Annotated in this window: 52 protein-coding genes (1 of these 52 running past the window's edge); 27 read left to right on the forward strand and 25 right to left on the reverse strand. The window is 69.3% G+C overall.

What is annotated here, in order from left to right; all coding sequences use genetic code 11:
- Positions 1–168: 168 nt before the first annotated feature.
- Positions 169–1,167, reverse strand: a complete 999-nt coding sequence (locus IPV10_RS10345; protein WP_207483465.1) for a hypothetical protein — start codon at positions 1,165–1,167, stop codon at positions 169–171.
- Between the two features lie 633 nt (positions 1,168–1,800).
- On the opposite strand from IPV10_RS10345, the gene rplM reads away from it, so the two are divergent.
- The 3 genes from rplM to glmM are packed head-to-tail and all read left to right on the forward strand — an operon-like array spanning position 1,801 to position 4,155.
- A complete protein-coding gene (gene rplM / locus IPV10_RS10350) occupies positions 1,801–2,247 on the forward strand; it encodes a 50S ribosomal protein L13 (protein ID WP_207483467.1) in 447 nt (148 codons plus the stop codon).
- Positions 2,248–2,275: 28 nt separating this feature from the next.
- Positions 2,276–2,761, forward strand: a complete 486-nt coding sequence (gene rpsI, locus IPV10_RS10355) for a 30S ribosomal protein S9 (protein ID WP_207483469.1) — start codon at positions 2,276–2,278, stop codon at positions 2,759–2,761.
- Positions 2,762–2,775: 14 nt separating this feature from the next.
- Positions 2,776–4,155, forward strand: a complete 1,380-nt coding sequence (gene glmM, locus IPV10_RS10360) for a phosphoglucosamine mutase (protein ID WP_207483471.1) — start codon at positions 2,776–2,778, stop codon at positions 4,153–4,155.
- Between the two features lie 80 nt (positions 4,156–4,235).
- On the opposite strand, the gene IPV10_RS10365 is transcribed toward glmM, so the two are convergent.
- Both IPV10_RS10365 and IPV10_RS10370 read right to left on the reverse strand, forming a co-directional pair.
- On the reverse strand, positions 4,236–5,687 hold the full coding sequence (locus IPV10_RS10365; RefSeq protein WP_207483473.1) for a hypothetical protein: 1,452 nt from the start codon (positions 5,685–5,687) through the stop codon (positions 4,236–4,238).
- Positions 5,684–6,469, reverse strand: coding sequence for a glycosyltransferase family 2 protein (locus IPV10_RS10370; RefSeq protein WP_207483475.1), 786 nt, complete (start codon positions 6,467–6,469; stop codon positions 5,684–5,686). The genes IPV10_RS10365 and IPV10_RS10370 overlap by 4 nt, the downstream gene beginning before the upstream one ends.
- A gap of 59 nt (positions 6,470–6,528) precedes the next feature.
- Between IPV10_RS10370 and IPV10_RS10375 the strand changes: the two genes are divergently transcribed.
- Positions 6,529–7,008, forward strand: a complete 480-nt coding sequence (locus tag IPV10_RS10375) for a GtrA family protein (RefSeq protein WP_207483477.1) — start codon at positions 6,529–6,531, stop codon at positions 7,006–7,008.
- A 13-nt stretch (positions 7,009–7,021) separates the two neighbouring features.
- On the opposite strand, the gene IPV10_RS10380 is transcribed toward IPV10_RS10375, so the two are convergent.
- Entirely contained in the window at positions 7,022–7,237 is a 216-nt protein-coding gene (locus IPV10_RS10380) for a hypothetical protein (RefSeq protein WP_207483480.1), read from the reverse strand.
- 151 nt (positions 7,238–7,388) lie between these two features.
- Complete coding sequence (locus IPV10_RS10385; RefSeq protein ID WP_207483482.1) at positions 7,389–8,330, reverse strand: Ppx/GppA phosphatase family protein; 942 nt, start codon at positions 8,328–8,330, stop codon at positions 7,389–7,391.
- Between the two features lie 39 nt (positions 8,331–8,369).
- Here IPV10_RS10385 and galE point away from each other — a divergent pair, with 39 nt between their 5' ends.
- The 6 genes from galE to IPV10_RS10415 all read left to right on the forward strand — a co-directional run bounded on the left by galE (position 8,370) and on the right by IPV10_RS10415 (position 16,028).
- Entirely contained in the window at positions 8,370–9,374 is a 1,005-nt protein-coding gene (gene galE / locus IPV10_RS10390) for a UDP-glucose 4-epimerase GalE (protein WP_207483484.1), read from the forward strand.
- A gap of 182 nt (positions 9,375–9,556) precedes the next feature.
- A complete protein-coding gene (locus IPV10_RS10395) occupies positions 9,557–10,705 on the forward strand; it encodes a hypothetical protein (protein ID WP_207483486.1) in 1,149 nt (382 codons plus the stop codon).
- 140 nt (positions 10,706–10,845) lie between these two features.
- Complete coding sequence (locus tag IPV10_RS17325) at positions 10,846–12,258, forward strand: O-antigen ligase (RefSeq protein WP_207483488.1); 1,413 nt, start codon at positions 10,846–10,848, stop codon at positions 12,256–12,258.
- Between the two features lies 1 nt (position 12,259).
- Positions 12,260–13,999, forward strand: a complete 1,740-nt coding sequence (locus tag IPV10_RS10405; RefSeq protein ID WP_207483490.1) for a polysaccharide biosynthesis tyrosine autokinase — start codon at positions 12,260–12,262, stop codon at positions 13,997–13,999.
- A 2-nt stretch (positions 14,000–14,001) separates the two neighbouring features.
- Positions 14,002–15,168 (forward strand): glycosyltransferase family 4 protein, encoded by a 1,167-nt coding sequence (locus IPV10_RS10410; RefSeq protein WP_207483492.1) that lies wholly within the window; start codon positions 14,002–14,004, stop codon positions 15,166–15,168.
- 47 nt (positions 15,169–15,215) lie between these two features.
- Entirely contained in the window at positions 15,216–16,028 is an 813-nt protein-coding gene (locus IPV10_RS10415; protein WP_207483494.1) for a polysaccharide pyruvyl transferase family protein, read from the forward strand.
- Between the two features lie 57 nt (positions 16,029–16,085).
- Here IPV10_RS10415 and IPV10_RS10420 read toward each other — a convergent pair whose 3' ends face one another.
- Together IPV10_RS10420 and IPV10_RS10425 are read right to left on the reverse strand one after the other, a co-directional pair.
- Positions 16,086–17,147, reverse strand: coding sequence for a glycosyltransferase family 1 protein (locus IPV10_RS10420; RefSeq protein ID WP_307861102.1), 1,062 nt, complete (start codon positions 17,145–17,147; stop codon positions 16,086–16,088).
- On the reverse strand, positions 17,144–17,368 hold the full coding sequence (locus IPV10_RS10425) for a hypothetical protein (protein WP_207483496.1): 225 nt from the start codon (positions 17,366–17,368) through the stop codon (positions 17,144–17,146). Before IPV10_RS10425 ends, IPV10_RS10420 begins: the two co-directional genes overlap by 4 nt.
- Positions 17,369–17,666: 298 nt before the next feature.
- On the opposite strand from IPV10_RS10425, the gene IPV10_RS10430 reads away from it, so the two are divergent.
- The 5 genes from IPV10_RS10430 to IPV10_RS10450 all read left to right on the forward strand — a co-directional run bounded on the left by IPV10_RS10430 (position 17,667) and on the right by IPV10_RS10450 (position 22,254).
- Positions 17,667–18,308, forward strand: coding sequence for a hypothetical protein (locus IPV10_RS10430; protein ID WP_207483498.1), 642 nt, complete (start codon positions 17,667–17,669; stop codon positions 18,306–18,308).
- Positions 18,309–18,459: 151 nt separating this feature from the next.
- Positions 18,460–19,212 (forward strand): polysaccharide pyruvyl transferase family protein, encoded by a 753-nt coding sequence (locus IPV10_RS10435; RefSeq protein WP_207483500.1) that lies wholly within the window; start codon positions 18,460–18,462, stop codon positions 19,210–19,212.
- Between the two features lie 72 nt (positions 19,213–19,284).
- A complete protein-coding gene (locus IPV10_RS10440; RefSeq protein WP_207483502.1) occupies positions 19,285–20,262 on the forward strand; it encodes a glycosyltransferase family 2 protein in 978 nt (325 codons plus the stop codon).
- Between the two features lie 19 nt (positions 20,263–20,281).
- Complete coding sequence (locus IPV10_RS10445) at positions 20,282–21,265, forward strand: hypothetical protein (RefSeq protein ID WP_207483504.1); 984 nt, start codon at positions 20,282–20,284, stop codon at positions 21,263–21,265.
- On the forward strand, positions 21,265–22,254 hold the full coding sequence (locus tag IPV10_RS10450) for a glycosyltransferase family 2 protein (RefSeq protein WP_207483506.1): 990 nt from the start codon (positions 21,265–21,267) through the stop codon (positions 22,252–22,254). The genes IPV10_RS10445 and IPV10_RS10450 overlap by 1 nt, the downstream gene beginning before the upstream one ends.
- Before the next feature lie 17 nt (positions 22,255–22,271).
- On the opposite strand, the gene IPV10_RS10455 is transcribed toward IPV10_RS10450, so the two are convergent.
- Positions 22,272–24,083: an ABC transporter ATP-binding protein gene (locus IPV10_RS10455; protein WP_207483508.1), complete on the reverse strand. Its 1,812-nt coding sequence runs from the start codon at positions 24,081–24,083 to the stop codon at positions 22,272–22,274.
- Positions 24,084–24,232: 149 nt separating this feature from the next.
- Here IPV10_RS10455 and IPV10_RS10460 point away from each other — a divergent pair, with 149 nt between their 5' ends.
- Entirely contained in the window at positions 24,233–24,700 is a 468-nt protein-coding gene (locus IPV10_RS10460; RefSeq protein ID WP_207483510.1) for a hypothetical protein, read from the forward strand.
- A 78-nt stretch (positions 24,701–24,778) separates the two neighbouring features.
- Here the strand turns inward: IPV10_RS10460 and IPV10_RS10465 are convergent, their stop codons facing one another.
- From IPV10_RS10465 to IPV10_RS10480, 4 genes are read right to left on the reverse strand one after another with little or no spacing between them, the layout of a single operon-like run.
- On the reverse strand, positions 24,779–25,882 hold the full coding sequence (locus tag IPV10_RS10465) for a glycosyltransferase (protein ID WP_207483512.1): 1,104 nt from the start codon (positions 25,880–25,882) through the stop codon (positions 24,779–24,781).
- Complete coding sequence (locus IPV10_RS10470; protein WP_207483514.1) at positions 25,879–26,895, reverse strand: glycosyltransferase family 4 protein; 1,017 nt, start codon at positions 26,893–26,895, stop codon at positions 25,879–25,881. Before IPV10_RS10470 ends, IPV10_RS10465 begins: the two co-directional genes overlap by 4 nt.
- A gap of 26 nt (positions 26,896–26,921) precedes the next feature.
- Positions 26,922–28,073 (reverse strand): glycosyltransferase family 4 protein, encoded by a 1,152-nt coding sequence (locus IPV10_RS10475; protein WP_207483516.1) that lies wholly within the window; start codon positions 28,071–28,073, stop codon positions 26,922–26,924.
- Positions 28,073–29,941 (reverse strand): glycosyltransferase, encoded by a 1,869-nt coding sequence (locus IPV10_RS10480; RefSeq protein ID WP_307861103.1) that lies wholly within the window; start codon positions 29,939–29,941, stop codon positions 28,073–28,075. The genes IPV10_RS10475 and IPV10_RS10480 overlap by 1 nt, the downstream gene beginning before the upstream one ends.
- A 276-nt stretch (positions 29,942–30,217) precedes the next feature.
- On the opposite strand from IPV10_RS10480, the gene IPV10_RS10485 reads away from it, so the two are divergent.
- Genes IPV10_RS10485 through IPV10_RS10500 form a run of 4 tightly spaced genes read left to right on the forward strand, consistent with a single transcriptional unit; the run spans position 30,218 to position 33,576 of the window.
- Complete coding sequence (locus IPV10_RS10485) at positions 30,218–31,357, forward strand: glycosyltransferase family 4 protein (protein WP_207483520.1); 1,140 nt, start codon at positions 30,218–30,220, stop codon at positions 31,355–31,357.
- A gap of 52 nt (positions 31,358–31,409) precedes the next feature.
- Positions 31,410–32,276: a nucleotidyltransferase family protein gene (locus IPV10_RS10490; RefSeq protein ID WP_207483522.1), complete on the forward strand. Its 867-nt coding sequence runs from the start codon at positions 31,410–31,412 to the stop codon at positions 32,274–32,276.
- Positions 32,273–32,536 carry a PqqD family protein gene (locus tag IPV10_RS10495; protein ID WP_207483523.1) on the forward strand — a complete coding sequence of 88 codons (264 nt, stop codon included), beginning with the start codon at positions 32,273–32,275 and terminating at the stop codon, positions 32,534–32,536. The genes IPV10_RS10490 and IPV10_RS10495 overlap by 4 nt, the downstream gene beginning before the upstream one ends.
- Positions 32,537–32,574: 38 nt before the next feature.
- The gene (locus tag IPV10_RS10500; RefSeq protein WP_207483524.1) at positions 32,575–33,576 is read left to right on the forward strand and encodes a DoxX family protein; all 1,002 of its coding nucleotides are present in this window, start codon (positions 32,575–32,577) and stop codon (positions 33,574–33,576) included.
- A 427-nt stretch (positions 33,577–34,003) separates the two neighbouring features.
- Here IPV10_RS10500 and IPV10_RS10505 read toward each other — a convergent pair whose 3' ends face one another.
- The 8 genes from IPV10_RS10505 to IPV10_RS10540 all read right to left on the reverse strand — a co-directional run bounded on the left by IPV10_RS10505 (position 34,004) and on the right by IPV10_RS10540 (position 43,737).
- Entirely contained in the window at positions 34,004–34,381 is a 378-nt protein-coding gene (locus IPV10_RS10505) for a GIY-YIG nuclease family protein (protein WP_242684857.1), read from the reverse strand.
- Positions 34,382–34,516: 135 nt separating this feature from the next.
- Complete coding sequence (locus IPV10_RS10510) at positions 34,517–35,614, reverse strand: glycosyltransferase (RefSeq protein WP_207483526.1); 1,098 nt, start codon at positions 35,612–35,614, stop codon at positions 34,517–34,519.
- A gap of 5 nt (positions 35,615–35,619) precedes the next feature.
- The gene (locus IPV10_RS17025) at positions 35,620–37,503 is read right to left on the reverse strand and encodes a DUF4012 domain-containing protein (RefSeq protein WP_207483527.1); all 1,884 of its coding nucleotides are present in this window, start codon (positions 37,501–37,503) and stop codon (positions 35,620–35,622) included.
- A 39-nt stretch (positions 37,504–37,542) separates the two neighbouring features.
- Positions 37,543–38,859 (reverse strand): UDP-glucose/GDP-mannose dehydrogenase family protein, encoded by a 1,317-nt coding sequence (locus IPV10_RS10520; RefSeq protein WP_207483529.1) that lies wholly within the window; start codon positions 38,857–38,859, stop codon positions 37,543–37,545.
- A 97-nt stretch (positions 38,860–38,956) separates the two neighbouring features.
- Positions 38,957–40,537, reverse strand: a complete 1,581-nt coding sequence (locus IPV10_RS10525; RefSeq protein WP_242684858.1) for a sugar transferase — start codon at positions 40,535–40,537, stop codon at positions 38,957–38,959.
- Positions 40,538–40,737: 200 nt separating this feature from the next.
- Positions 40,738–41,436, reverse strand: coding sequence for a signal peptidase I (gene lepB / locus IPV10_RS10530; protein ID WP_207483530.1), 699 nt, complete (start codon positions 41,434–41,436; stop codon positions 40,738–40,740).
- Between the two features lie 43 nt (positions 41,437–41,479).
- Complete coding sequence (locus IPV10_RS10535) at positions 41,480–42,208, reverse strand: low molecular weight phosphatase family protein (protein WP_242684859.1); 729 nt, start codon at positions 42,206–42,208, stop codon at positions 41,480–41,482.
- Positions 42,209–42,261: 53 nt separating this feature from the next.
- The gene (locus tag IPV10_RS10540) at positions 42,262–43,737 is read right to left on the reverse strand and encodes a polysaccharide biosynthesis tyrosine autokinase (RefSeq protein ID WP_242684860.1); all 1,476 of its coding nucleotides are present in this window, start codon (positions 43,735–43,737) and stop codon (positions 42,262–42,264) included.
- A gap of 84 nt (positions 43,738–43,821) precedes the next feature.
- On the opposite strand from IPV10_RS10540, the gene IPV10_RS10545 reads away from it, so the two are divergent.
- Genes IPV10_RS10545 through IPV10_RS10560 form a run of 4 tightly spaced genes read left to right on the forward strand, consistent with a single transcriptional unit; the run spans position 43,822 to position 47,873 of the window.
- Positions 43,822–44,598 (forward strand): glycosyltransferase, encoded by a 777-nt coding sequence (locus tag IPV10_RS10545; protein ID WP_207483532.1) that lies wholly within the window; start codon positions 43,822–43,824, stop codon positions 44,596–44,598.
- Positions 44,598–45,659 carry a glycosyltransferase gene (locus IPV10_RS10550; RefSeq protein WP_207483533.1) on the forward strand — a complete coding sequence of 354 codons (1,062 nt, stop codon included), beginning with the start codon at positions 44,598–44,600 and terminating at the stop codon, positions 45,657–45,659. Before IPV10_RS10545 ends, IPV10_RS10550 begins: the two co-directional genes overlap by 1 nt.
- 31 nt (positions 45,660–45,690) lie before the next feature.
- Positions 45,691–46,878, forward strand: a complete 1,188-nt coding sequence (locus tag IPV10_RS10555) for a hypothetical protein (protein WP_207483535.1) — start codon at positions 45,691–45,693, stop codon at positions 46,876–46,878.
- On the forward strand, positions 46,866–47,873 hold the full coding sequence (locus IPV10_RS10560) for a polysaccharide pyruvyl transferase family protein (protein WP_207483536.1): 1,008 nt from the start codon (positions 46,866–46,868) through the stop codon (positions 47,871–47,873). The genes IPV10_RS10555 and IPV10_RS10560 overlap by 13 nt, the downstream gene beginning before the upstream one ends.
- On the opposite strand, the gene IPV10_RS10565 is transcribed toward IPV10_RS10560, so the two are convergent.
- The 3 genes from IPV10_RS10565 to IPV10_RS10575 are packed head-to-tail and all read right to left on the reverse strand — an operon-like array spanning position 47,765 to position 51,890.
- Entirely contained in the window at positions 47,765–49,294 is a 1,530-nt protein-coding gene (locus IPV10_RS10565) for a hypothetical protein (protein ID WP_207483538.1), read from the reverse strand. The genes IPV10_RS10560 and IPV10_RS10565 overlap by 109 nt on opposite strands.
- Positions 49,291–50,376, reverse strand: coding sequence for an acyltransferase (locus IPV10_RS10570; RefSeq protein WP_207483540.1), 1,086 nt, complete (start codon positions 50,374–50,376; stop codon positions 49,291–49,293). The genes IPV10_RS10565 and IPV10_RS10570 overlap by 4 nt, the downstream gene beginning before the upstream one ends.
- Entirely contained in the window at positions 50,376–51,890 is a 1,515-nt protein-coding gene (locus IPV10_RS10575; protein ID WP_207483542.1) for a sugar transferase, read from the reverse strand. Before IPV10_RS10575 ends, IPV10_RS10570 begins: the two co-directional genes overlap by 1 nt.
- A gap of 245 nt (positions 51,891–52,135) precedes the next feature.
- On the opposite strand from IPV10_RS10575, the gene IPV10_RS10580 reads away from it, so the two are divergent.
- Complete coding sequence (locus IPV10_RS10580) at positions 52,136–53,209, forward strand: glycosyltransferase (RefSeq protein ID WP_307861104.1); 1,074 nt, start codon at positions 52,136–52,138, stop codon at positions 53,207–53,209.
- Between the two features lie 6 nt (positions 53,210–53,215).
- Here the strand turns inward: IPV10_RS10580 and IPV10_RS10585 are convergent, their stop codons facing one another.
- Positions 53,216–54,625 (reverse strand): nucleotidyltransferase family protein, encoded by a 1,410-nt coding sequence (locus IPV10_RS10585; protein WP_207483544.1) that lies wholly within the window; start codon positions 54,623–54,625, stop codon positions 53,216–53,218.
- A gap of 36 nt (positions 54,626–54,661) precedes the next feature.
- Between IPV10_RS10585 and IPV10_RS10590 the strand changes: the two genes are divergently transcribed.
- Positions 54,662–55,840: a hypothetical protein gene (locus IPV10_RS10590; RefSeq protein ID WP_207483546.1), complete on the forward strand. Its 1,179-nt coding sequence runs from the start codon at positions 54,662–54,664 to the stop codon at positions 55,838–55,840.
- A gap of 201 nt (positions 55,841–56,041) precedes the next feature.
- Here the strand turns inward: IPV10_RS10590 and IPV10_RS10595 are convergent, their stop codons facing one another.
- Positions 56,042–57,241: a hypothetical protein gene (locus IPV10_RS10595; protein ID WP_207483548.1), complete on the reverse strand. Its 1,200-nt coding sequence runs from the start codon at positions 57,239–57,241 to the stop codon at positions 56,042–56,044.
- A 143-nt stretch (positions 57,242–57,384) separates the two neighbouring features.
- Here IPV10_RS10595 and IPV10_RS17330 point away from each other — a divergent pair, with 143 nt between their 5' ends.
- Positions 57,385–57,671, forward strand: the 5' end (the start) of a protein-coding gene (locus tag IPV10_RS17330) for a polysaccharide biosynthesis tyrosine autokinase (RefSeq protein ID WP_207483550.1). 1,237 nt of this gene lie beyond the right edge of the window; the window shows 287 of its 1,524 coding nt (coding positions 1–287); its start codon is at positions 57,385–57,387; its stop codon lies beyond the right edge, outside the window.

Genomic DNA, 57,671 nt, shown 5'->3' on the forward strand with positions numbered 1-57,671 from the left:
ATGGTCGTCTGTGAGGACGCAACGCGGCGACTTCGGATCCGCGGGGTCTTGGCGTGGTGCCGTGCTGGGGCTCCATGGTCGGTGGTTCCTCAAAGAGTCGCCGGTGGGGTCCTAAGGTGGTCGTCTTCGCGGGTGCGGCGCGGCTGTTCGGGGTCCGTGCGGCGAGCATCACCGCCATCCACGCTGGCGCAGTACGGACCCGACAATGGAGACGCCGACGAGAGAATCATGGACCTGTGCGTACGGAAGCCGCACGGCGCGCCAGCCGGCATCTTCGTAGTCTCGGTACTTCGAGATGTCTCGATGCCACTGCGTCTTCGACACTCGATGGTGATCGCCCTCAATTTCCACGACGGTGCGGAACTCCGGAAACGCCAGCTCGGAGATTCCGATTCTTCGGCCAGCGGAGTTGTGAACCTCGTAGTCGAGCATCGGCGTCGGCAATCCGGCAGCCGCGGCGTCCAGGCGAAACTCGGTCTCGGGCGGAGAAGCGCTTCCGACTCGAACTTGCACGACAGCGATGCGCAGCAGACGCGTGCTGGGCGGGCGGGGGCCTGCGTCCACCTCCGCCCTCAGCTGCGCGATCGTGGTCAGCTGCTCCGCGGGACGCAGCCGACCGTAGCTGTCTCGCGGGATCCGAACCAGCGCATCGCCCACGATGACGAGCTCGCGTTCGAGGAGGTCGCGACCGAGCATCGCCCAGGTCGACGAGGGGCTCGAGACCGGAAGCCCTTCGACCTCGACGATGGTCGCGAGGTGCGGTGCGACCTTTCGTGGGCGGATGCCGCGGCCTCGCGGACCATGGCCGGGGAGGAAGGCCGCCACCTCAAGCTCGGTTCCGGGATCTATCGGAGCGCCGTGCAGGCAGGCCGCGGTTCGCCCGACGAAGAAGCTGCCCGCCGGCATCACCGTCGAGTACGCCGTTGCCAGTTCAAGCGTGGATGCCCGCCGCTCGCGGTCTATCGCGAGTGGACTCGTATCCTCCTTCGCACTCTTCCGCTCGTCCTCGTCGTCTTCGCCTTCGGATGCCGGACCACATCGTGCTCCGTGGAACGGACGTGGCAGGTCTTTCGCGCGAAGACGCCGCCTCGTGACGCCCGCGGCCAGCGCCTGAGCCGTCGAGAAGTGCTTGCCGAGTCCGGTGGGAAGTGGCCGCGGATGTGTCATCGTCGAAGTCTGCTCGCTCGCTGCCGACGGAATCTGCAGAGATCACGCATACTCCGGCCCCCGTGCGGAACCCGGCCCGCCTCCGCGACGGTGCAGTCGAAGTGGAGAGTCGTATGCCTGAGGCGCAGGGAAGGTGGCGAAGGCCGGTCAGGACCTCGAATGGCCGCGTTTGAGCGCGCGAGGCGGCGATTGGGGGTACCCGGCGGGGGCTCACGAGAAGCTGTGGCTTCGTTGTGCGGCATCCGGGACCTCGAATGGTCGCGTTTGAGCGCGCGAGGCGGCGATACGAGGTCTGCGCCGTGCCGACCGGTGCTGCGAGGCGGCGATGTGAGGTCCGCGGCGCGTGCACCGGGGCGCGGGGACGGGAACTCTCGCTCTCGGGGACCTCGGATGGTCGGCTGCGAGCGGGCGAGGCAGCAACGTGAGGTCCCCGGCGGCCGAGCGCAGCAGGCCCCGCCCCCGCCGCCCCGGTTTGGCCTAAGCCCGTCCCATGACGTAAGCTGTCTCTTTGGTACTCGACTGCCGAGTGCCGCGAACGTGAGCCCTCCACTGGCGTGTTCATCCCTGTAGGGAAGAACCACCCCGGAGTGGGATTCACGAACTTCTCCGTTCGAACAAGAAAGCAGCACTATCGTGACGCGCACTTACACCCCGAAGGCCGGCGAGGTCCAGCGTGACTGGGTCGTCATCGACGCCACTGACGTCGTTCTCGGCCGCCTGGCCTCGCACGCCGCTACGCTCCTGCGTGGCAAGCACAAGCCCACCTTCGCCAACCACATCGACTCGGGTGACTTCGTCATCATCGTGAACGCCGACAAGGTCGCGCTCACGGGTCAGAAGCTCCAGAAGAAGCTGGCCTACCGCCACTCCGGTTACCCGGGCGGCCTGAAGTCGGTCACCTACGCCGAGCTCCTCGAGAAGAACCCGGTCCGCGCTGTGGAGAAGGCCATCCGTGGCATGCTCCCCAAGAACAGCATCGGCCGCCAGCAGCTGACCAAGCTCAAGGTGTACGTCGGTGCCGAGCACCCGCACGCCGCTCAGCAGCCGAAGACGTACACCCTCGACCAGGTCGCCCAGTAAGCGCCGTAAAGACTTAAAGGACATACTCGTGGCTGACATCCAGGACACCACCGAAAACCTCCAGAACTTCTCGACGTCGACTCCCGAGACCGAAGCAGTCGAGGCGGCTCCCCGCCCCGTGCTCAGCGTCCCGGGTGCCGCTGTCGGCCGTCGCAAGCAGGCCATCGCCCGCGTGCGCCTGATCCCCGGCTCCGGCACGATCACGGTCAACGGCCGCACGCTCGAGGACTACTTCCCGAACAAGCTGCACCAGCAGCTGATCAACGACCCGTTCACGGTCCTCAACCTCGCCGGAGGATACGACGTCATCGCGCGCATCTCCGGTGGTGGCCCCTCGGGCCAGGCCGGCGCGCTGCGTCTCGGCATCGCCCGTTCTCTCAACGGCATCGACGTCGAGAACAACCGTGCGACCCTGAAGAAGGCCGGCTTCCTGTCTCGTGACGCTCGCGTCAAGGAGCGGAAGAAGGCCGGTCTCAAGAAGGCCCGCAAGGCGCCTCAGTACTCGAAGCGTTAAGGTCCACTGCTCCGATGCCGATCTTTGGCACGGACGGCGTGCGAGGACTTGCCAACGGCATCCTCACCGCCGACCTGGCGCTCACCCTGGCCCAGGCGACTGCTGTCGTCCTGGGCCAGGGCCGTACTGCGGAGGCTCGCAAGGCCGAGGGCAAGCGCCTGACCGCAGTCGTGGCCCGCGACCCTCGGGTCTCCGGGCACTTCCTCACCGCAGCCGTCTCCGCAGGGCTCGCGTCCTCGGGAGTCGACGTGCTCGACGCCGGAGTCATCCCGACTCCTGCGCTCGCGTTCCTCGTCGCCGACCGTGACGCCGACTTCGGCGTGATGATCTCGGCGTCGCACAACGCGGCGCCTGACAACGGCATCAAGATCTTCGCCCGCGGCGGAGTGAAGCTGCCCGACGTCGTCGAGCAGCGAATCGAGTCCGCCATGGCGGGGGAGATGCTGCGCCCCACCGGCGCGGGCGTCGGACGCATCAGCCGGTTCTCGGATGCCGAGGATCGCTACGTCGTGCACCTGCTCGGCTCGCTGCCCAACCGCCTCAACGGCCTTCACGTCGTGCTCGACTGCGCCCACGGCGCGGCCGCAGGCGTGTCGCCCGAGACGTTCCGTGACGCGGGGGCTGAGGTGACCGTGATCGGCGCCGACCCCGACGGCTGGAACATCAACGACGGTGTCGGATCGACGCACCTCGGCCAGCTCGCAGATGCTGTCGTGCGCCTGGGCGCCGACATCGGCATCGCCCACGACGGCGACGCCGACCGCTGTCTGGCAGTCGATGCCGAGGGCAGGGTCATCGACGGCGACCAGATCATGGCGATCCTCGCGGTCTCGATGAAGGAGCGCGGTCACCTCACGGACGACACTCTCGTCGCCACCGTGATGAGCAACCTCGGTCTGCATGTCGCGATGCGCGAACACGGCATCGCCGTGCGCCAGACGGCCGTCGGCGACCGCTATGTCCTCGAGGACATGAACGCGGGCGGCTACGCCCTCGGTGGCGAGCAGTCCGGTCACGTGATCATGAGCGAGTACGCCACCACCGGTGACGGCATCCTCACGGGCCTGCACCTGGTCGCCGAGATGGCACGCCAGAACAAGTCCGCGGCAGAGCTCGCAGGAGTCATGAAGGTCTACCCGCAGGTCCTGATCAACGTGCGAGGTGTCGACAAGGACGCCGTGGACGACGACGAGGGCGTGCAGGAGGCCGTGCGCGTGGTCGAGGCGGAGCTCGGCGAGACCGGGCGCGTGCTGCTGCGCAAGTCCGGCACCGAGCCGCTCGTGCGCGTGATGGTCGAGGCGGCCGACGCCGAGTCGGTGCAGCGCCACGCCGAGCACCTCGCTGAGGTCGTGCGGCAGCGCCTCGCGCTCCGCGCCGAAGCCGAAACGGTCTGACGCGAACAGCAGAGAACCGGCCGGATGCTGAGAGATCAGCGTCCGGCCGGTTCTGTGTCTGACGGTGGAGCGGCGCCCGGCTACGGCGCGGCGCAGATCTGGAACATGCCGCCGTCGACGAGCGTCTCGGTCTGGCAGTCCAGCCCGGTGAGCCGGGGCACGTCCTTCATGGCGGGAGCATCGAACAGGCCGACGTGCGCGCCGCTCAGGACGATCGGCGCGACCGCGGCACCCCACGGCTCGGCGGCGAGCCACTCGATGTCGTTCTCGGCGACCCAGTCGGCGAGCGGCGCGATCTCGGCGCGCTGACGATCGAGCGTGAGGGGCCGCGGCGCGAACTGTGCCGCGACGTGCAGCACAGAGCCCGCGGCCACGATCGCGGCGAGGGCGCCTGCGGCGACGACAGCGGCGATGCGCACAACCGGGTGGCGCGGCATCCGGATGGCCGCCCACACCGCGACGGCGGCGATGATCGGGAAGAACGCGAACACGCCGGGCGCCGGATGCCGGACCCACAGGGGCAGGCGCGATGCGGTCGCCCACCATCCGACGAATGCGAGGGCTCCGACGAAGGCTGCCAGCGCGTACGCGATGACGAGGCGGTCTGCAGGCGTCGCGTCGCGCCATCGGAGCACGATGCCGGCCACCGCGAGACCGACGGCGATGATCGCACCGACCACGGCGGCGGCGGCGGGCAGCGACCACGAGTCGGCGAGCGTACCGGCCTTCTGCAGAGCCGAGGTCGCGGCGTTCCCTTGGCCGCCGCTGAGTACGAATCCCCCGAGGGACCGAAGGTGCCGCACGAATCCGGCGGGTCCGAGGGAGATCAGCGCGCCGAGCTCGACCAGGAGCGTCGGCACCCCGACGAGCAGGATCGGCAGCCACGAGCGGCGCAGCAGGTCGCGGAACCGCGCCCACCCGGTGCCGTCGGAGAGCACCCACAGGGCCACGGCGAACGCGGGCAGCGCGAGCAGCGCGATCAGCTTCGCCTGGATCGCCAGTCCGAGGAGGAGCCCTGCGAGCCACGCGCGTCGAGGCAGCACGATCAGCGCCCAGACGATCAGCGCGGCTGCGGGGATCTCGCCGAGCAGGTCGGCGGGGCCCTGGATCGGCGAGAAGCCGGCGCTCGTCGTGAATGCCAGCGGCACGGCGATGGCGAGGACGGCGGCCCAGCGTCCGCCGATCCTGCTGCCGAGCACGCCGAGCCCCGCCAGCAGCAGCAGCCAGTATGCGAGCGGGACGAGCCGCGCGCCGATGACCGGATCGATCCCCGTGGCGAGGACCGCAGCGACCGGAAGGAGCACCACGGGCCCGGTCGAGATCCGCGGGTCGAACGGGGTGATCATCGATCCGGAGAGCGCGCCGTCGCTGGCGTAGCCGAGTCCGTCGAGCAGGTTGCGCGGCACGGTGAGATTGAGCGCCTCGTCCTCCCAGAACCGCCAGGACACCAGACTGTGCCAGGCGAGGATCGCGTGGCCGATCACGAGCGCGACCGCAACCGCCCAGAAGAGGACTGTGCGGGCCCGGGTCATGACGTCGCTGGCTCCGGTCGACGGATGCTGCGCAGGGGCGCGGAGGGGCGCAGGGAGAGCGTCCACACCTCGCGCAGGGCGGATGCCGCGAACTGGCGCAGCCGCTTGGGAGGGAGCCGCACGCCCGCGGCGCGCCCCCACATCGTGCCCTGCGTCGACTCGCCGCGGCGCGGGATGCTCGCGACCCGCACGTACCGCACGGTGTAGCCGGAACGCGCCTCGGCGAGGGAGAAGTGCACGTGCGGCACCGACGCGTCGGCCGGAACCGCGTCGAGGAGTGCCTGCAACGCCTCCGGGCGGTAGGCGCGCAGCGGCGTGTTCACATCGGGCACCCGGCGGCCGGCGGCGAAGGCGATCATGACGCCGACCGCGGCGGTGAGCGCCTTGCGGTACCAGGGGTCGGTGCGGCCGTCGCGGATGCCGTGCACCACGTCCGCGTGCTCACGGACGAGCGCGTTGATGAGACGGGGGAAGTCTGAGCCGTGGAACTGCCCGTCGCCGTCGACGTGCACGATCACGTCGGGCTCGGACGCGAGTCCCAGCCGGTACGCCGAGAGCGCGGTCGGGCCATGCCCCCGGTTCTCCGCCTGCACCTCCACGGAAACGTCGGGGACGTCGTCGAACACCGTGGGAGTGGCATCCGTCGACCGGTCGTCCGCGATGTGGAAAGTCACCTCGTCCGCAAGCGGTGCGACGGCTTCGCGAACCTCGTCGATGAAGCCGCGAATGCCCTCTGCCTCGTTGTATGCAGGCATGACGATGGCGATTCGGTGGAGGGTCACATGGTTCCTAGACGGCTGTGGCGGGCACGGGAGTTCTCAGCAAGTAGCCTAGTTGAATCATGAATTTCCGTTCTCGACTGCGCCGGCTGGCCGGCGTCGGAAGCCGCTTCCTGGTCGTCGGCGCGATCAGCACCCTGATCGAGGTCGGCGTCTTCAATCTGCTGGTCTACGCCTGGGGCTTCGACGTGATCTCGGCGAAGGTGATCGCGTCGCTCGTCGCGCTCGTGAACGCCTACATCGGCAACCGCGAGTGGACGTTCCGGCACCGCGACCGTCGCGGGCGGGTCAACGAGCTCGTCCTGTTCCTGCTGACGAACGCGGCCTGCACGGGCCTCGGCGCGCTGCTGGTGTGGCTGGGAGTCGAGGCCGCGGAGGCGGCACTTGGTCGCATGCCGGGCCCGGTGATCGTGAACGTCGTGAACCTCATCAGCATCGTGATCGTCGTGCTGGTGCGGTTCGTGCTGTACCACAAGCTGGTCTTCCGGGTCCCTCAGGCGACGGACGAGGCATCGAAGGACGAGACGACCGAGTCTGCCTAGCCCGTCTGCGGTGTCAGCGACTCAATGAGAGATGCCGCGGCGGACCCTCGAGCCGGGCGATCGCGATCTTGACCTCGGTCATCTCATCGCTGAGCCGGTCGATCCGTTGCCCGAGCCGGGAATCCACGGCGTCGACACGTCGCACGACCCAGCCGAATCCGGCCAGCATGCTGACGACGATCGTGACACCCAGGGTCAGGATCGCAATGAGCTCGGCCGACATGTACATGCCCCCATTCTGCCCGCACGCGCGGGTCTTCACCAGCGACGTTATGCCGGCACGGCGGAGTGAGGCGATGGACGATACCTCGATTGACGGGGGTTGTGCATAGCTCGCCCGCCATTCGATTCGTGCAGGGCGAGTGAGAAGGGAGACTGCCTCAGCCGCGCTCGCTCCAGCCGAGCTGCTCGATGTACCGCAGCAGCACGCCCTCGCGCAGCGCCCACGGCGACACTTCGAGCTCGTCGACCTGGAGCGACGTCATCGCGGTGTGCAGGGAGACCGCGGCGGCCACGATCTGGAAGGTGCGGTCGGGCGTGATGCCGGGCAGCTCCTGGCGTGCGGACGCGGGCAACCGCGCCAGCCGCGGGATCCAGGAGCCGAGCGCTGCTCGTGGCAGCAGCATCCGCTCGCTGCCCGACCAACCGGGCACCGGGTAGCCGACCAGCCTCGCGAGCGAGCGGATCGCCTTTGACGACCCGACCACGTGGTCGGGGCGGGGGAGCGCCATGAACCTGGCCAGCACCGGCTCCAGTGTGGCCGCGGCATGCGCGCGCAGGCTCTCGACGTCCGCCTCGCCCGGCGGGTCGTGCGGCAGGAACTGCACCGTCATCCGGCCGGCTCCCAGGGGAACGGATGCCGCCGCCTCCGGCGCCTCCTCCCCACCGGCCGCGATCTCGAGCGAGCCGCCGCCGATGTCGAGCAGAAGGATCTGTCCCGCCGACCAGCCGAACCAGCGGCGGACGGCGAGGTAGGTCAACTCCGCTTCGGTCTCGCCGTCGAGCACCTGCAGCGGCTGGCCGAGCGCCGCCTCGATCCGGGCGATCACCTCGGCGCCGTTGCGTGCTTCGCGCACCGCGCTGGTGGCGGTGGCGAGCAGGGCGTCGACGCGCTCGGTCTCGGCGACCTCCCTGGCGCGGGCGACCGCGGTCTCGAGCGCCACCACGCCCTCCTCGGTGATCGCGCCGTCGTCGGTGAGGTACCGCATCAGCCGGAGGACCGAGCGGTCGCTGGTCGTCGCCAGGGGTCGTCCTCCGGGGCGGACATCGGCGGCGAGCATGTGGACGGTGTTGGAACCGATGTCGATAACTCCCAAGCGCACCGTATGAGACTATTCGTACCTGGGAAGAAGGGGGCGCATATGCGTGTGCTGTTGACGGGTGGGTCCGGATTCATCGGTTCGCACGTCGCTGTCGCGCTGGCGGCTGCCGGTCACGAGCCTCTGATCGTCGACGATCTGTCGAACTCCCGAGGCGGCGTCGTGGAACGCATCCGCGAGCTGGCCCGGATGCCGATCCCCGCCCTGGTCGCCGACGTGCGGGATGAGGCCTCCGTCTCCGAGTTCCTCGCCGCACACGGGCGGGTGGACGCCGTCGTTCATCTCGCCGGCCTCAAGGCGGTCGGCGAGTCGGTGGCGGATCCGGTTCGCTACTACGACGTGAACCTCTCGAGCACGCTCGCCGTGCTCCGGCTTATGAGCGCGCACGGCATCGATGCAATGGTGTTCTCCAGTTCCGCCACCGTGTACGGCTCGGCCGGCACGATGCCGCTCGCTGAAGACGGTGCGGTGGGGGCGGGCATCGCCAATCCGTACGGCCGGACCAAGTACATGATCGAGGAGATCCTCCGCGACGTCTGCGCGGCGGAGCCGTCGTTCCGGTGCACAGCGCTGCGGTACTTCAATCCGGTCGGCGCACACCCTTCCGGGCTCCTCGGCGAGGATCCGCTCGGGGTGCCGAACAACCTGATGCCGGTCGTCGCGAAGGTCGCCGGCGGCATCCTTGACTCTGTGTCGATCTTCGGCACCGACTACCCGACGCGGGACGGCACGGGCGAGCGCGACTACGTCCATGTGCAGGATCTGGCGCGAGGGCATGTGCGCGCTCTCGAGGAGCTCGCTCCCGGATTCGACGCGGTGAACCTCGGCACCGGCGAGCCGGCCAGCGTTCTCGACGTCATCCGCGCCTACGGGGATGCCTCGGGCAGGGAGATCCCGTATCGGCTGAATGCGCGCCGGCCCGGTGACCTGGCCGTCGCGTTCGCGGACGTCGAGAAGGCCGCGCGTGAACTGGGGTGGACCGCGGAGCTGACGCTCGCCGATGCCTGCCGGGACGACTGGAGATGGCGTCAGGCGACGGCGGACTGACACCCGATCGGCAGAGTTCCCGGACGTCCCAGTATCCCGGTATTTGCGATTCGGGTCAGCGATGCGCAGTATTCTCGACAGGAGCACCGGTCATCCGGTGTGTAAGCGGTCGCCCGCTGGGGCGGTGGCCGCATCGCCGCCGATTCGAGTGCTTTGGCACCGCGTCGCATCGCTGGGGTCCGATGAACGAGCCGAAGAGGAGCCTCGCCGATCTGTTCGCCGGGCAGACGGCCGGCAGACGCGCCGAAGACGGGGAGACACCCGACTTCGCGTCCGGTGCTGCCGCCCTCTTCGAACGGATCGCGGCTGAGTCCGCTTCCGCGCGCGCTGAGAGCGAGCGTGCGGTCGAAGAGGTGGCGTTCCCCGACCTCACCCGCAGGGCGCGGCCGGGTGGATCAGCGGTCCTGCGGGCGGATGCAGTTCCGGTGCAGCACGCGCCTGAGACGACCGCCGATCGCGCCGTCCGCACCGGCTGGTTCCGCAGGCCCGTGATCTGGCTGGCTGTGGCGGCCGTCGTGCTGTCGCTGGCATTCGTCGTCGCGGTCGCGGTGCTGCAGACGATGGAGCGGGCCGAGCAGGACGAGAACGAGGCGGCCCTCACGGCGCTGGAAGCGAGTGATGATGCGCTGGCGGATGCTCGTGCAGATCTCGATGCGGCACTGATCCGGATCACAGAGGCGAAGGATCGGACGCTCGGGCTCATCGGGCGCGCCGATGCCGTGGTCGCAGCGGTCACGGGCGCCTCGGACGAGACCGCCAGAGCGGGCGCTGCGGCGGCCGCCGCTTCGTACCGCACCGGAGTGGAGGGCGTGGCGCTTCCTGCGCCTCCGGATCTGCATGAGCGCGGCGATCTGGATGCAGGGTCAGCATCCGCCATCGCCGCCGAGCTCAGCGAGGTGGAGTCCGAACGGGAGGCCGTCGAGGCGCTCGCCATCCGAGCCGAGCAGGCGGAGGGCGAGCTGACGCGGTTGTCTGCGGAGTTCGCGACCGCCTGGAATTCCTTCCTCGCCTCGTTCCCGGCGCACGCCGCGTCCGTGGTCGGTGAGAACGGGAATGCTGAAGAATCGTTCCGCGTCGCGGTGACCGCCGGCGGCGCAGCCGTTGCAGCGCCGATCACCGCTGATCTGCCCGGGGAGGCGGAGACTCAGGCGTACGTCGCCGCGGTGGCGGCATTGCTCGCAGACGAAGCCCGCGCGATCGAGCAGGCGGCCGATGACCGGGGGGAGGAAGCCCGCGAGGTGGTACCACCGCCGGCCGACCCGCTTCCGGTCACCCCGCCGCCTCCGGTCGAGCCCACGCCGGAGCCGACGCCGGATCCTCCGACCCCGTGAGGATCCGGGGTGCGGGGCCGGGCGATCCGGCGGCGGAATCCACTGCGTGACGGCTCTGCCGGTGGGATACTGGAGCATTCAGAGGGGGCTGGGCGATGGGCGGTTGGTTCGGCAGGGCATCCTCGCGCCTGCGAGACGTCGTGCCTGAGTGGTGGGCAGGCATCTGGCGCTGGGCGCTGATCGCGCTCGGCGTCGCGGCGGCGGCGTATCTGCTCCTCGACCGCGGGATCGCGAACGGCGCCGTCACCGCGGCTGCGCTCGCAGCGCTCATCATCGGCGTCGTGTTCACCTGGTCGCAGCCGATGGCACTTGCGCTGATGGCCACACCGGCACTCCTCGTCACCGAGCGGCTCGGCGTCGGCGCGTCGGGTCTCACCGTGTCGGACGCCGCACTGGCCGCCGGATTCGGGTCGGTCATCCTCCTCAGCAGGGGCGGGTTCAGTCCGCCGATGAAGGCGATGCTCTGGCTGAACATGATCTATCAGTTCACGAGCCTCTTCACCGTGATCGTGAACCCGTACCCGCAGAACACGGTGGAGTGGTTCCACGCCTGGCTTCTCATCTCGGGTGCGATGGTGATGGGCTGGGGGCTGGGCAGGGCCGGGTTCGCTCGCGCCGCATTCGCGCTGGTTCTCGGCATGGCCGCGGTGATCGCGCTGGGGACGTTCGGCACTGCGGTCGTGCAGTTCGCCGGCGGCGGGTTCGGGAGCGTGTATCCGGCGTGGCCGTGGCCGATGCACAAGAACTTCGCGGGCGGCGCTCTCGCCTTCGCGGCGTTCCTCGCCTATGTCAATCCCGAGTGGGCGCGGCTGCCACGGCGGTGGATGGTGCCGCTGTTCTGGGCATTTCTCTGCGCATTGCTTCTCACGCAGTCCCGTCAGGCGGCCATCGGGCTCATCATCGTGCTGCTGATCCACAACCTGCGGCAGGGTGTCTCTCGACACGGCGTGCTCATCGTGCTGCTCGCGATCCCCGCGGCCGTGCTCGTCGTGCAGAGCGTCATCGAGCAGATCGAATCGCAGAACCGCTTCAACTCCGTCTACCAGCGACTGGACTGGATACGGGAGGTGTACGCGCTGTGGAAGCACGAGCCGATCTTCGGACACGGCCTGCGGTACTGGTACGTGCATCCGTCGGCGGACTTCCAGCCGCCGCAGGCCGAGCTGGAGGTCGTGGCATCGACGGGCATCGTCGGCCTCCTCGGGTTCGGCGCGATGTGGCTCGGGTTCATCGTCGTCCTCTGGCGGGTCTCACCTGCGTTCGGGATGCTCGCCTTCGGGTCCGTCCTGGCGCGGATCGTCCAGGCGCAGTTCGACCTGTTCTGGGTCTCGGCGCAGGTGTCCATTCCGTTCTTCATCGCAGGAGTCTGTCTCGGAGCGCAGGCTCTTCACGTCGAGGGTTCGGGAGGTGAGACGTCGTACTGGCGGGAGCGCGTGACGGCCGCAGACCGCAAGCGCGCGCGAACCGTCGCGAAGGAGGCGCGCCTGGCTTCGCGGCTTCCGCGCCGGGCCAATGCGTATGATCGACTTGTTCAGGGGAACACGAGGGGCTGACATGGAAATCCGGGACTATCTCCGCGGGCTGCGGCGGCATTGGATCGCGATCATCTTGATGACGGCGGTCGGCCTCGGCGTTGCCTACGGGTGGTCATCGATCCAGACGCCCGTCTACCAGGCCAGCGCGAGCGGCTATCTGAAGACACGTGCGGTCATGGGCGAGGACGGGCAGGTGCTGGTGTCGTCGCCCCAGTCCGACGACAACTACGCCCAGTCGAAGGTGGAGCAGTACAAGGAGTTCGCGACCTGGCGCAGCGTCGCCCAGCATGCGGGCGAGGAACTGGGCTTGACGGTGAGCCCCGAGGAGCTGGTCCGGCGGATCACGGTCGACAACCCCGAGGGAACGTCCACACTCACGATCACCGCGAGTGGTCCCACACCGACAGAGGCACGCGATCTGGCCGAGGCGTGGATGCGCGGACTCGTCGCCGAGATCGACAACCTCGACGGCACCGGGGCAGCGGAGAGCTCGCCGGTCATGATCGTGCTCGGTCAGTCGGCGTCGCTGCCGCAGGAGCCGACCTTCCCGGATCTGCGATCCGCGCTTCTCGTGGGCGGCGTCCTCGGCGTCGGCGGAGGTATCGCCTTCGCGATGATCCGAGCGGTGTCGGATCGTCGGGTCCGCCCGAGCGACGACGTCGAGCAGCGCCTCGGAGTCCCGCTGGTCGGCACGCTGCCCAAGGTCGACGAGCTCACGGGGGACAACCGCCTGGTCGCCGCCGATGACACCGGCGCAGGCGGGCGAGGCGGGTTCGCCGTGCGCGAGGCGCTGCGAGTGCTCCGCACGAACCTGCAGTTCATGGACGTGGATCAGCCGCCACGCATCATCGTCGTCACCAGTGCCCTCCCGGGTGAGGGAAAGTCGACGGTCGCAGCCAACCTCGCGCTGACACTCGCGGCGGCGGGTGCGCCGGTGGTGCTGGTCGACGGCGACCTGCGCAGGCCGACGGTGGCGAAGACCATGGGCCTGCCCGGTGGTGCCGGCGTGACCGACGTGCTGGCCGGCCGCGCGGACATCCAAGACGTCGCCCAGCGGGGACCGAGCAACCTCGTCGTGCTCACAGCGGGCACCATCCCGCCCAACCCCAGCGAGATCCTCGGCTCGGAGCGGATGCGGCAGCTCCTCGCAGATCTGGCGGTTCACGCGACGGTCATCGTGGATGCGCCGCCCCTTCTCGCAGTGACGGATGGCGCTGTGCTGACGCACCAGGCGGACGGCGCGCTCCTCGTGGTCTCGGCAGGGAAGACGACGTACGACCTCGTCGAGCGTTCGCTCGCGTCGCTCGAGAAGGTTCGCGGACGCGTGCTGGGAGTCGTGCTGAACAGGGTCCCGGCGTCAGGGGTGGACTCGTCCGCCTACTCGTATGAGTACAAGTCCTCCGGGGAGCAGCGAAGGGGACCGTTCGGGCGGCGCAAGGCGTCGCCGACGACGGACCCGGCATCCGAGTCTCCGGAATCCGAACCCGCTCACGCACGACCGGCAGCCGAACCGGCGTATGCCGAGACCGCGGTTCACGCTCCTCCTGCCGAGTCGCCGACCCGTGAAGTCGACGTCCCGGGGCCGAAGCGCAAGGCGGCGCCCGTCCGTCGCTCCACCGTGACGAACGCGGAGCAGCGCCGATCGACGACCGTCATGGATGTCGCTCCGGACACGGGAGCGCTCGCACTCGAGGACCTGTTTCCGAGCACTCCGGTCGACGACGGCGCGGCGCCGCGCCGCCGGCCCGAGCGGGACTGAATGTGACGGATGCCGACAGGCTCCGGGTCGCGCTGATCGCCTCCTCGTTCGCCCCGCATATCGGCGGGGTGGAGGAGCACGTCGCTCAACTCGCCCGAGAACTGGCCGCGCGAGGACATCGCGTCGAGGTATGGGCGGTGGACAGAGGGGCGCGCCCGGAGGAGCCGTTCGGGCACGGGATCGAAGTCCGGTACCTCCCCACTCCGCTCCCGGCACGTTCCCTCCCCGACCTGTGGCGCTTTGTCCTGCGGGCACCGCGCGCGTGGCGGCTCTGGTCGCGGGCCCGCCGCGGACTGCGTCCCGATCTGCTGCACGTGCATTGCTTCGGCCCGAACGGCCTGTACGCGCTGGCGCTGCACCGGCGCTTCGGCATCCCGCTGATCGTGACGTCGCATGGTGAGACGAACGGCGATGACACATCCGTGTTCGATCGGTCGGCGCTTTTGCGACGTGGTCTGCGGGATGCGCTGGCACGCGCCGCGGTGACGACCGCGCCGTCGGAGTTCGTCCTGAGCGACCTGCGAGCCCGGTTCGGGCTCGTCGGGGGCGAGATCGTCGTCAACGGAGTGGATCTGGACGTCATCCCCGAAGGCGAAGCACCGGGGGGTCGGTACATCGTCGCCGTGCGCCGTCTTGGGTGGATGAAGGGGATTGATCTGCTGATCACAGCCTTCTCGCTTGCTGTCACCGGCGGGCGGATCGATCCCGAGGTGCGACTCGTGATCGTCGGTGACGGGCCCGAACGAGGGCGACTGGAGGAGCAGATCCGGCACCTCGGGCTCGGTGGGCGAGTCGATCTTCTCGGCTGGCGCACGCCGCCGGAGGTCGCGACTCTGGTCGCCGCAGCGGAGGCGATGGTCGTGCCGAGCCGCTCGGAAGCCTTCGGCATCGTCGCGCTGGAGGCCTGGCGGGCGGGAACCGCGCTGGTGATGACGTCCCGTGGCGGCGCCTCCGAATTCATGACTGACGGCAGCGATGCCGTGCTGGTCGACCCGGAGGATGCGGTCGCGCTCGCGGCCGTTCTCGAGCGCGTGACGGCCGATGCCGATCTCCGCGAGACCCTCAGCGCGGCGGGACGAGCGCGCGTCGCGGATTTCAGCTGGGGTGGAGTCGTCGCGCAATACGAACGTCACTACGCGAAGCTGACCGAGCCGAGGGCTGCGTCGTGACCTCGCGATTCAGGTATGAAGGAACGACAAGGCGTCGCCTGCGGCAGATGCGGCGGTTCGGGCAGGCGGCGCTGCAGCCCGCGGTGTGGCGCGAGCGACGTGTGGCGCGGGCCTTCTGGTGGGACGGGCACCCGAACTTCGGCGACGCTCTGACGCCGTGGCTGCTTCCGCGGTACGGGCTGGTGCCGAGGTACTCCTCGCCCTCCACTGCTCGGCTGGCGGGAGTCGGCAGCGTCCTGGAATTCCTGCCCCGAGCTTTCGACGGCGCGATCTGGGGATCCGGACTGATGGAGGATGCTCCGTATCCGCTTCCGGATGCCGAGGTGCTGGCTGTGCGGGGCCCTCTCACCGCCGAGCGCATCGGAACGTCGTCCACTGTGTTCGGCGATGCCGGCCTGCTGGCGTCGAGGTGGCTTCGCAAGCCGGCTCCACGCTGGGAAGTCGCGTCGGTTCCGCACGGGCATCACCGTGGACACGAGGGTTTCGCGAGACTGATGGGGTCAGCGCTTGGCGCTTCCGGGTCATCCGGGGTGCGAGTGGTCAATGTGCACCAGGGCGCCCCTGGCGCCATCGCGGAGATCGCCGCGAGCAGGACGGTGTTCACCACATCGCTGCATGGACTGATCACGGCCGATTCCTACGGCATCCCTGCGCTGTGGACGGTTCTGGAACCGCCGCTGAGCGGCGGGGACTTCAAGTTCCGCGACTACGAGGCGGCCGTCACGCCGGGTCGCAGCAGGTTCGTGGCCTTCGAGGATCTGCGTTCTCTGGACGATGTCGTGCGTCTTGCGCGTCGTGCCGATGCATCCACCGTCGCCGACCTGGCTGACGGTCTTGAATCCGCGATCGCGGGCTGGTGATCGCCGGCCGGCCGATGCGGGGTCATCCGTCGTGGACTCCACAGGCCAGGACGATCGTCACGACACCGACTCCCACACTCGGGCGTGGGCGGCGGCCGAGCGCTCCCATGTGAACCCGGCGGCTCGACTCCGGCCCTCGGCGATCATCCTCGCGATCGTCGGATCGCCGGAAGTCGCATCGATGATCCCGGCCGCGATGGCCGCTGCATCCGGTGCGACGAGGAGGGCCGCGGACCCTGCGACCTCGGGCAGGCTGGATGTATCGGCGGCGACCACCGGGACGTTCGCGGCGAAGCCCTCCAGCACCGGGAGTCCGAAGCCCTCGTACAACGACGGAACGACGATCGCGTCGGCGGCTGCGACCAGCCCCGGCATCAGCTCCGAAGGGAGCCGTCCGAGCAGGCGGACGCCCGGCATCCCGTCGAAGAGCTCCGTCCGCCGAGGATGCGGCGGCCCGCTGAGGGCGAGCTCGAGGTGGGGACGCTCGCGCCTCACGATCGGCCAGGCGGACGCCAGCGCCTCGAGGTTCTTGCGGCGAGCGGCCCCGCCCGCGTGCAGCACGTACGGACCGTCGAGCCCCAGTCCGATCAGCGAACTCCGTTCGAGCGGGGCCGCATCGAAGTAAGGATCGTCCACGCCGTTGTGCACGATGTGCGGATCGCGGATGCCGATGAGATCGATCGCCTCCTGTGCGCTGAACTCGGAGACGCAGATCACCGCCGCTGCTCGACGGAGCTCGGCGATGGCCGCCGGGACGGGAGCGGACTCGTCCGGGAAGCGCCAGGCGACGATGTCGTGCAGCGTGACGACGTCGCCGCGCGGTGCCGGCGGCAGCTCCAGTGACATCCGGTGCGACACGGTGTCACCGGCATACAGCAGGCGCCCGGCTTCGCGGCGGACGGCGACCGGAGCCTTCGCGATGTACCCCATCGGCAGGCGCCGGTCTCCTGTCAGAGGAGACCTCAGGGATCGCGTGACGAGCTCTCGCACTCGCCAGGTGTCGCCGGACAGCGACGTCAGGGCGTTCGCCGCTCGTGCGATGATGTGGCGCTCGTATGCCTGGGCGCCCATCGGCGCCGCTGTCGCAATCGTCGCGATCGACAATCGTGGCGCGCTCACGGCTGGATCGTCCCGCCGAGACGATGCAGGAGCACGACAACTGTCGCGAATGCGAGCGCAACCCAGTGCACATCGACGCCGTGCGCGCCTACGTGAGTGGCGGAGATGACCTGGCGCGGCAGTCCGATGCCCGGCCAGTACGCTGCGAAGTGACAGACGAAGACGGCCACAGTGGCCAGACCGCGCAGCGCATCGAGGCCGCCGACGCGGGGTTGCTTCATTCGAGCCTTCTCTCAGGGGTCGAACAACAGTATGCCGCTGCTCGCCGGCCTTGCTACTCTGAGCCCGGGCTGAGGAGGATCGATGGCACAATCGCAACCAGTGAAGCGGATGGTCACGCGGTGGGTGCGAGCATGGCATGACTCCGGCGCGCGGCATGCCATCACGCGCGCCCGATACGCTGTGGCCGCCAGGATCATTCCCGGGGAGTTCTCCTACGGAAAGTATCCGCACACCTTCCTCGAGAGACTGCCGCCGTCGGAGCTGGGAGGCGCGAGTCGCCTTCCTCGGAGGATCTGGGTGTTCTGGACGGGGTCGAACCCGATGAGCGCCGATCGCCGGGCCGGCTTCGAGAGGCTCGTCGCAGTGAACCGGGATATCCCCGTGGTGCTGGTGACTCCTGAGAATCTCGACGACCATCTCGTGGATGGATTCCCGCTGCACCCTGCCTACGAGCATCTTTCGTTCACGCACCGGGCGGACTACCTGCGAGCGTATTTCCTCCACCACCATGGCGGCGGGTACAGCGACATCAAACCTCTGCTCGATTCGTGGCTCCCGCATTTCGACACGCTCGAGCAGTCTGACGCGTGGCTGCATGGAACAGCACTCACGAGTCCGTACTTCACGGGCAACAATCGTGGTCGGCTCGGCGCGCACCTCCGGCGGTACTACCAGGACCTGGTCTCGAGCGTCGTGCTCGTCGCGCGGTCGCATACGCCGCTCACAGCCGAATGGCTCAGGGAGGTCGATCGCGTCCTCGACTATGCGGCGCCCGCGCTCGAAGAGTTCCCCGCCGACGGGGCACACGGATCCAGTGGGTATCCGCTGGAGTGGATGGACCTGCTCGGCGACATCCTGCAGCCGTTGACGCTCAAGTACGCAGATCACGTGCTTGTGGACCGGTCGGACTGGTGGGACACCGAGGCGGGTTACCGGTGACATGCTGAGACGCGGAATCCGCCGAAAGGCCAAGCTGCTGTGGCGCGCAGCGGGAAACCTCGTGGACAGGCGGCTGTACCCGCGGTGCGCTCCTGTTCGCGCCCACTGGTGGACGTGGCATCCCAATTTCGGAGATGAGATCAACCGTCTGGTGCTTCCGAGGTATGGCATCGCTCCGGTCCTCACTCGCGCGGCCGACGCTGAGCTCTTCGGCGTCGGTTCGATCCTCGAGCAGGTTCCCTCCGAATTCCAGGGCTGGGTATGGGGCAGCGGGAAGATGCAAGACGATCAGCCGACGCAGATCCCCGCCGCACAGGTCCTCGCGGTGCGAGGCCGGTTGACGCGAGACCTGCTCGGACTCGCCGGGAGCACGCGACTCGGCGACCCGGGTCTGCTGGTGTCGAGAGGAATTCGCAGGGCGCCTCTCAGCGGCAGGATCGCGATCGTGCCGCACTTCAGCCATCGAGGCTCCGCTGAGGTGGATGCGCTTGTGAAACGTCTCGGGCAGGCGGCATACGTCATCGACGTCACCGATCGCCCGAAGAAAGTCATCAGGCGGATCAGCGCGGCCGACGCGGTCATCAGCACTTCGCTGCATGGATTGATCGTGGCGGATGCCTACGGGATCCCCGCGGTGTGGGCGCTGCCCGAGCCGATGCTCGGTGGAGGCGCTTTCAAGTTCCACGACTACGAGAGCGTCGTCCTCCCCGGCGGAGGGAGCCGGCGGATCGATCTCGCGGCGGTGCGCACGAAGAGTGATGTCGACGAGCTCGCGAGCTGCGCCGACGGCGATGCGGTCGCGCGTGCGCAATCCGAGCTCGAACAGGCGCTGAGCGATCTGAAGCGAAGTCTTCCGCGTCGGATCACACCGTTCAGGCTGGCACTCGAACAGGCGCGGTCCTGAGCGGGAGATACCATGTGACAGGCGGTGGGGCCGCCCGATCGGCGCCGGCCGAGTACTCAGAGGGGGACATTCGTGGGAGAGTCGACGACGCGTGCGGCACTGGTCGTGATCGCCACCTACCGCCGGCCGGATCACGTGCGAACGTGCCTGGAGCACATCCGCCGGCAGACGACGACACCGAGCCGGGTGATCGTCGTGGACGCTTCACCGGACGACCTGACTCGGGACGTGGTCACGGCGTTCGAAGACGTCGAGTATCGGCGCAATGATCTGGGGGCCGGCACCCTGGCCGCGTCCCGCGCCATCGGGGTGCAGGATGCCGTCGAGGACGTGGTCGCCTTCATCGACGACGACGCCTATGCCGAGCCTCAGTGGCTCGCGGAGCTGCTCGCCGCCTACGACGATCCGACAGTCGGCGCTGTGGGCGGGCGCGCTGACAACGACCGGCCGGGTGAGGAACGGGAGGGACTCGACAGCATCGGCCGCTTCCTCGCCGACGGCACGCTCACCGGAAACTTCGGCGCCGACCCCGGTCGCATCGTCGAGACCGACCACATGCTGGGTGCCAACATGTCGGTGCGCACCGACGCGCTGCGCGCGATCGGCGGGATCCATGACTACTACCCAGGGACGTGCCTCCGCGAGGACTCCGACCTCTCGCTCAGAGTCAAGAAGGCCGGCTACCGCATCGTTTTCGCGCCCCGCGCCGCGGCGCTGCACGTCGCTGGTGAGTATGCCAAGGGCAAGCGATTCGACCTCCGATATCGGTTCTACGGGGCGCGCAATCACATCCTGCTTCTGACGACGACGCTCGGCTGGACCGATGCCCATCTCCCGCGGCACCTCGGCAAGACGCTGCGCGGTGCGATTAAGGAGTCATGGTCCGGGGTTCTCGGATGGCCGAGCAAGCGGGGTCTGACCGCGAAAGCCCGAGGGATCGCCGGAGGCGTGAGTCGTGCGGCTGTCGACGTGGCAGGCACGGTCGTCGGGCTCTGCGCCTCGATCCGGCCTGTGGACCGCGCGGCCGGCGTCTCACAGAGCTGGCGGTAGCCGGATGGAGCCGCGAGCAGTGGACGACTCGTCGCGGTCGGTGCGAGCGGTGTACGTCGTGCTCTCGCACCGGAACTGGGCGCAGGTGCGCCGACTCGCCGGCGCGATACTCGTCTCCAGTCCGGAGGCGCGAGTGATCATCGCCCACGACGCCCGTGCCGAGACGTTTCCCGTCGATGCGGAAGACGAGCGCATCGACATCTTCGCGCACGGTCTCGCCTGCGACTGGGGTTCGTGGGAACTCGTGGACGCCGCATTGCGCGCGTTCGACAGGGCTCGGACGACGTGGGATCCGCAGCTGATCTGCCTGATCTCGGGCCAGGACTACCCGATGCGTCACCTGCCGGAGTGGGAGCAGGAGGCGATCACCGCGCCGAGCTGGATCGGAGAGGCACGGCCGCTGCGCTATCGACCGCGGTGGGGGCGGCGACGTGGTCGGGGCGACGATCGGTATACGCGCTACGCGTACCGATGGTTCCGGGCGCCGTTCGGCGGAACCGGACTGCCGGCGCACTCGGGAGCCGGCCGCTTCGCTGCGCGGGTCCGCCGCGCTCTGGCGCTGCACCTGGAGCCTGTTTTCAGCATCCGGTTCGTCGAACGCGGGAGAGGGCGCCATTACGGCATCCGTCGTCTTCGCGTTCCGTTCACGACGCAGACACCCTGCTACCTCGGGTCGCAGTGGCTGGCGGTGCGCCGCCCTGAAGTCGACGCGCTTCTCGATCATGACTTCGCCAGGGGGACGCCGCTTCGACGGCTGTACCGGCGCTCGGTCATTCCCGACGAATCGGCTCTGGTCACCCCTCTGAGCTGGCGGTCGAACCCGAGTTCGCTGCCACCGGTGTCGCTGAGCAGATGGGATCCGGACGACGATGAGACCGTGACCTGGACCCTCGAGGACCTTCCGATGCTGCTCGGGAGCGGGTCGCCGTTCTGCCGCAAGGTCGATCCGGACCGCAGTGCCGAGCTGATGGATGCTCTGGACGAAGTGATCGCGGGTTCGTGATGGACTCCCTCACCTTCGCGCTCGTCATTCCGACCTATCGGCGCCCGCATCTCGTGCTGCAGGCTGTCGAGAGCGGTCTCCGCCAGGACCGCCCGTTCGATGAGATCATCGTCGTCGCCGACGGCGAGGATGATCCGGCACTCGACGTGCTGCGCGAACAACCCGTCGTCATCGAGGCCGTCCCGCACGGCGGAGTCGCGTCGGCCCGCAATGCGGGAATCGCGCGAGCGACGACCGACTGGGTGTGTTTCCTCGACGATGACGATCTGCTGCATCCGCACTACCTGTCGAGCCTGGAGCGCGATATCGAGGCGCGGCCCACGGTCAAGGCGTTCAACACCGAGTACTGGAGCTTCGCCGAGAAGGCGGGGCCGCGAGAGGAGTTCGAGGCTCGCGACCTCGATGGATGCCTCGCTGCGGCAGCGACGGCTGCGCCGAAGAACGACATGGCCTATCTCCACATCGAGGGGCGCAGCTTCGACCGGCTGCTCGAACGGCTGCTCGGCTCCATGAGCACCGCCGCGGTCGAGCGTGAGGTGCTGCAGCGCGCCGGCGGGTTTCCTACAGGATTCGCGACTGCCGAGGACTGGACGATGTACGTGAACGTCTCGCGGCTGACCGAATGGGGAGTCGTTCCGGAGCGTCTCGCATTCTTCCGCGACCATGTCGCGAACGTCACGCATACCGGATCCACGTCCAAGGGGCTTACTGTGCTCCGCGCGATCGGATCGTTCTGGGGTCCGACCCCGCTCCCGACTCCGCCGCATCGGTCGCTCGACGACTACCGGCGCTTCTATCGCTATGAACTGAGGAACGTACTGGAGCGCTGCCGGCGCGCGCGGGATATCGTCGCCTACCGAGAAGCGCTGCGCCTCGCCGCTCCGATCCTGCCGCGCCGCATCGACCGGCTCAGCGCGATGATCCCGCCGGCGATGTGGGAAGGCGTGCGCCGCATCCGCCGCCGTCGACGCGGCGGCGACGTCTCCTGACCTCGTTCGAGGCAGCGCTATTCGAGCTGTCCGAGCTCGACGAGACGGGCGAACTCGGGGTCGCGATCGCGCACCTCGTCGAACGTCCCCTCTGCGGCGATGCGTCCGCCGCGCAGATGGATGAGGTGATCGACCGAACGGACGGTCGAGAGCCGGTGAGCCACGATGACGATCGTCATCCGGCCACGGAGCTGCTCGAGGGTCTGCGCGATCTCGCGTTCCGTCGCGTTGTCGAGCGCGCTGGTCGCTTCGTCGAGCACCAGCAGGCGGGGTCGACGGTAGAGCGCCCGAGCGAGACCGATCCGCTGACGCTGACCCCCTGAAAGCCGGACGCCGCGATCACCAACGACCGTGTCGACGCCCTGGGGAAGCTGCTGCAGCAGATCGGTCAGCTGCGCCTGCCCTGCGGCATCCCGCACCCGTTCGAGATCGATCGACGCCGCGTCCTCCCCGAACGCGATGTTCTGCGCGACGGACGCGTTCACGAGGAAGACGTCTTGGGGCACGACCCCGATTCCCGAGTACCACGATGCGAGATCGTCATCGATCAGGCGATCGCCGCACCGCACCGCACCAGACGTCGGCGTGAGCAGCCCGAGCACGATGTCGACCACGGTCGTCTTGCCCGCTCCGCTGCCTCCGGTGAAGGCCGTCGTCCGGTTCTCGGTGATCGTCAGATTCAGATCGGTGAGCACCGGCTGATCGGCATCGGGGTAGGCGAAGGTGACGCCGTCGAGCACGATGTCGCCCTCCGGGCGGGGGCCGCTGCGCGGCGTCTCCTCATGACGTCCGCCGGCTTCGAGCTCATCCAGGGTCTCTGTCATGATCCGCATGCCTGCCTGCCCCGAGCGCGCAGTGGCGAGACTGGCGCTCACCCTGTTCATCGTCGGCAGCGCGCGCATCGACGCCGTCGCGAACAATCCCAGGATCGGGATGACTTCCGCGCTCTGGCCGATCGCGAAGAGGATGCCGGCGATCCCGATGATCGCGATGATGAATGACACCTCGAGCAGGTAGCGCGGCACATCCGAGATGAAGCTCATCTCGCGCCCGAGGCGTGCGCCCCGCAGCCTTGCGTTGCGGAATCCGCGTACGAAAGACGAGGCGCTCGACGTGAGCCTCGTCTCGCGGAACCCGTCCAGTCCCGGCATCAGCGACTGCCACGCTTCCAGTCCCGCCTCGGCGAGGTCCTCTCCGATTCGCAGCTGGCGAGCGCGGAGAATGCGCTGCACGCCGAAGACCAGTCCACCGAAGAGTGCGACGGCGAACAGCGTGACGAGCGGCGCTGCTGCCGCGAGCACGACCATGATCGCCGCGAGCATCAGGACGTCGGTGCAGAGGGTCACCGACGCGAGGAGCACGCTGGTCGCCTGGTTCGTGCAGTCGTTGATGTTGCGGTACACGACGGTGAGGGATCTCGCGCGGTGTGCCGTGTAGGGGGACAGCACGTAGCGATTCATGAGCTCGGCAGCCGCCAGAGCGCTCACGCGTGTCGTGCGGCCCAGGAGCCACCACCGGAACGCCAGCGCTCCTGCGCTCTTGACGATGAACGCGATGACCACGATGCCCGCGACGAACGGGATGAGAGTCGAGAGTTCGTCCGTCCCGACCATGCCGACGACCCACTGCAGGAACCCACCTTCAGGTGAGCCGGAGGTGATGAGCTGCATCAGCGGGATCATGGCCGCGACGCCGGCCATGTCGAGCAGCGCCAAGGCCACGGACGCCGCGACCGTGGAGCCTATCCAGCGCCGCGGGCGCGCACCGGTGACCCTCAGCAGAGTGCCCAGCTGGGGCAAGAGGCCGGAGCGTCGCTCGGTGCGTTTCATCGGGTCCTCTCGGGTGCGCGCGAACAGGTGTATCGGCGCGTGCTCGCTTACGCTAACATTGTGCTCGCATCGGTCCTTCATTCGGATCGATGCTGCGCGCTTTGTGCTCTCTGGGGAAGCGTGTCAACTAGCGCCGATTGGGGAATCGAATGACTGAGAACGAACAGGACGGCATCAGCCGTCGAACTGTCACCAAGGCGATGGCGTGGGCAGTGCCCGCCGTCGCCGTCGCCTCTACTGTGCCCATGGCGGCCGCCAGCTGCATCCCGGAGATCTTCCTGGGTGCGGGCAGCTGCAAGTGTCCTGGCCAGAGCACGGATCTGCCGTGGACCTACTTCCTCCGAGTGTGCGCAGGCGGAACCGCTTGCCCGATCGGGTCCAAGGAGGTCACCATCACCAAGATCGTCTCGAACAGTGGTGTCACTGTCTGGGAGGGTTCGCAGACGATCGGCGTCGACGGATGCACCGTCATCCAGGGAAGCTCGAGCAACAGCGCGAACTTCCTCGACATTTACCACTCCATCGATGGTGTCGACCAGTCGCCGACCCGGGTGAACGCACCGCCGAACTGCGACGACATCGAGAACGCGATCGGGGAATGCTCGGTCGTCGACTGACGCGAATCGATCGTCTGATCGAGAAGTGGTGCCCGTGCTCAGCACGGGCACCACTTCTTCGTTTGTTCCGCAGGTCTCTCAGCCGCGGACTGCGCGCAGTGCACCGAGGAATTCGGCGGCGCGCTGTGACCAATCCACTGCTGCGACAGTCGCCGCCTCAGGGAACCGGGTCTTGGCCGGGACCGCATCGGCCACAGCCCCGGCGAACGCGTCGCCTTCTGCGAGCACGACCCCCGGCGCTTCGCGAAAACCCGCCACGGGCGTCGACACGATCGGTCGCCCGACAGCCTGATACTCGTAGAGCTTCAGCGGATCGAGGCTCTCCGTGAACGGCGTCACGAGGTGCGGAACCACCAGAACGTCTGCGTGCTGCAGATAGCCGGGCACCGCGTCCCGGGGGCGGGCGGCCAGCACCACCGCACCGGCGTCGCGCAGCAGCGCGGTGTCGGCGGCATCCAGCGAATCCGGCCCGACGAGCGCAAGCCGCCCGTGTCCGTGCAGTGCCCGCGCCGTCGCGGCGGCCAATTCCACGTCGAGCCTGTCTCGGTGCAGGGTGCCGAGGTAGAGGGCGTACGGGCCGTCCGGAAGGTCCGCGGGGCGGGGCATCGGCATCCGGTACCGATCGACGTCCACCGCATTGCGGATCACGTCGATGTCGGCCCGCTGCGGGCGCTTGCGCCGCGCCAGTTCGGGAGAGCAGGCCACGACTGCTGCGGCGTTCTGCAGCAGCCACTCCTCGCCGGCCGCGATGCGCGCGAGCTCCGCGGCCGGCCGTTCGGCGGCCAGCCAGTCGTCGGTCATGTCGTACAGCGTGCGCCATCCGGTCGAACGGGCGAGGCCCGCCGCCGTCGGGTCGTTGATCCACAGCAGCGGATGCTCCATGCCGAGCCGCGCTGCGGCACGGGCGGCGCTGCCGGCGAGTCGTGAATCTGCGCGGGCATCGAGCCGACGGGGCAGCCACTTCACGGGCCGGAACGACCACAGGCGGTCTGTGAGCGGGCGCAGGCGGCGTCCGAACCTCGGCGCGAGTCCACGGCGCACGGCATGGAGCGGATCATCCGCCGGCTCGATGAACAGCACGCGAAGCGCCGGGTCGGCGTCGAGAAGTCCCGACACCAGGTATTGGTTCCTGCGCCACACCTCGTCCCACGCTTCGAGAGAGACCACGACGAGATCGGTCATCGGACTCTCCGTCCCAGCGCTGCCCTGTAGACGGCATCGGTTCCTGCGACCTGCTCCGGCAGGGAGAAGCGCTGGCGCTGTCGGAGGCGCACCGCAGTCCCGAGTTCCGACCGGCCATCGGCGTCGGCCGCCAGCGAGCGCAGAGCGGAGGCGGCAGCTGATGCGTTCTCGGGAGGGAACAGCGCCCGCGGGTCGAGATCTTCGAGGAGGTCGAGGTGTCCTGCTGCCCCGGCGGCGATCACGGGCACCCCGTGCGACATGGCTTCGAGCACGGAGATGCCCAGTCCCTCCTTCGGGCACGTCGCGAGGAGCATCCCGGCTTCGTCGAGCAGCGCCGGCACGTCTTCGCGGAAGCCGAGCAGCGTGACGGCATCCGCCACGCCGAGATCCCGAGCGAGACGATCGAGCAGGGGGCCGTCCGGCCCGTCGCCGGCGATCAGCAGACGCCAGCCGCTGTCCGCCAGGCCAGAGGCGGCGAAGGCGCGTACGCCCAACGCCGTCTGCTTCTCGGGCTGCAGCCGCTGTGCCATCAGGATCGTCCGGGAGTGGCGGACTCGATCGGAGGTCACGTTCGGCACGCCCGTGTGTACGATGGTGCTCGGAACGCCGGTGCTCGCGGCGACCGCGCGGCTGATGGCGATCTCCGCGTCGATCCGTCCGGCCAGCACTCGATCCCACCTGAGCGGCCCGACCCCTCCGCGGGCGGAGGCGAAGTGGCGTGTCGAGACGACCGCCGGGCGGGGATGCCGACCGGGAATCCCGAATGCGATGGCGGCCGCGCCGTCGGCGGCGGTCATGTGAGTGTTCGCGACGTCGACCTCGACCGAACGCAATGCCCGAACGAGCTGACCGACTCCCGTTCCTCGCGTGAACGGCACTCCCGCGGCTTCGAGCGCGGGGGCCATCAGCGCGGGGTCGCCGCCTGCCACTCGCACGTCGTGACCCGCATCGGCCTGCGCGATCGCGAGCCTGAGCACGAAGCGCTCCACTCCCGCGAAACGATCGGAGCACACGGCGTGAATGATGCGCAGACTCCCCGTCATGCGCCCCTCCGCGCCGATGCAGGGATACGGGCGCCCAGATCCTCGAGCAGCGCGACATACGAGGCCGCCGCTGCGCGCCACCCGTGCCGCAGCGCGCTCTCCCGGCACCGCTCCCGCCAGGAGCCGGGTTCGGCGGCGGCGAGCTCCTCCAGCCGTTGCGCGATCTCACGCGGGTCCTGGCCGGTGAGGTAGCCGTTCTCACCGTCGACGATCACCTCGGGAGCGATGCCGACGCGCGTGCACACGACCGGGATGCCGGAGGCCAGGGCCTCGAGTATGACGAGGCCATGCGACTCGTAGGCGCTCGGGAACACGAACATGTCGGCAGCGGCATACAGCTCGAGCAGGTTCTGCCGAGGGCCGGTGAACAGCACCCGGTCGGCGACGCCGAGGCGCTCGGCCTGCGCGCGCGCGTTCTCGATGGAGTGTTCGTAGCCGCCGACCGCCAGCAGCAGGACGGTCGTCGCTTCGGTGAGCGCCTGGATCGCGTGCTCCAGGCCTTTGCGCTCGAACTCGTAGCCGACGAACAGCGCAACGCGATGTTCGTCGTCGAGCTGCAGCGACTCACGGGCGGCCCGGCGCTCGGCATCCGTCGGCGGCTGGAACCGTTCGCCGTCGACCCCGTTCGGGATGACCTCGATGCGCGGGCGGACCCTCCCGTACGTGCGCCGCAGGGCGTCCGGCTCGGACGCCGACAGCGCGACGACCGCCTGATGGATGCCGGTGCGATACCGGATCAGGTCGCGGACGAAGGTGAACGTGTGCGTGGGGTTGCGCAGCATCCGCCAGACTCCGTTGCCCCGCTGGCGCATCGCCTCGCCGACGATCCCGTGGTTGACGTAGACGTCCCCTGCCATCACACCGTTGTGGCAGATCGACACGGAGCCGGGACGTTCCGCGAGGAAGCGCTTCGCGCGCCGGGTGCCGACGGTGCTGAACCACGCGGCCCGTCGCAGCAGGAACACGCCCGACCCGATGCGGCTGCGCGGCGACCGCGCGCGCCACGGCCGGCCCATCGCGGATGCCGTGCCGAACGTGAACGAATCCACCGTGTGACCGAGCTCGCGGAACTCCCGCTCGAGGTTCCACGCGACTCCGGCTACGCCGAACCCCGGGCCGATGGTCGGGGCGATCTGCACGATGTGCATCAGTGCGCCCTTCCGGCTCGCGTCTCGGCGCGCATCGGACCCAGACGATACAGCCGCGCGCGCCGGCGCGCGGCTGCGCCGCGCTCACCGGGTAGAAGCGCCGACCGCACGGTCGCGCCCAGCCACTGCGCCGCGCGTGCGCTCGCCCAGCCGGCCGCTCCGAAGTGCTTGCGGTAGTAGCGCTCCTGCGAGGCATGGAACGTCGTGTCACGTCGCAGCGGGTCGGTGCTGGTGCCGGCACCCGAGTGCAGTGCACGTGCGGCGTCGACCTGTCGGTGATGCCAGCCCAGCCGGTGCGCGCGGTAGGCCCAGTCCGTCTCCTCCGCGTACAGGAAGAAGCGCTCATCGAACCCGCCGACCTGCTCGAGCGCCGCCGCGCGCAGCAGCAGCACGGAGCCGATCACGAATCGGGGGCCGCGGATGAACCGCCCGAGGCCGACAGCCTCGAGCCAGGCTCGTGCGGGGGAGGGGAACACCCACTCCACTCTCGCCGCGGCTCCCGCTTCGTCGATCTGCGCCGGGCCGACGCTGGCGAGGTCGCGGTCGGCATGCAGCGCGGACTTCAGCACGCCGACGGCTTCGGGATCGATCACGGCGTCCGGGTTGAGGAGCAGCACGTCGGCGCCTGGTACGAGGCGGTCGTCGAGGCCCAGGTTCACGGCCGCGCCGAAGCCGATGTTTGCGCCCGAGTCGCGATAGCGCACCCCGAGTTCCGCGCACAGCGCAGCGTTCTCCGGCATCGACGAGTTGTCGATCACCGTGACCGGCAGGGAGGCGACCGGCTCCAGCGCGCGCCGCAGAAGATCAGGAGCCCCGTAGGCGACGACGATCACCTCGACGGCGTCGTCGGCACGCGCCCCGTCCGTGACGGGTGCGGTGTGCAGGATGCTGCGGTAGAGCGCCAGGTAGTCGGCGGCGACCGCATCCCAGGAGCATTCGGCGGCCCTGATCCGCCCTGCGGCGGTGAGCCGGTCGCGCTGCGGCCCGGCAGCGTCCACGAGCGCGTTGGCGAGGGCCGACGCATCGCCGTGCGGGACGACGAGCCCCGCTCCGCTCACGACGTCGGGCAGGGCGCCGGCATCGCTCGAGACCACCGGGACGCCTGCGGCCATCGCCTCCACCGCGACGCGGCCGAACTGCTCGGTCCAGGAAGGTGTGGGCAGCGACGGCACAGCGAGGACGTCGATTCCGGCGAGGAACTCCGGGACGTCGCCGGGCTCGACGCCGCCGACGTACTCGACGCGATCGGCCAGACCACGGGTTGCGGACTCCGCCTCGATGCGCGCGGACAGGGGGCCGGTTCCCGCGATGCGAGCGTGCAGGCGCGGGTCGGAGGCGAGCGCGTCGAGCAGCACCAGCAGGCCCTTCTCGGGCACCAGCCGTCCGAGGAACCCGACGACGATCCGGCCGCGATGCGGCGGACGCTCCGTCTGCGTCGGCGCGGGCAGATCGACGCCGAGCGGGATCACCCGTGCGCGACCCGGGAAGCCCTTGCGCTCGGCGATCAGGGCGGCGTCACGGTTGCACGCGGAGACGGCGGATGCGGCGACGAGCGCCCGGCGCTCGATGGCGCGGAAAGGCAGCGGGTAGCGCTTCAGCAGGTTCTGCGCCGTGTAGAGCATGAACGGCGCGCGCTGCCGGCGGAGCGCCCGCAGCACGAGCACCTCGGCCATGCTCAGCGAGAACGGCTCTTCGTGGATGTCGATCACATCCCAGTCCTCGCCGAGCGCCTTCCAGAGAGGCCGCGGATCGTAGACGAACAGAGCCGGATGCGTGCCGAACGTGCGGGCGCCCGTCGCGGGGTCGTCTGCGTCGGTGCTCAGGGTGACCGGGACGCCCCCGGCATGCCACCGTCTTGCAGTGATCACCGTGACCTGCGCCCCGCGCGTGCGGAGGGCGCGTTCGCGGCCCCGCCATCCGGGAACAGTGGCGCTGTGAGAGATTCTCAACACACGCATGCCGACTCCCCCTATACTTTCGTCTAATAGTAGACGCCCCGGTTGGCCACTTTGGGAGTGGCCGATGGGGACCGGGAAGTCTGCGACAACGATTCTGGGGATCGAAAAATGGGGACTGGGGACCTGGGGTTCCCCGTGCCGCGTATTGTCCATCTGGACCATACGACGGTACGCGGGGGAGCTGAGATGGCGCTGGCGCGCCTGCTTTCCGTCGAGCCGGGCTGGCATGCCGACGTCATGCTGCCCGCCGATGACGGCGAGGACGCGTTCGTCGACCTGCCGTCGAGCGCGCGGCGCTGGGTGTGCGGCGTCCGGCAGAACGCCGGAGGCAGCAGCGCGTCGCCGCTGAGGATGATCGATGTCGGCATCCGCCTTCTGGTGCAGGCGGCGGTCACGCGCTGGCATCCGACCGTGCGCAACAGCGACCTGATCGTCGCCAACAGCACACGTGCGGCGGCGTACGCCGCACTCGCGCTGCGAGGCACGGACAAGCCGTTCGTCGTCCACCTGCGAGACCATGTGAGCGCCGACAGCCTCGGCACATTCGGGCATCGCCTGATGACGCAGCTGATCCTTCCTCGTGCCGACGGAGTGATCGCGAACTCGAACGGCACGCTCGAGACGGCCGCGCCGTACATCCGGCGCAATGCGGTCTCGGCCGTGATCCCGAGCCCGGCGGGCCTGGGCGAGGTCCACGACCCGAAGCGGTCGGGAGACGCGCTGCGTGTCGGGATGCTGGCGCGAATCGACCCGTGGAAGGGGCAGATGCTCCTTCTCGAAGCCTTCGCGCTCGCATTCCCGAAGGGCGCGGAGCAGCTCGACATCGCCGGCGGCTCGCCGTTCATGCACGATGACTTCCTCGCGCAGCTCAAGCGTCGCGCCGGCGAGCTGGGTGTCGCCGATCGGGTGAACTTCCTCGGTCATGTCGATGACATCGCCCCGCTGCTGGCCGGCTGGGACATCGCGGTGCAGTCGTCGCTGAGGCCTGAGCCGCTGGGGCAGAACGTGCTCCAGTATCTGGCATCCGGCACTGCGACGATCGTGGCGGACGAGGGCGGGCCCACGGAATGGGTGCAGCACGACGTGAACGGTTTGCGGGTGCGCCCGCGCGACGTGGATGCGCTCTCCTCCGCGATGCGCGCGCTGGCGGCGGATCCCGCGCGCCGGCGTCGTCTGGCGGCGAGGGCGGCGAGCACGCAGGGCCTGATGGACGACCGCGAGATCGCGGAGAATCACGCCAGGGCCTACGGTGATGTGCTTCGTCGCGCGGGCGTGAAGGTGCGCATCCGGTCGTCCAGGTCGCGGCACATCGTGGCGGCGGCCTGACCGCCTGCGGCTGGACGGTCCCGCGAGTGCTTCGTGCCATAGGCTGGCGGGCGTGGTCGAGACGATGATCCAGCAGGTGCCGGCGCGAGTGCGCCTCGCCATGCTCCGGGCCGCGACCCAGGTCTTCGGCGAACGCGCCGGTGTGCGGATGCTGCACATCAAGGGTGACGCTGTGGACACGTCGCTTCGCGCGATGAAGACCACGGGCAGCGACGTCGACGTGCTCGTGGACCCGCGCCGGATCGGCGCCCTGCACACGGCGCTGCTGCAGGCGGGCTGGAGCGTGTACAGCACCTTTCACTCGGGCTCGCCGTTCGGTCACGCGCAGACGTACTTCCATGGCGACTGGGGGCACCTGGATGTGCATCGTCGGTTCCCCGGCATCCAGATCCCGGATGCCGACGCGTTCGAGCTCCTGTGGGAGTCCCGCATCCCCGGGGAGGTCGCCGGGATCGAGTACCGGGCCCCGAGCGTCGATGCGCAGGCCGTGCTGCTCATGCTCAACTCCGCGCGAGACTCTCGCCACGGCCGGCAGACCGCGGAGCGGCTGTGGGGTGCGGTCGGTGCCGAGCAGAAGATCCGATGCCTGGCGCTGGTCGCCGAGCTCGACGCGGTCGTCGCGTTCGCCGCGGCGACCGGGCGGCTCGAGGCGTACGCGCATCGGCGCGAGTACCGGCTGTGGAAGGCCGTGTCGCAGGGCGGCTCGCGGATCGCCGAATGGTGGGGCCGGATCCGCGCCCAGCGGACGCTGCGCGACGCCGTCAGGGTCGGTGCGAGATCCGTGCTGGTGAACCGTGAGCGCCTCGAGCACAGACTCGGGCATTCTCCGTCCGCGCGCGACGTGCTCGCCGAGTTCTCGGCGCGGTCCGTTCAGGGCCTTCGCGAGGCCTGGCTCATCGTCTTCCGGAGGCGCCGATGAGTCCGGCGTATCTCCCGGCCGAAGCGGTCGGCGTCATCCAGGACGGCGACAGCGTCTACGTCGCGAATCTCCCGCGCGGCCCGATCGTGGTCCTCGAGGGGACGGCGGCGCTCGTCTGGAAGGCCGCGTGCTCGGGCCCCGCCGACACGCTCGCAGAGCGCGTCGCGGCGGCCGTCGGTGAAGACGTCGCGGCGATCGAGACGGGCATGGCGGAATTCATTGCCGACCTCGTCGAGCGCGGGCTGCTGGCCGCCGCCTGACGGGCCCTCGCCCGCTGCACGGCCGCTAGCATTGGCCCATGCCCACCGCTCTCGCCGTGATGCCGGCGCTCATCGTCGGGGTCGTGCTGATCTTCTCCGGCGTGCTCAAAGCCGGTGCGCCGGCCGACATGCACGAGCTGGAGACCCTCGGCGTTCCTGCGCCGTTGCGCCGCCGCTGGCTGGTCGTCCTGCACCCTTGGGCGGAGATCGCCCTGGGGCTCGCCCTGATCGCGCTGGGCGGGGTGCTGGGAGTGCTCGCAGGCCTCGCCGCGACCGTGCTGATGGCGGGTTATCTGTGGCTGGTGTCACGTGCGCTGCGCACGGCGCCGGATGCCTCCTGCTCCTGCTTCGGCTCCAGCCGTCCGGTGACGCGCGCTACGGTCGTCCGCAACGCCTGGCTGACCGCTCTGAGTGCCGCTGCCGCTGCCGTGTCGTGGGCGAACCCGCTGCTCGGCGGGCCGGTGGCAGCGCTCGGGTGGGAGGGCGCGCTGTGGGTGCTCGGAGCGGCTGCAGCCGCACTCACCGCGGCGCTGATCGTGCGCCCGGACGGTGCGGAACCGGCGGCGTCCGAGAGCACGGCACTGTCGGCGCCGCAAGACGCCGACGAATCGGAGTACTTCCGCACCCGCACGCCCGCCGTGGCGGTGACGCTCGCCGACGGGACCACGACCAATCTCCGGCTGCTGGCGAGCCGCCGACCGACGCTCCTGCTGGCGGTCAGCGAGACGTGCGGCTCGTGCCAGTCGGTGATCGACGGCGCCGTGCAATGGCGCGAGCGTCTCCCGGAGGTCGACGTCCGTCTCATGGTGACCCTTCCGCCCGAGAGCAGCACCCTCGCCGATACGACGGCGCCGCAGACGCTGCACGATCCCCAGGGGCTCGTCGCCGAGTCGCTGGGGCCGTGGCGGACGCCGAGCGCCGTGCTGCTCGGCGTCGACGGGATGCTCGCCGGGGGCCCGGTGTCGGGGCCAGGAGCTGTGGAGGAGTTCGTCGCGGAGATCGAGGAGAGCCTTCGCGAGCTCCGCCCCGCGGGCGGTTGAGGGCATTCGCGGGCCGCTGACATTGCTCTTGGGCCGCTCAGCCTGTCGAAGCGTCCCGTGGCGGCGGGCCCTTCGACAGGCTCAGGGACCCAGGTCCGCGGGCCCTTCGACAGGCTCAGGGACCGAGGTCGGCGGGCCCTTCGACAGGCTCAGGGACCGAGGTCGGCGGCTCAGGAGCCGAGGGGTCGCTGATGCCATCACTGGGTCGCTGAGCTTGTCGAAGCGTCCCCTGGCGGCGGGCCCTTCGACAGGCTCAGGGACCGAGGGCGGCGGGCCCTTCGACAGGCTCAGGGACCGAGGTCGGGGGGCTCAGGAGCCGAGGGGTCGGCTGATGCCATCACTGGGTCGCTGAGCTTGTCGAAGCGTCCCCTGGCGGCGGGCCCTTCGACAGGCTCAGGGACCCAGTGCGGGGGGCCCTTCGACAGGCTCAGGGACCCAGTGCGGGGGGCTCAGGAGCCGAGGGGTCGCTGACGCCATCACTGGGTCGCTGAGCTTGTCGAAGCGTCCCCTGGCGGGACCTGGACAACTCAGGCAACTCATCCCCGCGCTCTTCGATCAGAGCGAGCTTCTTCTTCCGGCTCCAACCCTGGATCTGCTTCTCGCGGAAGAAGGCGACATCCACGGTGTCGAATCGCTCGGCGTACGCCAGATGCACCGGACGTCGCTTCCAGGTGAACTTCGCCGCGAAATCCGGGTCGTTGTTGTGCTGCCACACGCGCGACTCGAGCTCGCCGTTCGTGCTCCCGGTGTAGAAGCTGCCGTCGGCGCAGCGGAGGATGTAGGTCCAGGCCATGGTGTACAGCATCCCGTGCTCGCGCCGGTTCTGGGGCGGCTGTGGAGAACTTCTGTCTGGGTCCTTCGACAGGCTCAGGGACCCAGGGCCCTTCGACAGGCTCAGGGGCCCAGGGGCCCTTCGACAGGCTCAGGGACCCAGGGGCGGTCAGGAGCCGGCGGGGAGCCACTCGCGGATGCGGCGGTCGAAGACCTCGACGTCGAACTCCCAGGCGCGGGCCGCGACGGCGGATCGATCGAGGGTGCTGACCCGGTCGATCGCGGTGCGAAGCTCGTCGCCCTCGAAATCGTCGATGAGTGCCCCGCTCACGCCGTCCAGCACCGTTTCCGTGACCCCTCCGATGGTGCGCCCGATCACAGGCGTCCCGGTCGCCATCGCCTCGACCGGCATGATCCCGAAGTCCTCCACTGCGGGGAACAGGTAGGCGATGCTCCGCCGGTACAGCTGCACGAGCAGGGCGTGGGACGGCGTGTCGACGACGGTGAGCCGGACTCCGAGCTCCTCCGCGAGACGCTTCAGGTTCTCCCGCTCGGGCCCGCTGCCGGCGAGCACCACCGGCAGCCCGGTGGTGCGCCCCGCCCTGATGACGAGGTCGAGGCGCTTGTATGGCACGAAACGAGAAGCCCCGAACATGTACTCCGAGGGCAGCCGCTGCATCGCGGCGGCGTCGCCTGCGTCCACGGGCGGCTCGGTGGAGAAGGCCCGGACTTCGACGGGCGGGTGGATCACGCCGGCATCCACGCCCCAATGCCGGCGGATGCGGTCGCGAACCGCGACGCTGTTGCCGACGATCGAGCCGACCGCCTGCGCGCGCGTGCGGTCGATCCGCTGGAGCGCCGGCGACGCCGCACGGACTGCGAGTCCGCGACCCCGCATGTCCAATTCGCGGCTCCAGATCCACCTCGCCGGCGTGTGCACGTACGAGAACGTGGGTGCGTCCCGTGCCGGTCCGCGGAAGCGGGCGTGGTGGGCGAACATGTGTCCGATCGACAGCACCCAGTCGGCGTCGCTGCGGCCGAGGAGACGCCAGGTCGGCAGCTGCAGGGGCACGGACAGCGCCTTGTGGCGGCGGAGCGGCGTGCGCCCCAGCCAGGTCTCGCTGACCCTGGACGGATCGAAGCGCTCGGGGGCGTCGTTCCACAGCGCCACCACCGGAGCATCCGGATACAGTGCCATGAATCGGTCCAGCACGTTCTCCGCGCCGCCGAACCTCTCCGCCCACTCGTGGGCGATGACCCCCGCCATGTCGCCTACTCGCAGCCGGGCGCGTCGATGGCGACGTTGGTCGTGCGGACGAGTGGCGTGTGCCGCACCTCGAGCGGGCCGTACTCGCCCGCAGCGCCTGTGAACGTCGCCGCGATCGTGTGCGTCTGGCCGGGAGCGTTCACGACGTTGATCTTCACGGCCGGCCTGCCCAGGTGGGGGAGGGCGGTGACCCCGACGCCGGCGCCGTCGACGGTCGCTGACGCGAAGGTCGAGCCGACCGGGCCGTACAGGACGAGGTCAGTGGAGATGTCGCCCTTGGCGAAGAACCGCCCGGGCGCGATGTACGTCGCGAGCCCTGCCACCTGATCCGGGGCAAGGGTGTTCGTGAGCGTCGCGGACGTCGTGAATGAGGGGGCGTCGGGTGCCTGGCATTGCGTCGTCGTCGCGGCGATGTCGAGTTGCAGGTAGTAGTCGAGCTTGCCTTCGGTGATGTCGTTCACGTAGGCGCCCAGCATCGTCGTCGTGGCGTTGTCGGCCGGGAGGCGTCCGGACAGCCGGGAGTCCCCGACGAGCGCGGCTTCGGGCTCGCTCGTGGGCACGTACATCAGGCGTCCTTCGTCCGCAGCCTGCGAGAGCGCCTTCAGCAGTGCCATCGGCTCACCCGAGCCGCTGGTCACCGCACCGAACACCGACTGGGCGGCGAGGGCGAAGAACGCGTCCTGCTCGACCGTGTCCGGAATCATCGAGTACACCTGGTTGAGCAGGATCGCTGCCGCGTTGTCTCCGTTGAGCTCGACGGCCCTGTCCAGCACCTGGATGGAATGCCCCTCGACCTCGACGGTCTGCGGCGAGACGGTCACCGGCCCGGTGGCCTTGAGGAGGTAGCCGAGTGCGACCGGATCGAACGACATCACCGCGTCGACAGGCGTTCCCACGGACTCCGCCCAGAAGGCGCGGATGATCTGCGCCGTCTCCGTGAAGTCCGGAGTCAGGGTGACGTCCATCATCCAGCGGCCGATCTTGTCGCCGTAGAGCGCCTCGGTTTCGGGGGCGATCGGGATGATCGGAGTCTCCCGGCGGTTCTTGAAGTCGCCGCTCGACGCCTGCTGGGAGATCGTGATGCGCCCCTGGTCGGCGGTGACGAGTACCAGTGCCGCCGGGTTGCCGCCGGTGCCGCGCGACTCCGCGACGTTCTGGAACAGCATCAGGTAGTTGCGCGGCCCGTCGGCCCCGAGCGCCGTCGGCAGGATGCCGATGATGTCGCGGGCGGGTCCGAGCGCGGGCTGCAGGGAGACCACCGCGTCGTCGAGTTTCGCGATGCCGTCCTCCACCTGGGGGATCAGCGCGTCGCGGTCGATCGTGCCGAGCTCGGCGGCGGCGTCGTCGAGCGCGTCGGCCGCCTGCGTGACCGCGCCGCTCATCGCGGTGATCGCGTTCAGGTCGATCGCCCCGCCCGCCGGACGCAGCGACGCCAGGTTCAGCGAGGTGGCCGGAGTGAGGGCATCGGTCACGAGATCGTCGGTCACGGCGGATGCGACGCGCACGGCGTGCAGGTTGGGGCCCACGACGGGCACCCACTCCAGGTTCTTCCACATCTCGTCGTCGGTCTGCTCCCGGGCCTCGCCGGTGAGCACCGACAGCTTCGCGATCGTGGCCTTGGCCTCCTCGACGTTGCCGGAGGCGATCTGATCCTTGACGGTGTTCGCGAGCGGGATCGCCTCTTGGAGCGCATCTCGCGCGGCGAACGCACGGTCGGCGATCCTCGGAACGATGACGAGGGCGGCGACGACCAGGCCGATGAGCACCAGCAGGATCGAGATCGGGATCCAGAAGCGGAAGCTCCGCAGCAACGGCCTGCGCTCGCGTCGTGGTGGCGTGGCGTCGTCGTCGGCCTCGAAGAGGTCGCGGAGTTCTGCTCGTGTGTTCACAGTGTCATGTTACGGCCGGGGGCGGTGAGAGGCCGCAGGTCAGCGCCGGCCCATTCCCTGGTAGGTCCACCCGGCACTCCGCCAGTCGTCGCGAGGCAGCGCGTTGCGCGCGTCGATGATCTTCGGCGACCGCACCAGTGCCTTCGTCGCCTCCGGGTCGAGGGAACGGTACTCGTCCCACTCGGTGACGAGGATCACCAGATCGGCGGAGGCAAGTGCGACCTCGGCGTCATCCGTGTAGGAGAGCTGCGGATGCCGTGCCCTGGCGTTCTCCACGCCCTTCGGGTCGGCGGCGACGACCTCGGCGCCGAGGCCCTTGAGCTGCACGGCGACGTCGAGTGCGGGGGAGTCGCGCACGTCGTCGCTGTGCGGCTTGAAGGTGACGCCGAGCACTGCGATGCGCTTCTGGTAGACGGATCCGCCGAGCATGTCGGTGGCGAGCTGCGTGACCCGTTGCCGCTGACGGAGGTTGATCTTGTCGACCTCCTTGAGGAAGGCGACGGACTCGCCCGCACCGAGCTCCTCCGCACGAGCGGTGAGCGCGCGGACATCCTTGGGCAGGCAGCCTCCGCCGAACCCCACGCCGGCGTTCAGGAAGCGGCGGCCGATGCGCTCGTCGCAGCCGAGCGCATCCGCGAGCGCGGTGATGTCAGCGCCGGTGACGTCGGCGATCTCGCTCATCGCGTTGATGAAGCTGATCTTCGTCGCGAGGAAGGCATTCGCGGCAGTCTTGACCAGCTCCGAGGTCGCATAGTCGGTGAGGAAGCGGGGGACGCCGGACGACAGCGCAGACGCGTACACGTCATCGAGCATGGTCACCGCGGTGCGGGAGACGGCCGCGTCATGATCGAGACCGTAGACGATGCGATCGGGTGAGCGGGTGTCGGCGATCGCGTGCCCCTCCCTGAGGAACTCGGGGTTCCAGATCAGGTCGGCGTGCACGCCCGCCGCGATGATCCTGTCCTTCATCCGCCGGGCGGTGCCGACGGGCACGGTCGACTTCCCGACGACGAGTGCGCCCGGACGCAGACGCGGGATGAGCCCTTCGATCGCCTGTTCGAGGTGACTGAGGTCGGCCGCGGTGCCGCCTTCGGTCTGCGGCGTGCCGACGGCGATGAAATGCACATCGGATTCCGCGACGTCGTCGGGGTCGGTGCTGAAGCGCAGCCGGCCGCTCGCGAGCGCGGACTTGAGCAGCTCGGCGAGGCCGGGCTCGTAGAACGGCACTTCGCCCCGGCGGAGCCTCTCGATGCGTGCGACGTCGACGTCCAACCCGACCACGTCGTGGCCGAGGTCGGCCATCACGCCCGCGTGCACCGCACCCAGGTACCCGCATCCGATCACGGAAACCCGCATATGCCCCCCGCTCGTGTGCGCCGACGCGACCGCGGCGTCACTCGCGACTGTACCCCGTGCGCGTGAACGGCTGCCATCCGAGCGGTGGACGGCTGGTTCAGTAGGCGCCGTCGGCGATCATGACGGCACGGACGGTTCTCCACAGGATGATGGCGTCGCCTGTGAACGACCAGTTCTCGACGTAGTTGAGGTCGAGACGGACGCTGTCCTCCCACGAGAGGTTCGAGCGGCCGCTCACCTGCCAGAGGCCCGTGAGCCCTGGCTTCACGAGGAAGCGACGCTGCCCCCAGTCGCCGTACTGGCTGACCTCCTTGGCCAGAGGCGGGCGAGGCCCCACCAGTGACATCTCGCCCCGCAGGACGTTGAACAGCTGAGGGAGCTCGTCGAGGCTGAAGCGTCGGAGAGTCCGCCCGATCCGCGTGACCCGGGGGTCGTCCTTCATCTTGAACAGCACGCCGTTGCCGTCGGACTGATCGATGAGGGAAGGCAGCCGGTCTTCGGCATCCGGGACCATCGAGCGGAACTTGAGCATGCGGAACGGCTTGCCGTTCAGCCCGACGCGGTACTGGACGAACATGGCCGGGGCGCCGTCGCGGCGCACGGCCGCGCTGAGGACGAGCAGCAGCGGGCTGAGCAGGAGGATGGCGAAGGCGGCGCCGAGGACGTCGAAGGCGCGCTTGCTCGCGTAGCGCCATCCGCTGAAAGTCGGGTAGTCGACGTGGATGAGCGAGAGGCCGGCCACCGGCCTCGCGTGGATGCGGGGGCCGGCGATGTCCGTGAGCGACGGGGCGACGATGAGGTCGATGCGACGGGATTCGAGCTCCCAGCCGAGTTCGCGCAGACGCCCGGGGCCGATCGTGTCGGAACCGCTGATCACGACCATGTCCGCGCCGCACGCGTCGACCGTGCGGAGCAGATCGGAGAATTCGCCGAGCACAGGAACCCCCGGCATCAGCTCCGACGCGCCCCCGTGCTCCGTGACGGCCCCGACGACGGCGATGCCGTGGTGCTGCTCGCCGAGGATCTCCCTCGCCACGTGCTCTGACTTCTCCCGCTCGCCGACCAGCAGTGCGCGCTGCGTGTACAGGCCGCGCCTGCGCTGCGCGCGCAGCCAACGCCGCCAGACCAGACGCCCGAGGACGAGCAGTCCCACCCCGATCGGCAGTGCGATCAGGAGGTAGCCGCGGGCGAGCTGCAGCTGGAAGACGAAGGCGATGATCGCGAGGAAGCCGAACGCGCGAAGGCTCCCGTCCACGACCCGCTTGTACTCGGTCGCGCCGGAGCCGACCACGTGGTGCTCGCGGGTCGCGCTGACGCTCAGCGAAACCATCCAGGTGAGGGCGATCGCGATCGACACCATCGTGTACGTGATGTTGAGGTCGGCGAGCGCCTGCGGCGTCAGCTCGAGCTGCTCGGGCTGGAGCCCGAATCGGAGCAGCTGCGCGCCGAACAGTGTGAACGTGATGATCGCGGCGTCGGTCACGATCAGGCGCATCGCGTACGCGCGTCGCCAGCGTTCGACGGCCGTCGACGTGCTGAGCGCACGGGTGGCGACCGAACTCTGCGCCGGCGACAGCGGGATGGTGCCGACCGGCGCGGTCCGCACGACAGCGGAACGGGCGCGACGGAGCCCCGCCGGCTTGATGACCCCAGAACTTTGCAGCGGATACTCGAGCAACGTGTCCCCTCCCCATGGGTACGTCGAATCGTCACCGGTGACGATCCTCAGTGCGTCGCCGGTGTTCAGCTGCCTGTCGCACGTTCCCCCCCACAGGGACCCCAGCTGCAACAGACGCTTGAATTATATCCGTATCGAGAGGATGCGCCAGGGCCAATCCGCGAATCGCGGCCGCGCGTCAGCGAATGGATGCCGAGCGTTCAGAGTCCGGACCACCTCGGCACCGGCCAGAGGATCACGACGGCCCGGCCGACGACGTCCTCCCGACGCATCCAGCGGTAGCATCCTGCGTCGTCCGCTCCCGGCACCCGGCATTCCATGGCGCCGTCTGCGGACACCGAGCGGTGGTCGCCGAGCATCAGGTAGGAGCCGGCGGGGACCACGGCCTCCGGCAGGCACCGGGACGACCGCGGGGTCGTCGCGCAGTCCAGTTCGCCGGCCTCGAAGGCGAGGTCCTCGAACACGTAGGGTTCATCGATCGGCTCGCCGTCGACGATGAGCCGCCCGTCGGCGGTGCAGCACGATACGGTCTGGCCGGGTCCCGCGATCACCCTCTTGATGAGCGTGTGCGGCCCGGACGGGCCGAACCCGGTGACCTCGCCCACCCAGCGCAGCATCGACTTCAGGGGGCCCTCGTCCAGGTCGCTGACGCCCCACGAGTCGCCTGCCTCGAAGACGACGATGTCACCCGGGGAGGGGCCGTCGGCGAGGTAGGCGAGCCGGTTCACCAGCACACGGTCGCCGACCATGAGTGTCTCCTGCATCGATCCGGAGGGGACGTAGTACGGCTTCGCGACGAACGACAGCACGAGTGCGCTCACGAGGAAGGCGGCGAAGAGATGGAACCAGGCGCTGGAGGTGATCCGCCGCCACATCGGCGGGCTCTCCGGCGTCTCCATGCCGCCCATCCTCGCCCGCCCGTGATCCGAAAGCGAGCGGCTCTCAGGCAAGGGCCGACCGCACGATGCGCTCGACCTCTGCCAGCGCGGGGATCATCTGCGCGGCCGAGTCGCGGTACACCTGCTCGGATTCGCGATACGGGTCGATCACGTCGTCCTCGTCGGCGGAGGGATTCGGCATGATGCTGCGGCGCTCGGAGATCGCGAGGACGGCGGCGCCGAGCCGGGTGCGGGCGCCGGGGCCGGCGGCGTGGGCGATCTCCCTGACCTCCTGCGATGACAGTCCCTCGCTGAGGCGGGCGAATTCGCGAACGGTGAAGATCTGGTGCAGGCGCCGCGGCACCAGCTGCACGGATTCGCGGCGGTGCTCCCTGGTCATGGTGAGGATCAGGTCGGAGTCGCTCATCAGCGGATCCTGCAGGTAGCGGGCGGCGTGGCCGTCGACGTCGGCGGACTGGGCTCCGAACTCGAGCGCGAGGTGCTGCGCCTCCGGCGTCATCGCATGCCCGACGAGCGCATGGGTGCCCGCGCTGTGCACGCGCACGAGCTCGCCGAGGTGCGCTCGCAGCAGAGTCTCCGCGAGCGGGGAGCGGCAGATGTTGCCGGTGCACACGGTGAGGATCGTCGGGATCCCGCCGCCGCGCTGCGGATTGTCCCGCCGCGTGAGCGCCACGTGGAATGCGTCCGTCTTCTGCTGATCGGCGGCCACGCGACGGCGCCACTCACGTCGGGTGGAGCGGTGCGGAGGCGGAGCGGAGCCGGGGTCGTGCATGCGTCCAGCCTATGTACAACGAAGGACGACGGCGCCAGTGCGCCCGCAGGTCGTCAGGATTTCGCGGGTTCCGGGGCGAGGGGCGTGCGCATGATCACGGATGCGGGTGCCTGGCCGGCATGCGTGCTCCCGTACGTGTACGCGCCATAGCCGTAGCTGTCAGGCCCCTTGGTGGGGAGCATGGTCACGACCGCCCCCAGCATCGCCACGCCCGCGGTCTCCAGTGCGCGCACCGCGCCGGTCAGCTCCTGCTTCCTCGTCTTGCCGGAGGCGACCGCCAGGAGCACACCGCTGGCCTTGCGCCCGATCACCGCGGCATCGGTCACGAGCAGCAGCGGCGGGGCATCGATGATGATCACATCGAAGTACTCACCGAGCGTCTTGAGCAGACGACTCATGGCCGCCGATCCGAGCAGCTCGCTCGGGTTCGGCGGCACCGTGCCGCTGGGCAGCACGTACAGCGAGTTCGCACCCCACTTCTGCAGGACGTCGGCGACGTCGACGCGACCGATCAGGACGTCCGTCAGCCCGACTCCGCCCTCGATCGCCATGTAGTCGGCGACGCGCGGCAGCCGCAGGTCCCCATCGACCAGGGCGATGCGGGCACCCGTCTCGGAGAGCGCGATCGCGAGGTTCGCGGCGGTCGTGGATTTGCCCTCCCCGGGACCGGCGCTCGAGATCACGAACGTGCGAGTGTCTCCGTCGACGTCGAGGAACTGGAGGTTCGTGCGCAGCGTCCGGAACGACTCCGAGCGCGGGCTGCGCGGGTCTGCGTGCACGATGAGCGGACGTTTCACGGCATCCGGGTCGAAGGCGATCCCGCCGAGCAGGGGGCGGTCGGTGAGGTGCTCGACGTCGTGCAGCGTGTGGATGCGGGTGTCGAGCACGGTGCGCAGCAGGGCGAAGCCGATCCCGGCGGCGAGGCCCAGCATCGCCCCCAGTGCGATGAAGAGCGGGATGTTCGGGCTCGACGGGCGCGCCGGCACGGTGGCCGGGTTGGTCACGGTGACCTGGACGGGGCTGGCCGCGTCATCGGCGCCCGGCTTCTCGAGTGTGTTCTGCACGGCGTCGGCGAAGCTCACCGCAGTCCTGTTGGCGATCGCCGCAGCGAGCTCCGGGTCACCGTCGGTGACGGTGAGGTCGATCGTGACCGTGTTGAGCGGTGTCGTCGCCGAGATCCGCTGGGCGAGCGCAGACACCGAGGTGTCGAGGTCCAGGTCTTCGATGACCGGGTCGAGGACGAGAGCGGTCGGGATGACGTCGACGTAGCTGGTGACCATCTGACGGGCGAACGTCGTGCCCTGGACGAGATCGCCCGTGGCGGCGCCCTCGGTCCGCACCGAGACGTAGAGCTGCGTCGAGGTGACGTACTTCGGGGGCGTGAGCAGCGCGTAGGCGGCGCTCACACCGATTCCGAGAAGGAGGAGAGCGAGCAGGAAGATCCAGTTCCGGTGCAGGATGCGCACGTAATCGCGAAGTTCCACGCGGTGTTCACTCCAGTAGGCGTCGTCGAGCGTCAGACCTGCCATTGTGTCACAGCTCCGCACATCGGGATATCAGTATTCCGGTAGCATCATGAGGGGGGACACAAGGCGAAAGGGGGATGCCGTCGCATGCCCGAATGGTCACTGATCACAGTCTCGTACAACAGCGCGAATGATCTGCTCCGGTTCTGGAAGGACTTCGCGCACCACGACGGCGTGGAATGGATCGTCGTCGACAACTGCTCCGGTGACGACTCCGTCGAAGTCGCGCGTCGACTCGGCGCGCGCGTGATCCCGCTCGTCGAGAACCTCGGTTTCGGTGCCGCCAACAACGTGGGCTTCCGCGCCTCCCGAGGTGAGTACGTCGCATTCGTCAACCCGGACGTCACGGCGGATGCCGTCGACCTCGGGTCGCTCAGGGAGCACCTGGCGAAGCATCCGCTCGACCTGGTCTCGCCGCAGCTCGTGAACGGCGACGGCACCGATCAGCCGAACGGGCGCGGCCTGCCGTACCTCGCCTACAAGATCGCGAACCGGCTGAAGCCGGAGAAGCTGGTCGGCACGTATCTGCGGATCGCCGACGGGCCCGACGTCGTCGAGTGCGACTGGGTGATGGGCGCCGTGGTCGCCGGCGCACGTGAGCGCCTTGCGGTGCTCGGACCGTGGGACACCCGGTTCTTCGTCTACTACGAGGACTCCGATCTCGGTCTGCGCAATCACCGCGCCGGCGGCCGCTCGGTCGTTCTCGGGTCGGTGCGATGGCTGCACGGCTGGGCTCGCGAGACGACGACGGCCTCGGCGTCGGCCTGGCGTCGGGAGATCCCGTCGATGGTCAAGTTCTACCTCCGCTACCCCCGGCTCCTCGCCATCCCGCGCAGCCTCTTCGGCCGACCGGCAGGAATCTGATGCGGATCGTCTTCGACGCGCTCGGCTCGACCGAGCTCTCCGGCGGCATGCGCCTGCACAGCACCGAGGTCATCCGCGGCTGGCTGAAGTCCTGGCCCGACGACGAGGTGATCGTGATCGGGCCCGAATGGGCGAAGACCGAGTTCGGCGACCGCGCGGACGTGCGGGTCTGGCCCAACGAGGATCCGATCCGCCGCTCCTTCGGACAGCTGGTGTACTCGGCGGTGGTCGCCTCCAGGGAGCGGGCGGATGCTCTCGTGTCGCTGAGCCCGATCGTGTCGCCCCTGCGTCGCAGGCTGACCGCGTGTTTCCAGCACGATTGGCGGCACAAGCTCAATCCGCATGAGTTCCCGATCCACCAGCGCGCCTATCGGTGGCTGTGGGAGGTGTCCGCGAAACGGGCGGACTTCAACGCGTGCATCTCCGGCAAGGCGCAGAGTGAGACGACACGGTTCGTGCCGTCGGCGCACACGGTGGTGATCGAGAACGGGCGAGACCATGCCCGCGACTGGCCGGCATTCGAACGCCCGAACGGCACGCCGAACGTGGTCACATTCGGGCATCACAACAACAAGAGACCGGACCTGGTGATCGGCGCCCTCGCCACGCTCCGCCGGAGGGGGGCGGACGCGCCGACCGCGACGGTCCTGGGCGCTCGCGGCGAGTACGCGGAGACCCTTCGTGCGCTGGCGACGGAACTCGGTGTCGCAGACCTCGTCGCGTTCCCGGGATTCGTCGACGACACCACGTACCAGCAGATCGTCTCGACGGCGTCGATCGTCGTGATGCCGTCGTCCGACGAGGGGTTCGGACTTCCTGTCGCGGAGGCGCTGTACCTCGGCATCCCCGCGATCGTCACCAGCGACAGCGGCATGCCAGAGATCTTCGGAGACGATGTGGTGTCCGTGGCGCCGACAGGCGATGCGCTCGCCGAGGCGATCGCCGGGGTGCTCGACGGAGCGCTGGGCGCTGCGGATGTGACCGGGAGCGAGCTGATGACCTGGGCGGACACGGCGTCCCAACTGCGCAGCAACCTGCGCCTCGCAGGGCTCACCGCGTGACTGCGGACGGATGCAGGGGACACGACGCGCCGTGAGACGAATGCTCCGGCTCGGCGCCCCCAGTTCGGCAGCCGTGCTGCTGCGATTGACGCAGTTCGTCGTGCTCGCGTGCCTCGGCCACCTCAGTTCCGGCCCGACCCAGGCGGCGCTGATCTCATCGTTCGGCGTTGTCAGCGCGTTCGGCGTTCTCGCGGATTCGGGTGCGGCGAATTATCTGCTCGGCTCCTCGCCCGAGCATCTGTCCCGGCAGCGACTGATCCCTGTCGTGCGTCTGCACGGCATGATCGCGCTGGCCGGCGCGACCGCCGCCGTGATCTACTGCGCGGCGGTGTTCGCCGAACCTCTCGGCGACGGCGTGCTGATCGTCGTCGTGCTCGCGGCGGCTCAGGCACTGGACAGCCTGATCCGCGCGGTGCGGGCTCCTCTGCTGGTCCACGGGCTCGATCATGAGTTCGCCGGCTCCGACTTCCTGCTCGCCGGCGCCAAGGTCGTGGTGGCGATCATCTCGCTCGCCGTGGGCAGCCTCATACCGCTCTGCGCACTGCCGGTCGCGTCGCTGGTGATCGGAACGATCTTCTGGCGGCGGATCTGGCGGATGCTGCCGGTCGGCGAGCGAGAGCGCGGGACCGCCCGCCGGGTGCTGAGCTTCGGGATCGCCGGCGCTTCCAGCGCTCTGTACTCGCAGTCCCCGCTGCTCATCGGCGGAGTGCTGCTCCCCGTCGAGGCCGTGGCCGCATTGAGCCTGGCGTCACGCATCGTGCAGCCGACGGAGATCGTGCCTGCGACGCTCGCACAGCAGGCGATCCCGCGGCTGCGCGCAGGAGTGATCGGCGTGGTGCCGCTGGCCCTCGGCCTGGGGGGACTCGGACTGCTCGCGGGCGGCGCGCTGTGGCTGCTCCGGCCGCTGGTCGAGGTTCTTCTCGGCGTCGCGTTCGAGCCGGTTATGGTCCTGGCTGTCATCCTGCTCGCGCTTCCGCTGAAATTCGCCGACTACGCGCTCACGAGCGGCCTCTATTCCCGGGGGATGGTGCGGGCGAAGCTCATCGTCTCGCTCATGGTGGGGGCGATCGTCATCGCGGCGACTGTCGCGGCGGCATCCACCGGTGGCGTGGTGGCCGTGGCCTCCGTGTGGATCCTCGCCGAGGCCCTGCTCCTGCTGGGACTCGGTGGCGCGCTGATGCTCACACGCAAGCAGAAGGAGGACCTGTGCGGATCCTGATCGTCTCAGCGGACCGGACCGTGGCCGGCGGTGTGCCGGCGAACCTCGGCGACGCATTCCTCACGGACGCTCTCGCCGATGCGCTGATGACTGCGGGCAACAGGGTCGAAGTCGTCGATTTCGGCGAGTCCCGGTTCAGCAGCGGCCTGCCGCGCACTCGCGCCGACGGCATCCGCGGTCTCGCTTCCGCGATCGCCAGAAACCAGGCGGTCGTGATCGGCGGCGGGACGCTGATTCAGGATGATCGTCCTGATCGGCTGATCGGCGGGCTGGCGCGGCTGTGCGCGGTCACCGCGCTGCTGGCCCGGGGGATGGGCAAGCCGGTGCGCTTCTTCGGCGTGGGCTGTGATTCGATCGAGCGGCGTTCGCCACGGCTGCTGTACAGGATCGCGACCCGCGGAAACAGGGTGTGGGTGCGGGAGGACGACTCTCGCGACCGCTTCGTCCGCATGTTCGCGTCGACGCCCGGGGTCAGCTCGGACGTGGCGCTGTTGAAGCACGTGGACGAGACGCCACGGCTCGATACCGATCGGATCGTGCTGGCGATGAACCGCTCGGAGGGCGCGCAGGTCTCACCGGCACTGCTGGACGTGCTGGCCCAGCATGGCACTGCGTCGTTCCTGTCGATGGATCAGCAGGAGGACGCGGCGGACTACCTGTCGGTGCCCGCCGAGGCGCTAGCCCGTCTTTCCCACGAGCGCGAGGCGCTGGGGTGGGAGGCGGCATGGCATCGCATCGGCGGGAGCAAGGCGCTGTTGGGATCGCGGATGCACGCGCTGTACATGGCGGCGATGCTCGGCGTCCCCATGGTGGCGATCGGATCCAGGGAGAAGGTGGTCTCCTTCGCCGGCGAATTCGGGGTGCCCCTGATCGCCTCCCTCGCCGACTACGCGCCGGGGTCGGAGCGACCCGCAGACCCGTCGGCCGTCGCCGCTGCCGTCGGACGGGCGGGGGAGGCCCTCACGGAACTCGTGGCGTCCCTCTCACGTCGATAGGGTCGCGGCTGCGCCGCACTCATCGCACCGCGCTGCCTCTTCGGGACGGTGCGCCAGCGGAAGACGAGGACGAGCAGGATCAGCTGCAGCACGGTGAGGTAGCTGAAGCGGAAGAAAGCAGGGAACACGTCGGCCACCGCCGTGTACAGCACGAGCCAGTAGGCGGTGACCTCCAGGCTCGCGCTGGGCAGAAGGCGCTTCGCGAGGCCGGCCAGGAACCCCTGGATCAGTCCGGTGGTGAATGAGACGAAGACGACACCCGGCCAACCGAAGCTCACCAGCCCCCAGATCGGCGGCGGCAGCCGCAGACCGCCAGAGGCGATCGTCGCGATGTCCTGGGTGGGATTCACGATGCGCAGCGACCAGACCGACGGGTTCCACGGGTTGTTGCCCGGGAACAGCCCGCCGATCCAGGTGGCCCCGTACGTGTACTGCGGCGCGCGCAGCCACGCATTGAGGAAGGCGATCTGATCCTTGATGTCGGGCGCGCCCGCGGCCACCTGTGCGAGGAGGTCGTTGCCGCCGGCGGCGACGATGCCGTACCCCTCGACGCCGAAGAGCGTGAGGAAGTAATAGAGAGCACCGCCCACGAAGTAGGTGCCGACGAGAATCGCGAAGTACAGCACCCATGGCTTCCGGCGCACGGCCACGTAGACGCCGATCAGGAGGAGTACGCCGCTGGCCGCCGGATCACGGATGAGTCCGAGAAGCAGCGCCGTCACCGCGCTGACTGCGATGACGGCAGCCCGGCCCTTCCTGAGAGAGACGGCGTAGAGGAACAGCAGAGGGAGCAGGACGGAGAGGACGCTGGTCGCGCCCCGGTACAGCGGGGCGACGGGTGCGTACGCTGCCGCATATTGACCCCGGAAGAATTTAGCGACGAGCGGGTCAGCGGTGAACGCGGGAATGAAGCCCATCAGCCCGAACGCGAGGAACACGCCCGCCACGCCCAGCGCGCCGAGCAGCATGACCCGCCGGCGCACCGTCGCCTGGATGACGGGGCTCTCGAAGTCGGTGCGCTCCTTGAGCCGGTCGGTGTCGAGCAGCTTCGAGAGCATCGCTCCGACGAGCACTCCGAGCACCGCGAACAGCAGGCCGGCCGCCATGACCTGGTAATAGAGATCGAGAGCCTGGCTGCTGAGATCGTCGAGCTGGTGGAGGAACACGATGGGAATGACGTAAGCGATCATGGAGAACGCCAGCGCCACGTGGGCGACGATGTTCCAGCGGTTCATCCACACGATGTAGGTGATCGAATTGAAGACGACGAGGCTGATCAGCAGGACCAACGGGCGGAGATCCGCAGCGTCGCGACGCGCCCCCGGCATCACATGATCGGTGAGAACGAGGACGGCGAGGATGAGCGCGGTCGTGCCGACCGCGGCGGCCACGACGAACGCGCGTGTCTTGGCCTTCGTCATGTGAGCGCGACTCGCCATCGGCGCTGGAGCGGGGCCAGCCCGAAATGAGTTGCCGCCGCGAGCGCGATCGCAGCCGGGTAGACCCACCACCAGATCGCGCTCCGCTCCGCCGAGAACATCAGGGCTGCACCGAGGAGCAGCGGAACATGCCAGAGATACAGCTCGTACGAGATCCGGCCGAGGAACACGAATGGAGCGGTCTCGAGCACCCGCTGGATCCAGGAGCGCCGCCGACCCAGCATGGCGAATATCACCAGTGCCGTTCCGGTCGCCGCCAGGGGAGCGTAGAGGGCGTCGAACGCGCCGCGTCCGGTGACGAGCCAGGCGGCGGCGAGAAGCGCGACGCTGAGCACAGCGTTGACGGCTGCATTGCCTCGCAGATTCGACTCAGCGACGATCAGTGCGACTCCGCATCCGATCGCGATTCCGCCCATGCGCAGAAGTGAGAGCTCGCTTCCGGAAGTCGACGCGGCGATCACCCTGAGCGCGTAGAGTGCGATCCCGCCGGTGAACATGATCACGGACATGGTCCGCCAGCCGAACCGCATCTTGATCATGAGGATCAGGGCGAGAGGCCAGAGCAGGTAGAAGTACTCCTCGGCGGCGAGCGTCCACAGGTGTCCGTAGAACGCGGATTCGCCGAGAATCGCGTCCGCAAGGGGGCTCAGATAGAGCGCCGCCGCCGCTGTGTCGAGGAGGAACCTGCCCATGTCGTCGAGCAGGAGCAGCGCCAGAACTGTCGAGGCGGCGAGCACGACGAGCAGCGCAGGTACGAGACGGATCGCGCGGCGGGCGTAGAAGCGTGGGAGATCGATGCGACCGCGTCCGTCGAGTTCGTACCAGAGGAGCGTCGTGATGAGGAAGCCCGAGAGCACGAAGAAGATGTCGACGCCGAACCCGCCAGGCAGCTGATACGGCGCTGCCGCGTGGTTGATCAGGACCAGCGCGACCCCGACAGCCCGAAGTCCGTCGAGCGCCGGCAGGTAAGGCAGGCGTCGTGCGCCGACGCGGGGCCGCGGCCCCGCGTCCGTTTGAGCCGCACGCGCGCCGCGGAGCGCGCGGGCTCCGATCGCTGCTCCCATCAGTGCGCCGTCTCTCCGGGCGTCACGACCGCGCGCATGGTCCGCAGCAGGATCGTGACGTCGGAGGCGAGCGACCAGTTCTCGACGTAGTACAGGTCGAGGCGCACGGCCTGCTCCCAGTCGAGCGCGCTGCGGCCGCTGACCTGCCAGAGCCCGGTGATGCCGGGGCGTGCCAGAAGGCGCCGGCGGGCAGAACCCGAGTAGAGCGCCACCTCGGCCTCGATCTGCGGGCGGGGGCCGACGAGGCTCATCGAACCGCCGAGCACGTTGAACAACTGAGGCAGCTCGTCGAGCGAATACTTGCGCAGGAAGCGGCCGAGCGGTGTGATGCGCGGGTCGTCCTTCACCTTGAACAGAGGCGTCTCGGTCGTCCCCTGCGCATCGAGCAGTGCGCGCAGCTGCGCATCGGCGCCGACCTGCATCGAGCGGAATTTGAGCATCTGGAACGGGCTGCCGTTCTGGCCGATCCGCACGTGGCGGAAGAGCAGCGGGCCGGGTGTCGTCAGCTTGATGCTCAGGGCGACGAGCAGCAGCACCGGGCTCAGCATCAGGATCAGCGCCGACGACGAGAGCACGTCGAACGTCCGCTTGAGGAATCGCTGCCCTGCCGTGAACTTGGGGGTCTCCACGTGGATGAGGGGGAGCCCCGCGTGCGGGCGGATGTGGATGCGCGGGCCGGCGATGTCGACGATGCTGGGTGCCAGCACGAGGTGCTCGCGCCCGGGGATCAGCGCCCAGGAGATCTCCTTGACGCGGTCTGCGGGCAGCTCGTCCGTGCTGGTGATGGCGACGGTGTCGGCGCCGACCGCACGCAGCACCGATTCGACGGCGTCCACGTCGCCCAGGATCGGGATGCCGGTGCCCGTGATCCTGTCGGCATCCGAGTCGCGGGGAACGCACGCGCCGACGACCACATAGCCCGCGTGCGGGCTGAGCATGAACTCGCGAGCGATCTGGCCGACCGATGCGCGTGAGCCGACGAGCAGGACGCGGGCGGAGAACAGCCCCGACCGGCGTTGTGCGTTCAGCCATTGGCGCCATCCCCATCGCGCGAGGACCAGCAGCAGGATGCCGAGCGGGAGGCTGATGAGCAGGTAGCCGCGGGCGACGTCGACGTGCAGCAGGAAGGCGACGATGGCGATGAGGCCGAACAGGACCAGGCTGCCGTTCGCGATCCGGGCGTACTCGGTGCTGCTCGAGCCGATGATGCGGAAGTCGCGCGAGTCGACGAGCCGGAGCATGAACATCCACACCGTGATCAGCACCGCCGAGAACGCCCAGTACGGGATCTCGCCGATCTGGGACTCGTACCGCGTGGACAGCTCCACCTGCCGGACGCCGAACCACGCGAGCTGCGTGCCGAAGACGACCGTCACGAGCACGGCGAGGTCGCTCCACCACAGACGGAGGGCATAGCGCCGGCGCCACGACAGCGCAGTGGAACCGGGAAGTTCCGATGGTTCGGAAGCGGGCGCCCTGTTCGGGAAGTCGATGACGGCCGGGGGGAGATCCATGTGCACTCTGACGCCCTCTCCTGCTCCGGGGCCGATCGAACGGGTACCGGGCAAAGGGCGCTCCGGTACGGGCGCCCACGATGTGTTTCTCCTTCAATCCAATATACCGCAATGCTGATATAGCAGAATGGCGGTGGCGCCTCAGTGTTCCCGCCCGGGACCCGGCGACATGGCCCACTCGCAATCCGATACCCTGAAGCCACGATCGCGGGGAGTCGACCGTCAACCCGAACCGGAGGTGGGTCGTGGGGCAACCACGTCTCGAAGCAGGCGCACGAGTGTGGGTCGCGACGAATCACGGCGTGATCGGCGGCGGTGAGGTCATGCTCCTGCGCATCGCCGAGGCGCTGCGCGACCTGTCGGTCGACGTCACCGTGCTCGCGCCGAGTCATCCGCCGGCCGTCGTGGAGGAGGCTCGTCGCCTCGGTCTGCAGGTCGAGGTGCTCGACGCCCACGACCGCCTGACGTGGATGCTGGCGCTGCGCACGTGGGACCGCCGCCATCGCGATGGCCTGCTGTGGTGCAACGGGCTCGGTCCTGCGGTGGCGACCTTCGGCTTCGCCAACCGGGTCGTGCATCTGCATCAGCATCCGACGCGACTGAACCGCATCCTCGCCGCGCTCGCCCGCATCGGCGCCCGAGAGACCCTGGTGCCGTCGCAGGACATGCTCAGGTCGGTGCGCGGCGCCCGCGTGCTCCCCAACTGGACGCTGCCCTTCGAGCCGGCGACCCGAAAGCGGGCCGACACGCAGCCCTTCGTCGTCGGATACCTCGGGCGTCTCAGCGCCGACAAGGGCGTGCACGTGCTCGCCGAGGCCCTGCGGCTGCTCGAGGAGCGCCGGCCCGGCGAGTTCCGGCTGCGGCTGGGCGGCTTGGCCAGATTCGTCCGCAAGAAGGGGCGCGCTCCGGTGGAGGCGGCCCTCGCCGCGGTGGAGCCGATCACCGAGAAGCTGGGCTGGGTCGCTCCGGCTGACCTGTTCGATTCGGTCGATGTGCTGGTGGTGCCGTCCATGGCACCGGAGTCGTTCGGACTGACCGCGGCCGAGGCGATGGCCGCGAGTGTCCCCGTCATCGTGACCGATGCCGGAGCTCTGCCTGAGGTGGTCGGCCAGGATCACGCTCTCGTCGTGCCGGCGGGTGACGCCGTGGCGCTGGCGGCACGGATCGAGGCGGTCGCCGCGGAGCACGCGTCCGGTCTCGTCGACGACCAGCTCGCCCGCTGGGAAGCCGTGCATTCGCCGGCGGCCGGGCGCGAGCGCGTCGCCTCCCTCATCGAAGATCTCGGGATCGCGCTCCCTGCGAGAGTCGCCGCGGGCTGAGTCCCGTCAGCGGTCGGTCCGGACGATCAGGCCGTTCGTCTCCAGGCGCGCGAGGAAGCCATCGAGCCCCTCCTCGCCGAAATCGATCGAGGCCTCGAGCGCAGAGATCTCGGCGCGGATGCCGGCGAGCGTGCCGATCCCGTCGGCGACGAGCATCCACACCATCCAGCTCGCCTGCGGGAGCTGATTCAGCTCCGCGGTGTCGAGCCGTGCGGTCCAGGCGAGCGGTTCAGCCCGGCCGGCGTCCGTGGCGTCGAGCCAGGCCACGTCCGGCGCGATGATGTAGAGCGGCTCGGCATCGTGACCGGCGTGCTCGGGCGGCGTCTGCTCGTGCGACGGCGCGCTCTCCGCGGAACTCGCCTCGACGCCGACCGCAGACAGAGGCGCATCGAGCTGCTGCTGCTCGGCCGAGATGAGACCGGCCGTGCTTCCGCTGACAGCGACGGCCAGGTCTGCCACGGCTGAGCCGTCTCGGCCGGTCCGGTGGTTCTGCGGATCGTCTGCGACGGCGTGCGGGGGCGTGATCTCCTCGAGGTGGAGGCGGGTCTCGGCATCCGTTCGGGCGTCCGCCGGACCGCGCCGGAGGTGCCGCCACAGCGAGACGACCCCGAGACGAAGACGCGCCACCTGCTCGCGTGCGACATCGGCGCCGGTCGGCTCGCGGTCGAGGCGCAGTCGCAGGTGCGTGCGGTTGACGTGCAGTGCCTGCCGGATCAGGCTCAGGCGTCGGCCCGAACCCCGCGCGGCACGGATGCGGCCGACCCATTCATCGAGCCGGTCGTCTCCCGGGCGGGACCAGAAGCTCCACAGGGCGTAGTCCGGTGCGTCGCGATGCTGCGCCAGCTCGCCGATCCCCGCCGCGAAAGCGGTGCTCGCCTGCAGATCCGCGACGAGATCGCGCACCGACGCGCGCTCCTCCTCGGGGCAGAGCAGCCAGCTCTCCGGCTTCTCGTGGCCGTGCGAGCGTGCCGCATGCAGCGCCTGCAGTGCGACCTGGGCCGGAACCGACACGACCTGACACGGCTGATGCGCGATCTGCGCCGTCTCGCGGTCGCGCCAGAGGAGGTCGAAGACCGCGTCGTCCTCGGCGAGGCAGCCCGGCACGCGGCGATGCACGTCGGCGTACGTCCACGACGGATGCCGGAAGTTGGCCGCGTGCTCGAAGGGAGAGCCCTCGTCGAAGCCGGTGTGCAGCTCCCATTCACGGGCTTCGAGGGCACTCGTCATCCGGTCGATGTGCGCCGGGCGGACGAGCACGTCGGCATCGGTGGAGTCGTGCACGCCGATGCGGAGCGAGGTGCGGACCGCCGGGCCCTTGATGTGCAGCAGGTCGACGCCCGCCTCGTCGGCGACGCGCTGGAGGGCGGCATGGGTGAGGTGCACGAGCGCCCAGACGGGAACCTCGGGCGCCTTCATACCCCTACCCTAGAGGAGGACCAGGGGAGGTGCCGGGTGGCTCAAGGGGCAGTGCCGGGGGACTCGGGCGGTGCGGATGCAGAGCTCTCGCTGCAGCTTCTCGGCCAGTCATGGCGGGTGGATCTGTCGGCCTTCGACGACGGTCCGGCGATCCGAGACCACCTCGCCGAGCTGTGGGGGCGAGCCGTCACCGGATCCGCGGATGCCGACGCCGTCGTCTTCCGGCCGGCGCCGGATGCCGAAGGAGCCGCCGATGTCCGACGGCCGCAGATCATGGTGTCGCAGCCCGAGGCGTTTCCGTACGCGTTCTCCGGTGCGCTGACGCGGGCAGTCATCGACCGGCGGGTCGGCACGGCGATGCTGCTGCACGCGGCGGGCCTCGTCTCGGCCGACGAGAGCCGGGCAGTCGTGCTCGTCGCGCCGTCCGGCACGGGCAAGAGCACTGCCGCCCGCTCGCTCGGACGGCACTTCGGCTACCTGAGCGACGAGCTCGTCGCGATCGAGGCCGACCAGACCCTCACCGCCTACCCGAAGCCGATCTCGATCATCGTTCCCGGGTTCCCCGGAGGGAAGGACGAGTTCTCACCCGACGCGCTGGAGCTCGCAGCGACGCCCGCAGGGACGCCCGCGCTCGCCGCCGTCGTGCGGCTGTCGAGGTCAGCGGATCACGTCGGCACCCCGGAACTCGTGCAGACCGGTATTCACGAGGCGCTCGGGGAACTCACCGCGCAGTCGTCGTCGATCTGGCGGATTCCGCAGCCGCTGCAGCAGCTGGCTGCGGCGGCCGCTCGTGCCGGCGGTCCTTTCACCCTCGAGTACGCGGAGATCGAAGAGGCCGTCCCGCTCATCGAGGAACTGTTCAGCGCGGCTCCTGACGCCGGTGTCACCTGGGTCGCCCACGAGCCGGGCGGTGAGCAGGTGTGGGCGGCCGACGCCGGGTCGGCGGCGGTTCCCCCTGCAGTCTCATCGGTGGTGCGTGCGCCGTGGACGGACGCGGTCGAGGCGGACGGCGAGGTCTCGGTGCTCCGTGGCTCGCGCCTGCTCCGGCTCGCCGGCATCGGTGCGACGATCTGGCGGGAGTCCGAGCGGCCCCGATCGATCTCGGAGCTCGTCGACCTGGCAGTCGCCGAGCACGGCGACCATCCGGAGGCTGACGCCCTGGTCCGCGCCGTCGTCGCCGAGCTCGCCGCCAACTCCGCCATCACCGCCCACTGACCCACCCCTGGCCCGCTGAGTCCCGCAACTGGGTCGCTGAGCCTGTCGAAGCGCCCCCCAAGACTGGGTCGCTGAGCCTGTCGAAGCGCCCCCCAAAACTGGCCCGCTGACCCCCCAAAACTGGGTCGCTGAGCCTGTCGAAGCGCCCCCCAAGACTGGGTCGCTGACCCCCAAAACTGGGTCGCTGAGCCTGTCGAAGCGTCACAGCCCCGCAGGCTTCTCCACCTGTTCGACGGGCACCAGCAGCCTCGCCAGCCCGACGCCGAGCACGAACATCCCGATCGGGGCGAAGAACACCTCGCCCAGACGCACCGCACACAGCATAACCACAAGAGTCGCGGCGGTGATCGCGCGGGACTGGTACGAGGTCACGTCGACCTCGACCCGATGCGTGAAGCTGAGTCCGAGTCCGGTGATCGCATACGCTGCGACGATCGCGACGAGCAGCACCGCACCGCCTTCGACGACCAGGGCGTCGTATGAGTTGTGGAAGAACCAGGTTCCCGAATCGAGGTCGACCGTCGCCTCGCCGAGCCCGCTGCCGTACCACGGGGCCGCCTGTGCTTTCAGCCCAGCGGCCTGATCGATGCGCATGCGGAACTGGTCTGAGCCCTCGCGTGTGAGCTCGTACGTCCCGACGCTCGCGAGGTTGTTCTCCGCCCAGAAAAAGAAGAAGACCCCCGCCGCGAGGATCAGGGATTGCAGGGCTCGCCGCAGCCAGCGCCCGCAGAGGAGGAACACGACCGCGGCGCCGTAGGCGGCCATCGTGGTCCGCGAGTCCGTGGCGATCATGGCGGCAGCGCCCGCGGCGAGGTACACGAGTCGCAGCCAGAGCCGGCGGGTCGTCATCCCGAGCAGGATCGCGACCACAGCGTACACGAGAGCCGCCGCGTTCTTGTCCTGAAGGAACCCGGTGAGCTTGCCTGCGTAGTCGTCGGGTGCGATCCCGGCGTAGAACAGCACCGTGTTGAGGGCGAGTGCGACGCCGAGTCCCTTGATCGCGGAGCCGACATCGATGCGTCCGCTCGCGAGGAACGCAGCCATCAGCAATAGCACGGCGATGTTCGTGCCCCGACGTTCGGGGGAGAGCCCGTTGGCCCAGGTCTCGATGAACAGGAAGGCCAGCAGGAGCGGGGCCACCATCGGGAACCATGGTGCGGCGGAGAACGAGCGAGTGGGCCTGCGGAACAGGGCGATGCCGATGAGTGCGATCACCGCCAGCTGCGGGATCGGCACGGGAACCCCCGGCACGGCGACGCGATAGACGAGCAGGCTCATGAGAATCGCATCGATGATGCGTGCCGAATGCCCGGCCGGCACCAGGTCGGGCTCCGGGATGCGCCCGAGCGCCCGGGCCGCAGCGCGCACGGCGCCGGAGGCGGCAGGGATCACGGCGGGCACCCGCTCATTCTCACCTACCGGGCCGCCGTTGTCGAAGTGGTCGACGGGGCGCTCGGCGCCAGACCGATAGACTGCCCGGAGCCGCTGCACGCGGCGCGCCCGGGGGGAGAGACTGGGCCAGCGACGTAACAGGAGTGGGTTTCGTGACAGTGCTCGATTTCATCACGCTGACGCGGAGGGGATGGAAGGTCCTCGTCATCGCCGTGCTCGCCGGTCTGCTCATCGGTGCGGCGTACGGGTTCCTCGCGCCGAAGGTGTACGTGGCCAGTGCCACCGGTTTCATCTCCGCGAGCGGGTCGTCCGTCGTCGCGGGCTCCGATGAGGCGGTCGCCCGGGCCGGCGCGTATGTGCCGCTCATCAACAGCGGGCCGGTGCACAAGGCGATCGCCGAGGAGACCGGGCTCGAGCAGTCTGCGCTGGCGGGCGGGCT

Origin of the sequence: Microbacterium sp. SD291 (assembly GCF_017355365.1) — a bacterium.
Lineage (GTDB): Bacteria > Actinomycetota > Actinomycetes > Actinomycetales > Microbacteriaceae > Microbacterium.

Excerpts from the sequence above, each read along its gene's own strand:
- IPV10_RS10345 (WP_207483465.1), bottom strand. The coding sequence starts at position 1,167 with ATGACACATCCGCGGCCACTTCCCACCGGACTCGGCAAGCACTTCTCG.
- glmM (WP_207483471.1), top strand. The coding sequence starts at position 2,776 with ATGCCGATCTTTGGCACGGACGGCGTGCGAGGACTTGCCAACGGCATC.
- IPV10_RS10365 (WP_207483473.1), bottom strand. The coding sequence starts at position 5,687 with ATGACCCGGGCCCGCACAGTCCTCTTCTGGGCGGTTGCGGTCGCGCTC.
- IPV10_RS10375 (WP_207483477.1), top strand. The coding sequence starts at position 6,529 with ATGAATTTCCGTTCTCGACTGCGCCGGCTGGCCGGCGTCGGAAGCCGC.
- IPV10_RS10380 (WP_207483480.1), bottom strand. The coding sequence starts at position 7,237 with ATGTACATGTCGGCCGAGCTCATTGCGATCCTGACCCTGGGTGTCACG.
- galE (WP_207483484.1), top strand. The coding sequence starts at position 8,370 with ATGCGTGTGCTGTTGACGGGTGGGTCCGGATTCATCGGTTCGCACGTC.
- IPV10_RS10395 (WP_207483486.1), top strand. The coding sequence starts at position 9,557 with ATGAACGAGCCGAAGAGGAGCCTCGCCGATCTGTTCGCCGGGCAGACG.
- IPV10_RS10405 (WP_207483490.1), top strand. The coding sequence starts at position 12,260 with ATGGAAATCCGGGACTATCTCCGCGGGCTGCGGCGGCATTGGATCGCG.
- IPV10_RS10415 (WP_207483494.1), top strand. The coding sequence starts at position 15,216 with ATGCGGCGGTTCGGGCAGGCGGCGCTGCAGCCCGCGGTGTGGCGCGAG.
- IPV10_RS10425 (WP_207483496.1), bottom strand. The coding sequence starts at position 17,368 with ATGAAGCAACCCCGCGTCGGCGGCCTCGATGCGCTGCGCGGTCTGGCC.
- IPV10_RS10450 (WP_207483506.1), top strand. The coding sequence starts at position 21,265 with ATGGACTCCCTCACCTTCGCGCTCGTCATTCCGACCTATCGGCGCCCG.
- IPV10_RS10455 (WP_207483508.1), bottom strand. The coding sequence starts at position 24,083 with ATGAAACGCACCGAGCGACGCTCCGGCCTCTTGCCCCAGCTGGGCACT.
- IPV10_RS10460 (WP_207483510.1), top strand. The coding sequence starts at position 24,233 with ATGACTGAGAACGAACAGGACGGCATCAGCCGTCGAACTGTCACCAAG.
- IPV10_RS10465 (WP_207483512.1), bottom strand. The coding sequence starts at position 25,882 with ATGACCGATCTCGTCGTGGTCTCTCTCGAAGCGTGGGACGAGGTGTGG.
- IPV10_RS10475 (WP_207483516.1), bottom strand. The coding sequence starts at position 28,073 with ATGCACATCGTGCAGATCGCCCCGACCATCGGCCCGGGGTTCGGCGTA.
- IPV10_RS10485 (WP_207483520.1), top strand. The coding sequence starts at position 30,218 with ATGGCGCTGGCGCGCCTGCTTTCCGTCGAGCCGGGCTGGCATGCCGAC.
- IPV10_RS10495 (WP_207483523.1), top strand. The coding sequence starts at position 32,273 with ATGAGTCCGGCGTATCTCCCGGCCGAAGCGGTCGGCGTCATCCAGGAC.
- IPV10_RS10500 (WP_207483524.1), top strand. The coding sequence starts at position 32,575 with ATGCCCACCGCTCTCGCCGTGATGCCGGCGCTCATCGTCGGGGTCGTG.
- IPV10_RS10505 (WP_242684857.1), bottom strand. The coding sequence starts at position 34,381 with ATGCTGTACACCATGGCCTGGACCTACATCCTCCGCTGCGCCGACGGC.
- IPV10_RS10510 (WP_207483526.1), bottom strand. The coding sequence starts at position 35,614 with ATGGCGGGGGTCATCGCCCACGAGTGGGCGGAGAGGTTCGGCGGCGCG.
- IPV10_RS10520 (WP_207483529.1), bottom strand. The coding sequence starts at position 38,859 with ATGCGGGTTTCCGTGATCGGATGCGGGTACCTGGGTGCGGTGCACGCG.
- lepB (WP_207483530.1), bottom strand. The coding sequence starts at position 41,436 with ATGGAGACGCCGGAGAGCCCGCCGATGTGGCGGCGGATCACCTCCAGC.
- IPV10_RS10535 (WP_242684859.1), bottom strand. The coding sequence starts at position 42,208 with ATGCACGACCCCGGCTCCGCTCCGCCTCCGCACCGCTCCACCCGACGT.
- IPV10_RS10540 (WP_242684860.1), bottom strand. The coding sequence starts at position 43,737 with ATGGCAGGTCTGACGCTCGACGACGCCTACTGGAGTGAACACCGCGTG.
- IPV10_RS10545 (WP_207483532.1), top strand. The coding sequence starts at position 43,822 with ATGCCCGAATGGTCACTGATCACAGTCTCGTACAACAGCGCGAATGAT.
- IPV10_RS10550 (WP_207483533.1), top strand. The coding sequence starts at position 44,598 with ATGCGGATCGTCTTCGACGCGCTCGGCTCGACCGAGCTCTCCGGCGGC.
- IPV10_RS10565 (WP_207483538.1), bottom strand. The coding sequence starts at position 49,294 with ATGACGAAGGCCAAGACACGCGCGTTCGTCGTGGCCGCCGCGGTCGGC.
- IPV10_RS10570 (WP_207483540.1), bottom strand. The coding sequence starts at position 50,376 with ATGGGAGCAGCGATCGGAGCCCGCGCGCTCCGCGGCGCGCGTGCGGCT.
- IPV10_RS10575 (WP_207483542.1), bottom strand. The coding sequence starts at position 51,890 with ATGGATCTCCCCCCGGCCGTCATCGACTTCCCGAACAGGGCGCCCGCT.
- IPV10_RS10585 (WP_207483544.1), bottom strand. The coding sequence starts at position 54,625 with ATGAAGGCGCCCGAGGTTCCCGTCTGGGCGCTCGTGCACCTCACCCAT.